The organism is Peribacillus sp. NPDC055009 (genome assembly GCF_053608705.1).
The window spans coordinates 5,128-62,798 of record NZ_JBSGVZ010000001.1; the positions used below are offsets into that span (position 1 = coordinate 5,128).

60 protein-coding genes, 1 pseudogene and 2 riboswitches (1 of these 63 running past the window's edge) are annotated in these 57,671 nt (G+C 38.7%); of the genes and pseudogenes, 47 read left to right on the forward strand and 14 right to left on the reverse strand.

From position 1 onward, the window contains the following. The 13 genes from ACWF5P_RS00020 to ACWF5P_RS00080 all read left to right on the forward strand — a co-directional run. On the forward strand, window positions 1–1,043 hold a 1,043-nt coding region (locus ACWF5P_RS00020; RefSeq protein WP_452444406.1), incomplete at its 5' end, for an Ig-like domain-containing protein. Between the two features lie 188 nt (window positions 1,044–1,231). Further along, window positions 1,232–1,759 carry a hypothetical protein gene (locus ACWF5P_RS00025; RefSeq protein WP_434167827.1) on the forward strand — a complete coding sequence of 176 codons (528 nt, stop codon included), beginning with the start codon at window positions 1,232–1,234 and terminating at the stop codon, window positions 1,757–1,759. A 607-nt stretch (window positions 1,760–2,366) separates the two neighbouring features. Further along, window positions 2,367–3,722 carry a nucleotide sugar dehydrogenase gene (locus ACWF5P_RS00030; protein ID WP_434167826.1) on the forward strand — a complete coding sequence of 452 codons (1,356 nt, stop codon included), beginning with the start codon at window positions 2,367–2,369 and terminating at the stop codon, window positions 3,720–3,722. 58 nt (window positions 3,723–3,780) lie between these two features. After that, complete coding sequence (locus ACWF5P_RS00035; protein ID WP_101223351.1) at window positions 3,781–4,473, forward strand: YveK family protein; 693 nt, start codon at window positions 3,781–3,783, stop codon at window positions 4,471–4,473. Window positions 4,474–4,508: 35 nt separating this feature from the next. Continuing rightward, window positions 4,509–5,207, forward strand: coding sequence for a polysaccharide biosynthesis tyrosine autokinase (locus ACWF5P_RS00040; RefSeq protein WP_434167825.1), 699 nt, complete (start codon window positions 4,509–4,511; stop codon window positions 5,205–5,207). A gap of 61 nt (window positions 5,208–5,268) precedes the next feature. Beyond that, window positions 5,269–6,000 carry a CpsB/CapC family capsule biosynthesis tyrosine phosphatase gene (locus tag ACWF5P_RS00045; protein WP_434167824.1) on the forward strand — a complete coding sequence of 244 codons (732 nt, stop codon included), beginning with the start codon at window positions 5,269–5,271 and terminating at the stop codon, window positions 5,998–6,000. Window positions 6,001–6,026: 26 nt separating this feature from the next. Further along, a complete protein-coding gene (locus ACWF5P_RS00050) occupies window positions 6,027–7,838 on the forward strand; it encodes an SDR family NAD(P)-dependent oxidoreductase (RefSeq protein ID WP_434167823.1) in 1,812 nt (603 codons plus the stop codon). 248 nt (window positions 7,839–8,086) lie between these two features. Beyond that, on the forward strand, window positions 8,087–8,671 hold the full coding sequence (locus ACWF5P_RS00055; protein WP_311735970.1) for a sugar transferase: 585 nt from the start codon (window positions 8,087–8,089) through the stop codon (window positions 8,669–8,671). 96 nt (window positions 8,672–8,767) lie between these two features. Then, window positions 8,768–9,388, forward strand: coding sequence for a NeuD/PglB/VioB family sugar acetyltransferase (locus ACWF5P_RS00060; RefSeq protein ID WP_434167822.1), 621 nt, complete (start codon window positions 8,768–8,770; stop codon window positions 9,386–9,388). Between the two features lie 17 nt (window positions 9,389–9,405). Beyond that, a complete protein-coding gene (locus ACWF5P_RS00065) occupies window positions 9,406–10,566 on the forward strand; it encodes an aminotransferase class I/II-fold pyridoxal phosphate-dependent enzyme (protein ID WP_434167821.1) in 1,161 nt (386 codons plus the stop codon). A 113-nt stretch (window positions 10,567–10,679) separates the two neighbouring features. Beyond that, window positions 10,680–10,853, forward strand: coding sequence for a hypothetical protein (locus tag ACWF5P_RS00070; protein ID WP_157831043.1), 174 nt, complete (start codon window positions 10,680–10,682; stop codon window positions 10,851–10,853). 84 nt (window positions 10,854–10,937) lie between these two features. Then, complete coding sequence (locus ACWF5P_RS00075) at window positions 10,938–11,138, forward strand: hypothetical protein (RefSeq protein ID WP_101223345.1); 201 nt, start codon at window positions 10,938–10,940, stop codon at window positions 11,136–11,138. A 750-nt stretch (window positions 11,139–11,888) separates the two neighbouring features. Beyond that, window positions 11,889–13,385 carry a BglG family transcription antiterminator gene (locus ACWF5P_RS00080; RefSeq protein WP_101223344.1) on the forward strand — a complete coding sequence of 499 codons (1,497 nt, stop codon included), beginning with the start codon at window positions 11,889–11,891 and terminating at the stop codon, window positions 13,383–13,385. 355 nt (window positions 13,386–13,740) lie between these two features. Here the strand turns inward: ACWF5P_RS00080 and ACWF5P_RS00085 are convergent, their stop codons facing one another. The 5 genes from ACWF5P_RS00085 to galU all read right to left on the reverse strand — a co-directional run bounded on the left by ACWF5P_RS00085 (window position 13,741) and on the right by galU (window position 21,009). Next, entirely contained in the window at window positions 13,741–14,925 is a 1,185-nt protein-coding gene (locus ACWF5P_RS00085) for a CynX/NimT family MFS transporter (protein WP_230178228.1), read from the reverse strand. Window positions 14,926–14,981: 56 nt separating this feature from the next. Beyond that, entirely contained in the window at window positions 14,982–15,659 is a 678-nt protein-coding gene (locus tag ACWF5P_RS00090; protein WP_434167820.1) for a GntR family transcriptional regulator, read from the reverse strand. Between the two features lie 447 nt (window positions 15,660–16,106). Then, window positions 16,107–17,438 carry an amino acid permease gene (locus ACWF5P_RS00095; protein WP_101223522.1) on the reverse strand — a complete coding sequence of 444 codons (1,332 nt, stop codon included), beginning with the start codon at window positions 17,436–17,438 and terminating at the stop codon, window positions 16,107–16,109. 755 nt (window positions 17,439–18,193) lie between these two features. Beyond that, the gene (locus ACWF5P_RS00100) at window positions 18,194–19,588 is read right to left on the reverse strand and encodes a cytochrome P450 (RefSeq protein WP_434167819.1); all 1,395 of its coding nucleotides are present in this window, start codon (window positions 19,586–19,588) and stop codon (window positions 18,194–18,196) included. 560 nt (window positions 19,589–20,148) lie between these two features. Beyond that, window positions 20,149–21,009: a UTP--glucose-1-phosphate uridylyltransferase GalU gene (galU, locus tag ACWF5P_RS00105; RefSeq protein WP_101223339.1), complete on the reverse strand. Its 861-nt coding sequence runs from the start codon at window positions 21,007–21,009 to the stop codon at window positions 20,149–20,151. A gap of 168 nt (window positions 21,010–21,177) precedes the next feature. Between galU and ACWF5P_RS00110 the strand changes: the two genes are divergently transcribed. The 6 genes from ACWF5P_RS00110 to ACWF5P_RS00135 all read left to right on the forward strand — a co-directional run bounded on the left by ACWF5P_RS00110 (window position 21,178) and on the right by ACWF5P_RS00135 (window position 28,678). Then, entirely contained in the window at window positions 21,178–22,851 is a 1,674-nt protein-coding gene (locus tag ACWF5P_RS00110) for a DUF6044 family protein (protein WP_434167818.1), read from the forward strand. Between the two features lie 15 nt (window positions 22,852–22,866). Further along, a complete protein-coding gene (locus ACWF5P_RS00115) occupies window positions 22,867–23,889 on the forward strand; it encodes a glycosyltransferase (RefSeq protein WP_434167817.1) in 1,023 nt (340 codons plus the stop codon). Next, entirely contained in the window at window positions 23,849–24,304 is a 456-nt protein-coding gene (locus tag ACWF5P_RS00120; RefSeq protein WP_402939775.1) for a GtrA family protein, read from the forward strand. Before ACWF5P_RS00115 ends, ACWF5P_RS00120 begins: the two co-directional genes overlap by 41 nt. 346 nt (window positions 24,305–24,650) lie before the next feature. Next, a riboswitch (cyclic di-AMP (ydaO/yuaA leader) is annotated at window positions 24,651–24,797 on the forward strand. 138 nt (window positions 24,798–24,935) lie between these two features. After that, complete coding sequence (locus ACWF5P_RS00125; protein WP_350302948.1) at window positions 24,936–26,762, forward strand: APC family permease; 1,827 nt, start codon at window positions 24,936–24,938, stop codon at window positions 26,760–26,762. 260 nt (window positions 26,763–27,022) lie between these two features. Continuing rightward, the gene (locus ACWF5P_RS00130; RefSeq protein WP_101223334.1) at window positions 27,023–27,877 is read left to right on the forward strand and encodes a RhaT/GlcU family sugar-proton symporter; all 855 of its coding nucleotides are present in this window, start codon (window positions 27,023–27,025) and stop codon (window positions 27,875–27,877) included. A gap of 15 nt (window positions 27,878–27,892) precedes the next feature. Continuing rightward, a complete protein-coding gene (locus ACWF5P_RS00135) occupies window positions 27,893–28,678 on the forward strand; it encodes an SDR family oxidoreductase (protein ID WP_101223333.1) in 786 nt (261 codons plus the stop codon). Window positions 28,679–28,744: 66 nt separating this feature from the next. Here ACWF5P_RS00135 and ACWF5P_RS00140 read toward each other — a convergent pair whose 3' ends face one another. Beyond that, entirely contained in the window at window positions 28,745–29,290 is a 546-nt protein-coding gene (locus tag ACWF5P_RS00140) for an NADPH-dependent FMN reductase (RefSeq protein WP_101223332.1), read from the reverse strand. A 422-nt stretch (window positions 29,291–29,712) separates the two neighbouring features. On the opposite strand from ACWF5P_RS00140, the gene ACWF5P_RS00145 reads away from it, so the two are divergent. From ACWF5P_RS00145 to ACWF5P_RS00175, 7 genes are all read left to right on the forward strand, one after another. Beyond that, window positions 29,713–30,180 (forward strand): GNAT family N-acetyltransferase, encoded by a 468-nt coding sequence (locus tag ACWF5P_RS00145; protein WP_434167815.1) that lies wholly within the window; start codon window positions 29,713–29,715, stop codon window positions 30,178–30,180. 139 nt (window positions 30,181–30,319) lie between these two features. After that, a riboswitch (SAM riboswitch) is annotated at window positions 30,320–30,431 on the forward strand. Between the two features lie 256 nt (window positions 30,432–30,687). After that, the gene (locus ACWF5P_RS00150; protein ID WP_434167814.1) at window positions 30,688–31,710 is read left to right on the forward strand and encodes an ATP-binding cassette domain-containing protein; all 1,023 of its coding nucleotides are present in this window, start codon (window positions 30,688–30,690) and stop codon (window positions 31,708–31,710) included. 13 nt (window positions 31,711–31,723) lie between these two features. After that, window positions 31,724–32,374, forward strand: a complete 651-nt coding sequence (locus ACWF5P_RS00155) for a methionine ABC transporter permease (RefSeq protein ID WP_053537357.1) — start codon at window positions 31,724–31,726, stop codon at window positions 32,372–32,374. A gap of 21 nt (window positions 32,375–32,395) precedes the next feature. Continuing rightward, window positions 32,396–33,268, forward strand: coding sequence for a MetQ/NlpA family ABC transporter substrate-binding protein (locus ACWF5P_RS00160; protein ID WP_101223329.1), 873 nt, complete (start codon window positions 32,396–32,398; stop codon window positions 33,266–33,268). Window positions 33,269–33,355: 87 nt separating this feature from the next. Beyond that, window positions 33,356–34,558: an amidohydrolase gene (locus ACWF5P_RS00165; RefSeq protein ID WP_434167813.1), complete on the forward strand. Its 1,203-nt coding sequence runs from the start codon at window positions 33,356–33,358 to the stop codon at window positions 34,556–34,558. A 193-nt stretch (window positions 34,559–34,751) separates the two neighbouring features. Continuing rightward, on the forward strand, window positions 34,752–34,958 hold the full coding sequence (locus ACWF5P_RS00170) for a Fur-regulated basic protein FbpA (RefSeq protein WP_434167812.1): 207 nt from the start codon (window positions 34,752–34,754) through the stop codon (window positions 34,956–34,958). A 25-nt stretch (window positions 34,959–34,983) separates the two neighbouring features. Next, complete coding sequence (locus ACWF5P_RS00175; RefSeq protein ID WP_101223327.1) at window positions 34,984–35,178, forward strand: Fur-regulated basic protein FbpA; 195 nt, start codon at window positions 34,984–34,986, stop codon at window positions 35,176–35,178. 15 nt (window positions 35,179–35,193) lie between these two features. Here the strand turns inward: ACWF5P_RS00175 and ACWF5P_RS00180 are convergent, their stop codons facing one another. Both ACWF5P_RS00180 and ACWF5P_RS00185 read right to left on the reverse strand, forming a co-directional pair. Continuing rightward, window positions 35,194–35,787 carry a dienelactone hydrolase family protein gene (locus ACWF5P_RS00180; protein ID WP_434167811.1) on the reverse strand — a complete coding sequence of 198 codons (594 nt, stop codon included), beginning with the start codon at window positions 35,785–35,787 and terminating at the stop codon, window positions 35,194–35,196. Between the two features lie 131 nt (window positions 35,788–35,918). After that, window positions 35,919–36,314, reverse strand: coding sequence for an SRPBCC domain-containing protein (locus ACWF5P_RS00185; protein WP_434167810.1), 396 nt, complete (start codon window positions 36,312–36,314; stop codon window positions 35,919–35,921). A 183-nt stretch (window positions 36,315–36,497) separates the two neighbouring features. Here ACWF5P_RS00185 and ACWF5P_RS00190 point away from each other — a divergent pair, with 183 nt between their 5' ends. The 3 genes from ACWF5P_RS00190 to ACWF5P_RS00200 all read left to right on the forward strand — a co-directional run bounded on the left by ACWF5P_RS00190 (window position 36,498) and on the right by ACWF5P_RS00200 (window position 38,072). Continuing rightward, window positions 36,498–37,112 carry an undecaprenyl-diphosphatase gene (locus ACWF5P_RS00190; RefSeq protein ID WP_434167809.1) on the forward strand — a complete coding sequence of 205 codons (615 nt, stop codon included), beginning with the start codon at window positions 36,498–36,500 and terminating at the stop codon, window positions 37,110–37,112. Window positions 37,113–37,224: 112 nt separating this feature from the next. Further along, complete coding sequence (gene fabZ / locus ACWF5P_RS00195; protein WP_063575217.1) at window positions 37,225–37,650, forward strand: 3-hydroxyacyl-ACP dehydratase FabZ; 426 nt, start codon at window positions 37,225–37,227, stop codon at window positions 37,648–37,650. Beyond that, window positions 37,650–38,072, forward strand: a complete 423-nt coding sequence (locus tag ACWF5P_RS00200; RefSeq protein WP_452444407.1) for an NUDIX hydrolase — start codon at window positions 37,650–37,652, stop codon at window positions 38,070–38,072. The genes fabZ and ACWF5P_RS00200 overlap by 1 nt, the downstream gene beginning before the upstream one ends. 61 nt (window positions 38,073–38,133) lie before the next feature. Here ACWF5P_RS00200 and ACWF5P_RS00205 read toward each other — a convergent pair whose 3' ends face one another. Continuing rightward, window positions 38,134–38,715, reverse strand: a complete 582-nt coding sequence (locus ACWF5P_RS00205; RefSeq protein ID WP_452444408.1) for an LOG family protein — start codon at window positions 38,713–38,715, stop codon at window positions 38,134–38,136. Window positions 38,716–38,924: 209 nt separating this feature from the next. Between ACWF5P_RS00205 and ACWF5P_RS00210 the strand changes: the two genes are divergently transcribed. Beyond that, the gene (locus ACWF5P_RS00210) at window positions 38,925–39,374 is read left to right on the forward strand and encodes an NUDIX hydrolase (RefSeq protein WP_101223321.1); all 450 of its coding nucleotides are present in this window, start codon (window positions 38,925–38,927) and stop codon (window positions 39,372–39,374) included. Window positions 39,375–39,431: 57 nt separating this feature from the next. On the opposite strand, the gene ACWF5P_RS00215 is transcribed toward ACWF5P_RS00210, so the two are convergent. After that, window positions 39,432–40,835 (reverse strand): NCS1 family transporter, encoded by a 1,404-nt coding sequence (locus ACWF5P_RS00215; RefSeq protein ID WP_101223320.1) that lies wholly within the window; start codon window positions 40,833–40,835, stop codon window positions 39,432–39,434. Between the two features lie 391 nt (window positions 40,836–41,226). Between ACWF5P_RS00215 and ACWF5P_RS00220 the strand changes: the two genes are divergently transcribed. The 3 genes from ACWF5P_RS00220 to ACWF5P_RS00230 all read left to right on the forward strand — a co-directional run bounded on the left by ACWF5P_RS00220 (window position 41,227) and on the right by ACWF5P_RS00230 (window position 42,873). Continuing rightward, the gene (locus ACWF5P_RS00220) at window positions 41,227–41,724 is read left to right on the forward strand and encodes a hypothetical protein (protein WP_434167806.1); all 498 of its coding nucleotides are present in this window, start codon (window positions 41,227–41,229) and stop codon (window positions 41,722–41,724) included. Between the two features lie 171 nt (window positions 41,725–41,895). Further along, entirely contained in the window at window positions 41,896–42,126 is a 231-nt protein-coding gene (locus ACWF5P_RS00225) for a DUF3953 domain-containing protein (protein ID WP_101223318.1), read from the forward strand. 60 nt (window positions 42,127–42,186) lie between these two features. Next, window positions 42,187–42,873 carry an MBL fold metallo-hydrolase gene (locus tag ACWF5P_RS00230; RefSeq protein WP_434167805.1) on the forward strand — a complete coding sequence of 229 codons (687 nt, stop codon included), beginning with the start codon at window positions 42,187–42,189 and terminating at the stop codon, window positions 42,871–42,873. Window positions 42,874–43,189: 316 nt separating this feature from the next. Here ACWF5P_RS00230 and ACWF5P_RS00235 read toward each other — a convergent pair whose 3' ends face one another. After that, complete coding sequence (locus ACWF5P_RS00235; RefSeq protein ID WP_260358597.1) at window positions 43,190–43,660, reverse strand: hypothetical protein; 471 nt, start codon at window positions 43,658–43,660, stop codon at window positions 43,190–43,192. 341 nt (window positions 43,661–44,001) lie between these two features. Between ACWF5P_RS00235 and ACWF5P_RS00240 the strand changes: the two are divergent. After that, window positions 44,002–44,109, forward strand: a pseudogene (locus tag ACWF5P_RS00240) (YjcZ family sporulation protein); the annotation flags it as partial. 100 nt (window positions 44,110–44,209) lie between these two features. On the opposite strand, the gene ACWF5P_RS00245 reads toward ACWF5P_RS00240, so the two are convergent. Beyond that, complete coding sequence (locus tag ACWF5P_RS00245) at window positions 44,210–45,598, reverse strand: aminotransferase-like domain-containing protein (protein WP_402939730.1); 1,389 nt, start codon at window positions 45,596–45,598, stop codon at window positions 44,210–44,212. 184 nt (window positions 45,599–45,782) lie between these two features. Between ACWF5P_RS00245 and azlC the strand changes: the two genes are divergently transcribed. The 5 genes from azlC to ACWF5P_RS00270 all read left to right on the forward strand — a co-directional run bounded on the left by azlC (window position 45,783) and on the right by ACWF5P_RS00270 (window position 49,291). After that, window positions 45,783–46,538 (forward strand): azaleucine resistance protein AzlC, encoded by a 756-nt coding sequence (gene azlC / locus ACWF5P_RS00250; RefSeq protein WP_230178092.1) that lies wholly within the window; start codon window positions 45,783–45,785, stop codon window positions 46,536–46,538. Continuing rightward, window positions 46,535–46,867, forward strand: a complete 333-nt coding sequence (locus ACWF5P_RS00255; protein WP_434167804.1) for a branched-chain amino acid transporter permease — start codon at window positions 46,535–46,537, stop codon at window positions 46,865–46,867. The genes azlC and ACWF5P_RS00255 overlap by 4 nt, the downstream gene beginning before the upstream one ends. Window positions 46,868–46,937: 70 nt before the next feature. After that, entirely contained in the window at window positions 46,938–47,399 is a 462-nt protein-coding gene (locus ACWF5P_RS00260) for a hotdog fold thioesterase (RefSeq protein WP_434167803.1), read from the forward strand. Window positions 47,400–47,834: 435 nt separating this feature from the next. Continuing rightward, the gene (locus ACWF5P_RS00265; RefSeq protein WP_434167802.1) at window positions 47,835–48,536 is read left to right on the forward strand and encodes a cytochrome P460 family protein; all 702 of its coding nucleotides are present in this window, start codon (window positions 47,835–47,837) and stop codon (window positions 48,534–48,536) included. A 59-nt stretch (window positions 48,537–48,595) separates the two neighbouring features. Beyond that, window positions 48,596–49,291 carry a DUF4405 domain-containing protein gene (locus ACWF5P_RS00270; protein WP_434167801.1) on the forward strand — a complete coding sequence of 232 codons (696 nt, stop codon included), beginning with the start codon at window positions 48,596–48,598 and terminating at the stop codon, window positions 49,289–49,291. Between the two features lie 24 nt (window positions 49,292–49,315). Here ACWF5P_RS00270 and ACWF5P_RS00275 read toward each other — a convergent pair whose 3' ends face one another. Continuing rightward, complete coding sequence (locus tag ACWF5P_RS00275) at window positions 49,316–50,218, reverse strand: AraC family transcriptional regulator (RefSeq protein WP_260358591.1); 903 nt, start codon at window positions 50,216–50,218, stop codon at window positions 49,316–49,318. A gap of 313 nt (window positions 50,219–50,531) precedes the next feature. Between ACWF5P_RS00275 and ACWF5P_RS00280 the strand changes: the two genes are divergently transcribed. From ACWF5P_RS00280 to ACWF5P_RS00305, 6 genes are all read left to right on the forward strand, one after another. Next, a complete protein-coding gene (locus ACWF5P_RS00280; protein WP_452444409.1) occupies window positions 50,532–51,515 on the forward strand; it encodes an aldo/keto reductase in 984 nt (327 codons plus the stop codon). Between the two features lie 23 nt (window positions 51,516–51,538). After that, window positions 51,539–52,390, forward strand: coding sequence for an aldo/keto reductase (locus ACWF5P_RS00285; RefSeq protein ID WP_434167799.1), 852 nt, complete (start codon window positions 51,539–51,541; stop codon window positions 52,388–52,390). A gap of 188 nt (window positions 52,391–52,578) precedes the next feature. Beyond that, a complete protein-coding gene (locus ACWF5P_RS00290; protein WP_434167798.1) occupies window positions 52,579–52,962 on the forward strand; it encodes a hypothetical protein in 384 nt (127 codons plus the stop codon). 347 nt (window positions 52,963–53,309) lie between these two features. Continuing rightward, the gene (locus tag ACWF5P_RS00295) at window positions 53,310–53,717 is read left to right on the forward strand and encodes a YbaN family protein (RefSeq protein ID WP_260358589.1); all 408 of its coding nucleotides are present in this window, start codon (window positions 53,310–53,312) and stop codon (window positions 53,715–53,717) included. Between the two features lie 278 nt (window positions 53,718–53,995). After that, window positions 53,996–54,703, forward strand: coding sequence for a DNA alkylation repair protein (locus ACWF5P_RS00300; RefSeq protein WP_101223306.1), 708 nt, complete (start codon window positions 53,996–53,998; stop codon window positions 54,701–54,703). A 106-nt stretch (window positions 54,704–54,809) separates the two neighbouring features. Further along, window positions 54,810–55,634 carry a methyltransferase domain-containing protein gene (locus tag ACWF5P_RS00305; protein ID WP_434167797.1) on the forward strand — a complete coding sequence of 275 codons (825 nt, stop codon included), beginning with the start codon at window positions 54,810–54,812 and terminating at the stop codon, window positions 55,632–55,634. Window positions 55,635–55,913: 279 nt separating this feature from the next. Here the strand turns inward: ACWF5P_RS00305 and ACWF5P_RS00310 are convergent, their stop codons facing one another. Then, complete coding sequence (locus ACWF5P_RS00310; protein WP_137020796.1) at window positions 55,914–56,129, reverse strand: hypothetical protein; 216 nt, start codon at window positions 56,127–56,129, stop codon at window positions 55,914–55,916. A gap of 372 nt (window positions 56,130–56,501) precedes the next feature. On the opposite strand from ACWF5P_RS00310, the gene ACWF5P_RS00315 reads away from it, so the two are divergent. Further along, on the forward strand, window positions 56,502–56,945 hold the full coding sequence (locus ACWF5P_RS00315) for a MarR family transcriptional regulator (RefSeq protein ID WP_434167796.1): 444 nt from the start codon (window positions 56,502–56,504) through the stop codon (window positions 56,943–56,945). Between the two features lies 1 nt (window position 56,946). Beyond that, a protein-coding gene (locus ACWF5P_RS00320; RefSeq protein WP_452444410.1) for a threonine aldolase family protein crosses the window boundary here: on the forward strand, window positions 56,947–57,671 show its 5' portion. Its footprint extends 352 nt past the window's final position; the window shows 725 of its 1,077 coding nt (coding positions 1–725); its start codon is at window positions 56,947–56,949; its stop codon lies off the right edge, out of view.

Here is a 57,671-nt window from a genome sequence, read left to right on the forward strand (position 1 = left end):
TATTGAACAAAAAAGAACAAGCAGAAAAAGATCTAACCGATGCGAAGAACAAAGTGGAAGATCTGTTCACGGACGATAAGTTCGATACATTGGAAGGAACTACGGATCAAGGGGCGATTGACGAAGCCCAAAAAGCGGTCAATAAACTTCCTGAAGGTGCAGAAAAAGACCGTCTTCAAGACTTATTGAACAAAGCGCAAGATTTATTGGATAAAGATATAACGGCTCCAGATGCACCGAAATTGAATGAAGTTACAACAAACAGTAAAGAGGTAACAGGAAGCGGTGAACCTGAAGCAAATGTGACCGTCACCATTAATTCCAAGAAATATACCGGAGTTGTAGGTCCAGAAGGGAAATTCAAGGTTGCGATTCCAAATCAACCAGTCCATACGGTTATTACTGTTACCCTTACCGACGCGGTTGGGAATGTCAGCGAGAGTTCATCTGTTAGGGTAGTACAGTTTATGCCAAGTGAACCTGTAAAGATCAATCCTGTGTACCCAATTGCAGAGGTTATAACTGGAACTGCTCCTGAAGGGGCAACTATCGTTCGCTTATTGGTAAATGGCGAAGCACTGCGTACGGCACCTGTCAATGAAGATGGAACATTCAGTATATACAGTAAGTATGTAGGAGTAGATGAGAATGGAAATAATAAAACCCTACAAGTAGGCGATATCGTAACGGTTGACTACGGTGTTCGGACTCCATCGAACCTACAGGCTCATACTACGGTAATCAAGGAAGCGGAGAAACTGCAGGTGAATCCTGTAGCTCCTAATGCCGATTATGTTACGGGCAAGGCATCGGAGGGAACTAAGAGTCTCCGTTTGCTAGTGAATGGAATAGCGCAGAGAACAGTGTCCCTAACTCAGACTGGGGCAGGATTCATTAATCCAGATGGAAGTTACCAAATTTACAGCCGGTTTATTGTGGATGAAAATGGGGTTACTCGAAGATTGCAAGCAGGAGATGTCATTGAAGTTGACAATGGACCTCTAGTAGTTGGGGGAGAAATAGCAAAAACAGCAGTGAAATAATCAATTCGATAATGATGTAAGAAGGCCTCTCCTATTGGAAGTGGTCCTTCTTACATGTTTGAAAACGCTTCTTAAAGTGTTTGAGTATTTTTTCGTCACAAGGAAAGAAGTCCAATTTTTAAATGAGAAAAAGGTACTGAAGAATCTCTCTATAAGAAGGATTTATATTTTTAAAAAGGAGTGGAATCATGATATTGAAGAGACGGTTCAGAAGTATTGGAATCTGTATATTTACATTAAGTATATTTTTGACAGGCTGCATGTCAGGAGAAAAGGAAGTCCAGAAAGAAATGCAAAAGCAAACGAATACTTCTACTAAGGACGAAACGGATAAAAAAGAAACAGGGCTAGAGAAGACCGTATCTGGCGTAAGTATTGGGATTGAAGAAGCATTGCAGCTCGAGCATCCAGATCAAAAAGGGAAAAAAGTTTTACAGTTACAGCTGAAGGCAACTAATAAAACGGCAGAAGAAAAATTTGTAGACGTTTTTGAAATGTCGGTATGGAATCAAGAGGATAAAAAACTACGTATCTATCCAGGAGATAATCTTGGCACGAAACTGGCTCCTGGAAAAAGTGTAAAAGGTAATGGGTACTATGTGATTGAAGGAAAGGGACCTTACAAGGTGCAGTATGAAAATACTGAAACGAAAGATAAGCAGGAATGGACTATTAACAAAGTGAAGGACATGACAGAGGACGAATCTGAAAAGTAGTATGTAATTTACATTTTGACTGAACATTGGAGTTCCCCCGATGAATGGCCCCCCTGGTTAAAGGTCATTCAATCGGGGGATTTGTATTTCCTGAACGATAAGAAGAATGGAGTATGGATAGAAAAAGACTATGTTCGTTTTTATCAGCTGATTGCTTGAGGGACGTCCATTATAAATGTGAAATGCGTGGGATTAAGTTCAGAATCAAAAATTAATTATGATTATAGGTGTTTTGGCTAAAAAACAGATTTAGTTTTACCCTAACCATGCACTTGTACCTCACGTCAAAAAAACAGGTGATTCTGGTTAAATAGGGTAGATGAATCAAAAACAGAACGCTTCATTCGAAATCTGGAACCAGCAACAAAAATAATTATGATAATTTATTAATGCTGACGATAAAAATTAACGGGAAACTTACAAGGCGACTTTTCAAGGCGGAACTCTAGGTATGTATTTCAATCATAAAAAATGATATATCTGGTCAACTTTGCTGATTAAGAAAGATAGCGTTAGGAATTTGCTGGTTTTTTGTAGTGAATTTTCATTGTGGCCTAATAATTTAAATGTCCGTTATGTTCTGATAAGGAAATGGAGGAGTTGAATCATGATAACAGCGACAACGCAAGAAAGGCAACAACAAAAAAATACTGCCCAATACTCGCACAAATCTGCTCTGCAAAGAGAATTAAAGAACAAGACCGCTAAAGTCGGAGTGATTGGATTGGGTTATGTTGGTCTCCCAACTGCTTGCCATTATGCATCTAAAGGTTATACGGTGACAGGATTCGATGTCTCTGAGACAAAAGTGGAAAGTTTAAATAGCGGAATCAACTATATCAATGATGAAGATAATGACGGGCTTAGAGATTTGATAAACCAAAAGCGGTTTACAGCGACGACGGATATGAAGCAGCTAGGAGACATGAATGTCCTTTTGATTTGTGTCCCGACCCCAGTTAATAAGTTGAAGGAACCTGATATCTCGTATGTGAGGGATGTAGGGAACATTGTCGCTGAACATGCGAATGAAGGTACAATGGTTATTTTGGAAAGTACAACATACCCAGGAACGACAGAAGAGTATATCTGTACACCATTGACAGATAGGGGATATGTGATAGGTGAGAACCTTTTTGTAGCTTATTCCCCGGAAAGAATAGATCCAGGAAATAAAAGTTTTAATTTAAGCAACACGCCAAAAGTTATTGGGGGGATGACGGAAACCTGTACAGACCTAGCGTGCAAGTTCATCGGTTCGACAGCTCATCGTGTTAAGGGGGTTCGTGTTGCAGAATTAAGCAAAATCTTTGAGAACACTTTTCGATGGATTAACATGGCTTTGGTCAATGAAATGACGGTACTATGCAATGAGTTGGAAATTGATATATGGGAAACGATCAATGCGGCTTCTTCAAAACCATACGGGTTCATGAAATTCACCCCAGGCATTGGTGTCGGGGGACATTGCATTCCGGTAGATCCATACTACTTGCTCTATAAGGCAAAAGAACATGGTCATCGGACAAAAATGATTGAAATGGCAGGGGATATCAATGACGGAATGGTTCACTATTCATATAACCGCATACTTGAATTGCTTGCAGCCAATGACAAGCTCATGAAACACTCACATATTGTGGTTTTAGGTGCAACTTACAAAAGTGATATTGGTGATTTAAGGGAAAGCCCGGTCGTCCGCTTACTTGAACGATTACAAAACAAGGTCCAGAATCTAACCGTAATCGAACCCTATGCAAAAGAAATCCGAATCAATGAACAGGTTCTACAGGTGGAAAAATACGATGCTGCCATTCTTCAAAAAGCCGATTTAGTTGTCATCGGAACACCACACAATTGTTTTGACTGGAAAAGTGTCCATGATCATGCTTCATTAATATTCGATTCCAAAAATGTGATGGAGGAAAATGGATTGCTTTCTGATAAGGTCATAAAATTATAGGCCGAGAACAAAAAAAGTGACAAACGAAAAGGTTTAAAGATGGATTGGAGTTGATTGAATGGCGGAGACACTCAATATAAAAGATCTTTTTCAAATGGTGAAAAAACGCATCGTGCTCATTATTATCATCACAACCTTATTAACGGCAATGACGGGGATCGTTAGCTTTTTCATTCTTTCACCTGTTTACCAAGCTTCTACACAAATCTTAGTCAATCAATCTAAAGAAAAGTCAGAACTTTACAATGTAGGTGAGATTCAAACCAATATTCAATTGATTGAAACGTACAGCGAAATCATAAAAAGTCCGATGATGTTAGAAAAAGTCAAAGAACGACTGAATCTTGATATATCAAATACAGCATTATCGGAACAAATCAAAATTGTAAGTAATGGGAATTCACAAATTTTCACCATTAAAGTTGAGGGTGCTGATCCTAAAATTACCGTTAGTGTCGCCAGTGCAATTACGGACATATTCCAAGATGAAATAAAAACGCTTATGAATGTGGACAATGTCAATGTCTTATCCAAAGCAACTATAGGAGATAATTCCTCACCTATAAAACCGAACCCGATCATGAATACGATCGTTGCATGTTTTGCAGGGTTAATCATAAGTTTATTTCTTACATTAATGATCGAATTTTTCGACAAAACAATCAAAGTTGAGTCTGATATTGAAGAACATTTAAAGATTCCGATGCTAGGCATCGTGAATTTAATGGAAAATAAAAAAAAACGGAAATGATAAATCTGTAATTACAACCTCAAGAGGTGAAAAGCTTGACACGCAATATACGGCATAAAAAGACGGAGATTAAAAAAAGAAGCAGTATTTCCATGTTGAAATCGAAGTCACCTGTTGTGGAGCAATATAGGACAATTCGAACGAACCTTCAATTTTCCGCTGTGGAAAAAGACATAAAGACGATGATTTTCACCTCTGCAAATGCAGGTGAAGGAAAATCGACGACTTCAATCAATGTCGCAGCAGTTTTTGCACAGCAAGGGAAACGCGTTCTCATCATAGATGCAGATTTGAGAAAGCCTAGTGTTCATACTAACTTTAATATGGAGAACTACTTGGGGTTAACGAATATCATATCAAAGCAAAATAAATTACTCGATGCTGTACAACCTTCCTTTTACCCTAATTTAGATGTGCTGACAAGTGGGCCAATCCCCCCAAACCCATCGGAGTTGCTTGGGTCTAACGGAATGGTGACAGTGTTGGATGAAGCAAAGCTAAATTATGATTTAGTAATTCTGGACACACCGCCTGTTAATGCAGTCACAGATGCTCAAGTATTAGCGAGTATGACAGACGGCGTGGTTTTGGTGGTGAGCAGCGGAAGCACTGAAATACAGCAAGCACAAAAAGCGAAGGAATTACTTGAGAATGCAAATGCAAAGCTTTTGGGTGCAATCCTAAATAAGAAAAAACAAAAATATCCTGACGAATACTACTACTATGGTAAATAAAATAAGTAGTTTGGAAGTTGTATAAGTTTAGCATTCGTGGTTAGGAAAAAGAGGGATAACGATGATTGATATTCATAGTCATATTTTACCGAAGATGGATGATGGTGCTGGAGATATCCATGAAAGTATAGAAATGGCGAGAAAAGCTGTAGAGCAAGGAATTTCCAACATCATAGCAACCCCTCATTATAATAAGGGGATATATGAAAATGATAAGGAAATAGTCGTGAATGAAACAGCAAAATTAAACCAAGTGCTAGATGACCTGGATATCCCGCTAAAAGTATGGCCTGGGCAGGAAATAAGGATATCCGATGAACTTTCGGATGATTATGACAATAATGAAATCATGGGCTTGAATGGTTCGCAGTACATCCTTCTCGAACTGCCTTCAAACCATGTGCCAGTGTATACGGAACGATTAATTTATGATCTGCAAATGAAAAGGATGACACCGATCATTGCTCATCCAGAGCGGAATTTGGAAATAATAAAAAATCCGCAACTTCTAAAAGAACTGATTTGGAAGGGTGCTTATTCACAAATAACTGCAGGGAGCATCACGGGCAAATTCGGCTGGAGAACAAAAAGGTTTTCCAAATATTTAGTTCAATCAGGTCTTACTCATTTTATTGCATCAGATGCTCATAATGTTGGAAACAGAGGTTTTCAACTCAGGGAAGCACATAAGTTGATTGAGAAGAATTTCGGTCAAGAAATAGTCGATGCCTTTAATGAAAATGCCGAGAATGTTTTGTACGGGATGAAAGTTAAAGAACTCTTGTTTGACTAAAAATATTAATATGGGGAGAAGTAGATTTGACATATTATAACCGGCTTTTCACATTAGTCTTACTGGACGCTGTGATTGTTGTGACGGCTGTATTTTTAAGTTATTGGTTATTACATCCGTATAATGAAATATCGGCATTTATAATGAAAACTACGCTTATTTTGCTTATGTGTCATTATTTCTTCACTGCTTATTTAAAACTCTATAAAAAGGCTTGGGAATACGCCAGTATCAAGGAAATGTTCAATATATTCAAAGTAACGGCCTTTTCTATTACGATTACTGCCGCCTTTCAGCTATACTTTACCCATTTTCTATATATTAGAGAGCTTTTCATTACTTGTATTCTATATATTGCCATGATTGGGTGCTCACGTTTGGCATGGAGGATCTATTTTGAACGATACATTAAGCAATCACCCAATAAAAAAAGAACGTTGATCGTTGGAGCGGGGTCTGCAGGGACGATGATAACGAGTCGGTTGTTAAAATCCAGCAATATAGACTTAGTCCCGGTTGCATTCGTTGATGATGATAAAGCGAAGCTTAGTTTAGAAATCTTCAATATACCAGTTGTAGCAGCAACAAAAGATATTTCTCAAGTGGTTGAACAATACAAGATCGAACATATCGTGATTGCGATTCCTTCTTTGAAAAGAGAAGAAATAAATTCCATCTTTTCGGAATGCACCAAAACTTACAAAAAGACTCAAATTGTCCCTAGCCTGGAAGCGATTGTTCAAGGCAAGGTTCCAATTAATCAATTGCAGGATATCCAGATGGAAGACTTATTGGGTCGCTTACCCGTTCAACTTGATGATAAAGGGATTTTAGAAAAGATTGTTGATAGCACTATTTTAGTAACTGGTGCCGGCGGTTCAATTGGATCGGAAATCTGTCGTCAGATCTTGAAGTATAATCCAGCTAAAATTGTATTGCTCGGGCATGGTGAAAACAGCATTTATGCGATCGAGTTGGAATTGCGAGAGGCTTATGCAGATACAATTGAGATCGTGACCGAAATTGCAGACATTCAGGACCGCCGGAGGATGTTTCAGGTAATCGACCATCATCGGCCTAATATCGTCTACCATGCAGCCGCCCATAAACATGTACCGCTTATGGAGTCCAACCCTAAAGAAGCGGTGAAAAATAACATGATAGGCACGATGAATGTTGCCGAGGCATCAGAGGCTGGAATGGTTAATATTTTTGTCATGGTTTCGTCAGATAAAGCCGTAAATCCGACAAGTATAATGGGTGCCTCTAAATGTTTGGCCGAGATGATGATCTGGTATAAGAGTTTGTCTAGTCATACTAAATTTGTAACGGTCCGATTTGGAAATGTCCTTGGCAGCAATGGCAGCGTCATCCCACTCTTTAAAAAACAAATAAAAAAGGGGGGACCTTTGACAGTCACTCATCCGGATATGATTCGCTATTTCATGACAATTCCGGAAGCTTCAAGATTAGTCATTCAGGCAGGGGTCCTGGCCAAAGGAGGAGAGGTATTCGTACTTGATATGGGCGAACCGGTCAAAATTGTCGATTTCGCTAAAAAGCTTATCCAACTGTCAGGTTACAGCGTTGAAGAAATTGGAATAACTTATACTGGAATCCGGCCAGGTGAAAAATTATACGAAGAATTGCTTGGGGAAGACGAAGTTTACTTGAATCAGATTTACCCGCAAATCCATATTGGAAAACCAAGAGAAGTAAATTGGAAAGCGATAAAAGAGATTATTACAACATATGAAGACATGAGCGAAGAAACGTTAAAAGATAGAATGCTGAATTTGGCGAATTACAGGAAGAATAACAAAATTCCCATACCGTGATAATGCCTCAAATCCGGGTGATGTTAGCAATTAACAGAAAAAGTAAAGCAAGTGTCACAATTTTGATGATTTGCGTTTTTCAATGAAGGAAATTGGGCAATATATTCACCTTTTAAAAAATGTTAAAGAGAAGTAAGAATAATAGATGCTAAGAAATTTTCAATTAATCACTAGAATTCTGTATAGCTATCTGAAGAATACCTTCGTTTACTTGATAACGATACACAATGATAATTTGGGAGGAAAAAATGAAACGGGCCTTTGAATTTTTGATATCTTGTCTGGCGCTTATATCCTGTTCACTTCTTATGCTGTTTATCGTCATCCTAATCCGTTTAAAATTAGGTTCGCCTGTCATTTTTAAGCAGGAGCGGCCAGGATTTAATGGCAAACCATTTTATCTGTATAAGTTCAGAACGATGACAGATGAAAAAGATGAAAAAGGGGATTTGATTCCTGATGAGAAGAGATTAACTGATTTTGGGAAATTACTTAGAAAATTAAGTTTAGATGAATTACCTCAATTATTTAATGTCATGAAAGGCGATGTGAGTTTTGTAGGCCCACGGCCATTATTAATGGAATATCTCCCATTATATACTTCCGAACAAGCAAGGAGGCATGATGTCCGGCCTGGAATGACGGGGTGGGCCCAAGTGAATGGGCGAAATGCAATCTCGTGGGAGAAAAAGTTTGAGCTTGATGTCTGGTACGTTGAAAATCAATCTTTTTTACTGGATATGAAGATCTTATACCTTACCTTGATTAAGGTATGTAAACAAGAAGCCATTACCCAGGAAGGACATGTCACAACCCAAAAATTTGTTGGATAATGGGATGAATGATATTGATTTAAGGTTTACCCAAATTCAACTGTACCTCGAGGTAACAAGAAACCCCAAATTTGATGATGTGAGAAGTGATTTGAATTGAAGAAAATCGTAATAATCGGTGCGGGCGGGCACTCAAAAGTTGTTCAAGATATTGTTGAAGCAATGGGTGAATATCGTCTCATGGCTATTTTAGATGATCAATACGAAGTGCTGAAAAGAAAGGGAAATGTATATTTTGGCCCCATCTTAAGCTATAGAAGCTTATTTATTCATTTTGAATATAAGGTAATTATTGCGATAGGCAGGAACGATTTAAGATTAAAAATCGTAAACGAACTGAATTTAGATGTAATGGATTATGAGACAGTCATTCATCCAACTGCTATAGTGGGTAAAAATGTTTCGATAGGTAAAGGAACGGTCATTATGCCTAATGTCGTCTTGAACGCTGGCGCTAAAGTGGGGAATCACGTCATTGTTAATACGTCTTCAGTCATTGAGCATGATACCCATCTTGATGACTATATCCATATAGCACCAAGTGTTACCCTGACAGGAGCTGTCAAGGTAGGAACTGGTAGCTTGATAGGAGCTGGATCTACGGTCATACCAAGCATAACGATAGGGGAATGGTGTACGGTTGGTGCCGGGTCAACCGTTATTAAAGACATTTCTGATGCATCTACCGCTGTTGGGTCCCCAGCTAGGATAATATAATAAGGAGTGTGTGTGGGATGGAGAATAAAAGATTGTATCTTTCGCCTCCTCATATGAGTGGGAATGAACAAATGTACATTAGACAAGCGTTCGAGACAAATTGGATAGCGCCACTAGGACCGAACGTAAAAGCTTTGGAAGACGAATTTGCCAAATATGCGGGCACTAAGGGAGCGTTGGCAGTAAGTTCAGGAACTGCGGCCATTCATTTGGCATTGCAAGTATTGGGAGTCACCACTGGTGATACTGTATTCTGTTCTTCATTAACTTTTATAGCCAGTGCAAATCCTATCATCTATCAAGGTGCGAAGCCTGTTTTTATAGATTCTGAATCTGATACATGGAATATGTCACCTAAGGCATTGGAACTGGCTTTGGAATATGCGAGGAAAAATCGGAGAATTCCAAAAGCTGTAATTTTGGTCCACCTATTTGGACAAAGTGCAAAGGTAGATGAGATTAAGAGCATTTGCGGGAAATATAAGGTTGCTTTAATAGAGGATGCGGCCGAATCCCTTGGTGGATCTTACAAGGGGAAGCAAACAGGAGCGTTTGGTGATATAGGGATTTATTCGTTTAATGGAAATAAAATCATAACAACTTCTGGAGGGGGCATGCTGGTTTCAAATAACGAGGAATACTTACATAAGGCTCTCTTCCTATCTACACAAGCACGTGATGCAGTGCTTCATTATCAGCATAGCTCGATTGGATATAACTATCGTTTAAGCAATATTCTAGCTGGAATCGGCCGTGCCCAATTAGAAGTATTGGATGACCGTGTTAAAGTTCGGAGAGAAATTTTTGATCGTTATAAAAAAACTTTAGGGAACATACCTGGCATTACCTTCATGCCTGAATTAAAAGATACGATGGGGAATCGCTGGCTTACCGCATTAACAATAGACGACAAAATCAATGGAGTACGATCCAGTGACGTGATTAATGCGTTAGAAGCAGAAAATATTGAGTCCAGACCAGTATGGAAACCATTACATTTACAGCCTGTCTTTAAAAATGCAGCATTTTTTACAGAAAGCGGCGATAAAAGCATTTCAAGTATGTTATTTGAACAAGGTTTATGTTTGCCGTCCGGTTCGGGTATGACATTTGAAGAACAAGAGCGGGTCGTGGAAATTGTAAAGGAAGTACTTGAACCGTCCAAATTAGCCCAATGATTCTTTAGTCGTGTGATACGAGTTAATTCATTAAAGGAACTGTTGCATGCAGTCACATTTAGCAGATATACCAAAGCCCGTTTTCTTACAATGAAAAGGAGGCAAACCAAAATATGAGAATTACATTTAAACAGATTTATCAAGATATCGACAATTTAGTATGTTTATCCAATAACCGAAATGGTTTGAATTTCAGAGAGATTGAGCTTACAAGAAAAAGACTGGTTGAAAATATAAAAGCGATAGAACTGCATACCATCATTTTAAAAAAGAAAGATCCTGGATGAAAATCCCCATATCATCCTTACCTTTTAAAAATGATTTCATTTTTTGGGAGCCTTTTTAAATCCACATTAGAAATGAGGGTGCTTATGAAGATTGGTGATAAAGTTATTTATAAATCAAGGGAGTATAAAATTATTTACATCTATAGAAATGATTTAAAAGCCGAGCTTCTTTCCTTTGATGCTAAGCATGAGAAATTCGAATTAGCGCATATATCCCATTTGATAAAGACTAACCCGGCTTATGTAGAGAATCTACAAAAGGTGTCCCCTTATGAAAATTGTTGAGTAGCGGTTGTTGAATAGAATGCAGATGACACACCACCCTGGAGTTTGGTCAGTCTGTCGAGCAATTCAACACAGTCTTTTTCTTGACTTATCACATCAACATATAAAGATGATGTATCTTTAATATTCTATTGAACCTTGTTGGGGTAGGTATTAAACCTATGAACAATTTTTTCTTCCTCAATATGGATGCCTTCTATGAATTTAACTTTTCATTTTCATAAACCTCTTTACTGACTTTTTACATGAGAGCACTGCTTTTGAGGCGTTGCTCATTTAAATAGTAAGCACTGCATTCTTTTAAGGTGTATTCCCTTAAATCCTCAATAAAGAATGAGGTGTTTTTTTTTGTCCGGAACAAATGAATGCTGTAATGAAACCATTATTGCTTAACGATTGATAAAGCAAAAGAAATTGTTTCTAAAATGAAATGCTTCATTGTTAATTTGGGTTATATTACTAACTGCATTTACATTTTAAACCTTACAACTATACATAGCTTGTTGATAGTATTCGACTGGGCATGCTTGTTACATCAAAGATAAGTTTCAATTATTGATTTCCACATACCACTTATGAAACGACGCAGGAATAAAATTATGGTAAATTTGGGTAGTAAGTAGTGTATATTTTCTGTTATTTTTTAAAAAAAGAGTGAGGGAATTTTTAATATTAGGTATTAATACTCAACTTATATATTAATAGTTTTAGTAAGAAAAGATATGAAAATCAAAAGTTAAAGGTGATTGTATGAATCGATTTACTGACCGCTATTCAAAACTGCTGTATCATTTATTTTATGAGGATAACTGGTGTAGTTTAACAGAGCTATCAAAAAAAACAGGTTATTCGAAAAGCACATTATGGCGGGATATATTGCATATGAGTTCAAATCTTCCACCTGAATGGAAAATTGATAAGAATGAAGTGCAGGGCGTAAGGTTAATGAAACCTAAAAACGGCACCTTGGAAGAGCTTTGGTTTCATCTTAAAAGTGAAAACACCTATTTTCAAACCTTGGAATTAATTCTTTTTAACAATGGAGTAACGATAAAATATATTACTCAAAAAGTGCATATTAGTCGCTCCTCAGTGTACCGACAGTTAGAAAAAATAGAGGAAGTATTAAAAAATGCCGAAGTTCATTTATCAAATAGTCCGTTTAAAATTGTTGGGGATGAAATAAAGATTAGAAGATTCATCATGCAGTATGTAGAGTATATGTCCGGCAATTTAAATGATTTTATTACTTCCTTTAATCTTAAGGAGTTTCAAGACACTTTATTGGAGCTATTGAAGGAACATTCAACTTCTTTACACATGGGTGCCATACAAAGACTAGCGATAATCCTTCATATCTCCAACATTCGAATAACCCATAATTGTTTTGTGACATTCCCAAAAGTGGTTATAGATGAAAATGAAACATCCACAGCATTCGAAATATCAAAGAAACTATTTAAATTCATGGTGAAATGTCCAAATAGGGAGAAACAGATTTCTGAAATTTTATTTTTTTCTTTATATTTTATGAGCGAAGAAATGTCTTTAAATCGTACCCAAGAACTTCGGTACATTCGTTCCAAATTTAATTCGGATAGCGGTAAGCCTTTAGGTCAATTTTTAAGTAATCTATCAAAGAAAATTGGGCTGGATGTTTCTCAGGATGATATTTTCATGTACGAATTTGCGCAAACTCTTCGTGGGATATCGTTTGACTTACAGTTAAAAACGGATACGAGAATAAATAATATTTTGCAATTCGTTCCTTATTTTGAGAATAATGAGTTATTTGTGATCATTGAAGAAATAGCACAATACATATCGGATGAATTTGCTATTTCTTTTGAAAATATAGAAGTATTAGAGATATTCATGTTGGTCCAAGCTTCAATTTTAAGAAAACAAAACCAAATGGTTATAGAGACTGCATTAATTTGCCGATCATATGTAGAGAAAGATTATATTCGTGAGGTATTGAAACATCATTTCGGAAACAAGCTAAATATTTATGTTATGGATTTTTCCGATATAGACTCACTTTTCAGAAAAAATGGGTTTGATATCTTAATAACCACAGATTTAGGGCAGTTAATTAATATTGAACACATTCCTGTATATAAAGTTTCTTCATTTCCAACTCCCTCTGAATTAAAAGAAATTAAGATGTTTACTCGAAAGAATTTCATTGATCGGTATGGTTTAAATCCTAATATTTTATATCCATTTGAAGAAGACATTGATTGAGATCAGTCTTAAGGCATTTATTCACTTGTACTTTACCCCACTGATAACGAACAGTACTATGCAGCAAATAATTTTACCTCGTCTAAGCCTAGGTCATTTCTTTTTTCTCCAAAAGGAGAAGGTGGAATTTACTTATCTGACAGAGTTTAAGGTTGATAATTTACTAAAGGTAAGGGATCCACGAAATTACCGAAGCGAGAACGCCATACATTCCTTCTCAATTTATACCACAGACCATTCTCTTTAATCGAAACTAAAATCACGAAATAGGGACCTGTCTTACTGCTATCAGTGGCTGGTATGTAAATGGCCCCGGTACAACCGGGGCCATGGCCGTTTAAAACCTTTACTGGCTTTATTGAGTAGTTACATATTCATTATTTCCTGCACGCATTCCAACAATGAAAATAAGTGCCGATATTGCGGCCAACATCAATAAGGGAACTGTCCAGCTGTGTGTAATGTCATGAAGCAAGCCGAATAATACTGGTCCAATGGCAGCTAAGAGGTACCCGAATGATTGAGCCATTCCTGATAATTCCGTCGCCTCATGGGTGCTTTGTGTTCGAAGACTAAAGAACATCATCGATAAACTGAATATGGTTCCAACTCCAATCCCGATCAATATCATGCATACTGGTATGAAGAGAGTGCTTCCGTATAATATGCCGAATATCCCTGCAATAAGGAAGACGACAGGCGGGATCACTAACAGACGCTGACTTTGTAAGCGTCCAGCTAAAATTGGCACAAGGAATGTTATTGGAATGACTGCAAGCTGCATGATGGAAAGCATCCAGCCAGCTTCATCGGCGTTCAGGCCTTTTTGCTCCAGGATTTCCGGCATCCAGGTAATTACTGTATAGAAAATAAACGATTGCAAACCCATGAAGAATGTAATCTGCCAGGCTAAACCAGAACGCCATAAGTTAATCTTTTTATCCTTTTGTTCCGTTTGTACATCCTTACCTGAGTTGAATGGCCGTCTTATTTGCGGCATCCATAAAAAAACTGTAATAAGTGATAAAATTCCCCAACATCCAAGGGCACCAGCCCATCCCAACCCCGATGAAGAAGCAAGGGGAATGCTGATCCCGGAACCTATTGCGCCACATAAATTCATGGAAACAGCATAGGTTCCTGTCATCAAACCGATGTTCCTGGCAAAGTTATGTTTAATTAGACTTGGTAACAATACATTGCCTATTGCAATGGCTAAACCGATTAAAATGGTCCCTATGAACAATGTCGGCACTCCGCCAACTGAGCGTATAACAATTCCGATTGTTAGTAATATCAAGGAAAGGAAAAGCGTAAGCTCCATTCCAAAACGCCGTGCTATCCTAGGTGCAAACGGTGATAATAAAGCAAAGGAAAGCAAAGGCAATGTCGTTAATGAACCTGATAATGTATTGGATATCCCCAAGTTATCTCGGATCGAAGTGACAAGGGGGCCAACCGAAGTTAAGGGAGCCCTCAGATTTGCCCCCAGAAGAATGATTCCGATGATGAGTAGTCCAACTCTGGGTTTAATATCCATTTTAGTTTGTTCTAGTTGATTTGCCGCTTGATGAATGCCCATAATCTCCTCCTTACTTACTCTATAGATTTTTTGAATTGTGCAATGTATTCATTCACTGTTTCGATTGCCCGGTTCACATCTTGTTCGATGATGGCATCTACAAGTTTGCAATGAATGTTCAAATGAAAGTTCACATCAGAACTCATCTCCACTATCTGATGGATGGATTCATGCAGGGAGTGTTCCATATGTTCGTACAAATCAATCAATAAATCATTATGTGATGAAACCATAATCGATTTATGCAACTGTATATCGGCTTCTTCGTAAGCCTTGATATCCCTTGCTTCGGCAGCTTTACTGCATGCTGATATATGAAACCGCAATTGTTCTATATCTTCTTGATTACGTCTTAATGCCGCTAACTGAGCTCCCTCTCTTTCAAGGGCATGACGGACCTCTAACGTTTCTAATAAACTTGACTGCTGGATCCTTCTTTCAAATGCTGCCCCCAAGGCACTTGATGACCTTACGAATGTCCCCTTTCCTTGTTTCGTTACTAATAGCCCTGCATAAACAAGTGATCGTACAGCTTCCCTTAATGTATTTCTGCTTACATCGAACTGTTGGATCAAGTCCATTTCAGGGGGAATTTGATTTCCAATTTTCCATTCACCTGATTCGATTAACGATTCGATTTGGGAAACCACTTGCTCTACAAGTGATAAGCGATTTGTTTTAGATATAGACAAGATACACACCTCTAATTTGTAGGATGATTGGGTCATTGGCTATTTTAACATATGTATGTTGAAAATGGAGCAAACGAGTATTTTAAATCCAAATTTGTTTCCTTTTATTCTTCAGAAAAAAATTTCAGAAATCCGCTCCCTTTCAGCCGACTGCTTGCCATGCCTCATCAAAGCAAGCATCTAGCGGGGTCTCGACTAGCCAGTTAATCAAAATTCTTCAATCCAAGTGGGTTTCATCCAAAACTCGTAACCCAGGTTTGTTTAAAATCATTGTGAGGGGTGAGACCATTTCAATTGATGGAACCGCCAGTTGCTCCATAGTTTTAAAAAAACATTCCAATCGACGTTCAAATTGTACTAGCACTAAAAAGACTAAAGGCAAACTCGACTTTCTTCGAGTTTGCCTTCAGTCTGAAATCCCCATTAAAGTCAGGGAGGATAATATTTCTATTTTTTTTGTTTGACAATAAAGGAAAGAAGGATAAATATCACTAACGTGACAAGACATACTGTGGTCCCAATGATGTTTTGCTTATTAAAGATAAATGCCAAAAAGATAATGCTTAATGCCGTGATGGCTAATATAGTTGTGTATGGGTACCATTTTACCCGGAAACCTGGTTTGCCAATGTATTGCTTACGCAGCTTCAATTGCGCTGAACAAATACTGATCCATAATAATAAAACTGTGAATCCAGGAATGGCCATAAGGTAGCTTAAAATCAGGTCGGGGTACAAATAGGATAAAAACACACCAGCCAATATGCATAATGTAGTTAAAAATATACCATTAAGCGGGATACCCTTTTTTGTTGTTTTTAAAAATGCCTTAGGCGCTTCCCCATTATGGGAAAGAGTGAACAGTGTCCTTGAAGTAGCGTATATACCTGAATTTGCAGCTGATAAGACAGCGGTTAAAAGAACGAAATTCATGATATCGGCGGCTCCGGGAAGACCCGATAAGCTGAAAACCTGAACGAAAGGACTTACCTCAGTGCTTACTTGGTTCCAAGGTATTACCCCGCAAATAATAAATATCGGCAAGACATAGAAAAGAATCACCCGCCATACTGTTCCTTTAATGATTTTTGGTATGACTCGCTGACTATCTTTTGTTTCCGTAACGGCTACACCAATTAATTCTGCGCCACCATATGAAAACATTACCACTAAAAGTGCACTTAACATTCCGTCAATTCCTTTTGGGAAAAAACCACCATGTTCCGTGTAATTAGAAAATGAAGCAGTACTAGGAAAAAGTCCTAGCATGATCAAAGCTCCTAAAATAATAAAGGCAATCAAGGTTATTATTTTAATTCCTGCGAACCAAAATTCGAGTTCTCCATAGTATTTTACTTGAAACAAATTAATTCCTATAATTACTGAAGCGCAAAGTATACTTAACAGCCATAATGGTACTGTGGGAAACCAATATTGTAGAAAGCTTCCGGCTGCGACTATCTCTACAATGATCACGATAATCCAGTTAAACCAATAGAGCCATCCGACTATGAAGGATAGTTGAAACCCAAAAGCTTTATTAATGAGATGCTGTACGTTCAAATTAGGAAAAGCGGTTGCCATCTCTCCTAATGCGGCCATTACAATAAATAACAATAGCCCCCCTATTAAATAGGCTATTACAACACTTGGACCTGCCATATTTAATGTATCGGAACTCCCCTTAAAAATCCCTGTTCCTATCATTCCGGCTAGAGCAATGAACTGGACATGCCTCGGCAATAGGCCCTTTTTTAAATCTTGATGAGTCTTCTCCATTTTATTCATGCCTTTCCTTTTAATAAAATAGTCTATAAGTAAAACTAGGAAGTTCTTCTTTTATTGAACGCTTTCACGTACTAAAGTACTATATCAATATATCATGAATCGGAAAAATGTCAATTTAGGCAGGTGAACTGGAATAGATTCCTAATCAGCAAAACAGGAATAGTTTTTATTATCTAAAAGTATTTGGATTTTATGAAATAAATCAAAGGAAAAATTAACAAATCGGCGTAAGGCACTATATTGAAATAAATACATATTGTAAAGAGAGAAAAATAATTCTGTTTAATCGCAGTATTTCTGACATTTTGTTGGTAGTGAATAAGATGATGTAATCAGTTCAAGTCCTTCCATAAATATGTCAGGTTGTGATGGCGGTTTTGGATTTGGGGTTATGGAACATACTGCTGAATAACAAAAAACCGACCATTCAAGGTCGGTTTTTCTTTTAATATAAGGTACGAAGCGGGAGAAGCTAACGAGACTATCCGTTTTCATTTAAAAAGGGGAGAAGGGGCGGCTGTAGGTGTTCGGTTTCTTGTATCGGGTCAATTTCGCTTAGAAATTCCAAATAACCGGAATATACCTGCGAGGCCATCCCTAAATAGTGCAATTCAGTGTGGATGATTCCCTTCCGTGGTGAATGGAGCATATACATTTTTTCATCCCTCCTTTCCAAAAGAATAGGCAAGCCTGTTATAGGCGGTAATCGAACCAATGAAATGTTATGTTTATATGAGATTTTCACTTTAAAAATTGGATGCGCCAGGTTCGAAGGCTTCTGAATCTCTTTCTTCTATCACCATGCGCAGTCCACTCTTAGGTCTGAGTGTAAGGGATGGAAGGGGGGTTACTTCATGATGATCATGTGCAAGCTTTATCCTATACCGCTTTGCAATGCAGGCCAGGACAAACACCGCTTCCATCATCGCAAAATGATTGCCGATACAAACCCGCGGCCCTCCGCCAAACGGAAAGTAAGCGAACGCAGGCAGGCTTTTCATGAAGTTATTTTCAAATCTTTCAGGAATAAATGATTCCGGTTGATCAAAATACTCTGGATCATGCTGCATCACATAAGAACTTATTAGAATCATATCGCCTTTTTTAAAGCGATATCCTCCTATTATGACATCCTCCGTCACATCACGGGATAGGATATACAGTGGCGGGTACAGGCGAAGTGTTTCATGAATGATATTTTGAGTGTATGGTAATTTCATGAAGTCTTCAGGCTTGGGTGTCCGGTGACCGATTATGCTATTCACTTCACTGAAAAGCTTGGCTTGAATTTCTGGATGCTTCGAAATTGCGTACAGTGCCCAGGAAAGAGCATTTGCTGTCGTTTCATGACCGGCAAGGAAAATAGTCATCAATTCATCACGGACCTGATGGCTTGTCATACCCAATCCGTCGTCGGCATCACGTGCGTCCATCAGGATCCCAAGCATGTCTTCATGTTTTACTGTGTCGTTCTTCCGTTTTTCAATAATGCCGTAAATCACTTTATCAAGTCTTTGTATCGCCTTTTTATATTCACGGTTGATTTTGGTAGGTACCCATAATGGCATACGGAAAATCTTTCTCATCCTTTTGACTGTAATTCTCAAAGCGGTTTCCAGCGGTTTTCCAACAATTTCATACCCATCCTTGAATTCCATGCTGAACATCGTCTTGCTGATTATCCCGAGAGTGATGTCCATCATATCCTTCGTTATGATCCGTTCTTCATCATGTTGCCAAGTTGATATATAATCCATTGTGGTATCAATCATATCCTTGGCGTATTGGCTAATATGATTCTTTTTGAAAGAGGGTTGGATAAGCCTTCTCTGTCGCATATGAAAGTCTTTTTCGCTTGTAAGCAGACCTTCACCGATAAGCGGTTTTAAAACATTGAAGTCCTTGGATTTGATGAAGGATTTTTGTTTTGTTACGAGTATTTGTTTTATTAAATCAGGATTTAAAACGTGATAAACATTTTGGAATGGGCCCAAACGGAATTTAGCGACTTCTCCATATTCCTTGGCCAATCGGGTCAGAAAACCAATGGGATCTGCTTGAAACTCCTTTGTATGTCCGGAAATCACCCTTCCTTTTGGAACCTTTGGAGAAGTGCGGAAGACATCATCAGCGTGGCTCAATGTGGTTTTTCCCCTTTCTTTAAAATAATTACATGTAATCATTCTATGAGGATCAGTTAAATTGGTTTGGACAAGTCTTTAAAGAAAGGGCGGATAATTCTATGGAAGTAATAAGGTTATATAAGAAGCCATAAAAAAACTCTGGCTGAATAGAGCCAGAGTTTTTCATGGAAGCTTTAGATTTGATGATGTGGGATTTACCTTCTTTCTTCATCGTCCCTATGTTGTAAGCAATCATTTTTTTCTTTAATGGGCCCGCCAAATTCTGCATTGATTTCCTTTACCACTTGATCTAAGAATTCATCTGATATTATTGGATTATTAGTTTTTTTATGCATGTACAATCCTTTCTGGATATCGTTGTTTGGATAAATAATGAAGTATACGTTATCAACATAACCTCACTTTTAATAAATTATTCTTTCTTTGTCCAACATTTTCACTTGCATTTACATTTCACGGAAGCATTTATAAAAGACTGTTATATCTAGTTTAGTGATGATGGTATGTGGAAATAGCCCAATCACCTCTAGGTAATTGGGCGTGGGTTATATACTTGATTAAGGGAACAGCTGCCTTAAATATGTTATTAGCTGATCACGAAGTTCAGGTCGTTTCATTGCGAAATCTATTGAAGCCTGAAGGAAGCCGAATTTATCGCCGACGTCATATCGATTTCCTTCGATGATATACGAATATAATGGTTCCTTTTCTAACAAAAGGTCTAAAGCTTCGGTAAGCTGGATCTCCCCCTTCCGGTCGGGCTGTACGGTTTCAAGGATTTCAAAAATCTCAGGTGATAAAATATATCGGCCAATAATCGCCTGTGTTGATGGTGCATCTTCCACTTTTGGCTTTTCCACTAAGTTTCTTACCAGAAATAAATCCTCATATCGTTCTTGGAAATTTACGATCCCATACTTGGAGACATCGGCAGGTGACACTTCCTTACATCCGATAATGCTCGCTTGAACCTTGTTATACCGTTCCATCAACTGCTTCAAAGCTGGAACCTGGCTATCCACGATATCATCCCCTAACAGGACGGCAAAAGGTTCGTTTCCGATAAAAGTTTTGGCACATAATACTGCATGCCCAAGACCTAAAGGTTCCTTTTGTCTTACATAGTGGATATCCACCATGTTGGAAATGTTCTCCACGATCTTAAGCAGCTCATTTTGACCTTTCATTTGCAGAAGCATTTCCAGTTCAATGGATTTATCGAAATGATCTTCAATGGCACGTTTGTTTTTACCCGTAACGATGATAATATCTGTAATCCCTGATTGAACCGCTTCCTCGATAATATATTGAATGGTCGGCTTATCGACAATCGGCAGCATTTCCTTTGGTTGAGCTTTCGTAGCAGGTAAAAATCGTGTTCCTAAACCGGCTGCTGGAATCACCGCTTTCTTTATCATAGCCCAGCCCCTTTTTAAGGTTCTTTTATATGCTTTTAGTTCTACCCTTCATTTTATGTAGCCATTGGTTGACCTATATCAAAATAGGTTAAAATAAATTCCTGAAAAAGAATAGATTTACCTTTGAAGCAAATATTATGGATATATGAATTTGGTCAAGAGGTGTAAATGTTGCCAATTGAAAAACAAGAGAGAACACAAATCCTTTTTGCCTTACTCGTCATTGTTTTATATCTTTCTCCTTTATTCATCCTTGGAGAAAATGCGCATATTCGCGTACATGATAATTTGGACTCCAACATTGCCTGGTATAAAGTCCTTTCAGAAAGCGGTGAGTTATTCGGTGCGATAGACGCCAAAATTCCCCAGATCATGAATGGTCTGCCCCGAAATGCCTTTGGCAGTGAGTTCAGTATTATCGTGTGGCTTTACGCACTTTTTCCGACAATGGTTGCATATGCAATAAGCCAGGCATTAACAAGATTTATTGCATTCTTTGGTATGTATATCTTATTAAAGAAACATTTGGTTACAGGGAGCCAATCAGGTTGGATCAGGGTTGGAACATCCTTGGCCTTTGCCCTTACCCCATTTTGGCCGTCGGGAATGCTCAGTACACTTGGGATGCCGCTTGCACTTTGGGCTTTTTTGAATATTCGCAGCAAGGATCATTCGTGGAAGAATTATTTGGTCCTTACACTTTTGCCGCTTTATTCAAGCATCGTGCTTGGTTTTTTCTTTTTCCTTGTTGCAATGGGCTTTCTTTGGTTAACGGATGTGATCAGGAGAAAAGGGTGGAATATAACGTTTCTTCTTTCGATCGTGTATATGACCTTCATTTTTGGTTTGGTGGAGTATCGTTTGGTGTCTTCATTCATTTTTGATTCGGAGCCAAATAGCAGAGATGAATATTTTCACGCAAGGCTGCCGCTTGATTGGGTCATCAAGCTCACTTTCAAAAATTTCGTTCTTGGACACACGCATGTCATGACTGTACATGCGCTTATCATCCTGCCGATTACAGTCTTTGCCCTTTATATCATTCTGACCAAAAAACTGTGGCGACAGGAAAAGGTATATGTATTTTTATTCGGCTTGAACTTTATACTCTCAGCATGGTACGCATTCTGGTTTTATAAAGGCTGGGTTCCTTTGACGGAAAGGTTTCACACCCTGGATACCTTTAATTTTGCCAGATTTCACTTTTTAAGGCCGATGGTGATTTATTTGGGCTTTGCCCTCGCGATAAAAATCATTTGGGAACACAGCGATTATGCTAAGAAAACCCTTTCCATTTTCATCGCCGTCCAAATTATGATCTTAATGGGCTTCAATGAAGAAATCACTTACAATAAAAAACCATCTTTTAAAGAGTTCTATTCAGAAAGCCTTTTCCAGGAAATAAAAGATCATATCGACCTTCCACAGGAAGAGTATCGTGTTGCTAGCATTGGGCTGCATCCTGCAATCGCACAATTTAATGGATTTTACACGCTCGATAGCTATAACAATTTCTATCCGCTTTCTTACAAACATCAATTTCGTCAAATAATTGAAAACGAATTGGCTAAGAATAAAAACATCAGAATCTACTTTGATGAATGGGGAGGACGTTGTTACCTATTTACCGATGAGCTTGGGAAGCATTATATGTTCAAGAAAGGCTCGAAGAAAGAGCTGGAAAATTTGGATCTTAATATGGATGCCTTTAAAGGATTAGGTGGCAAATATATATTTTCTGCCATCCCAATCAACAACGCGAAGGAGAACGGATTGGTGCTAGATAGGGTTTTCACAAAGAAAGGCAGCAAATGGAAAATTCATTTATACAGAGTCATGTGAAAAGGGGGGAATAGAATGAATTCACCGATAGTAACGATTGTTGTACCTTGTTATAACGAAGAAAGCGTTTTGCAGGATACCATTTCCCAGCTTTGTGGATTGATGAGGGGATTAGTCGAAGAAAACGTTGTTTCTGGTCAAAGTAAAGTCCTGCTGGTTGATGATGGAAGCAAAGATCAAACTTGGAAAATCATTTATAAGGAAACGATCAATAATGAATTGGTTCGCGGGCTAAAGCTTTCCCGGAATGCAGGACATCAAAATGCACTCCTGGCAGGATTGTTTACAGCCAAGGAAGCCTCGGATTGTGTGATTTCCATTGATGCAGATTTACAGGATGATATTCAAGTCATCCCTGAATTCATTCGGAAATTCAAGGAAGGATGTGAAATCGTATATGGTGTCCGCCAGAAAAGGGACCTTGATTCATTTTTTAAACGGACATCTGCAACTGGTTTTTATAAATTGATGAACAAGATGGGGGTTAACCTTGTCTATAATCATGCCGATTTCAGGCTGATGAGCAGAAGGGCGATCGCGGAGTTGGAACGATTTGATGAAACGAATCTCTTTTTAAGGGGGATTGTCCCGCTCATTGGGTTTAAGACGGACTCTGTTTATTATGACCGAAAAGAAAGATTGGCTGGGGAAACGAAATATCCATTTAAGAAGATGGTTGCTTTTGCGCTTGATGGCATTACTTCCTTTTCAGTTACACCGATCCGGCTTGTATTATGGCTAGGATGTCTTTCCTTTTTCATTAGCTTACTCTTTGGGTCTTACTTTTTATGGTTAAAGTTTTATGGTCAGACCGAAACTGGTTGGACCTCATTAATCACCTCCATATGGTTGATCGGCGGACTGCAGTTGATTGCTGTCGGCTTGATTGGGGAATATATCGGAAAAATCTATAATGAATCCAAACGCCGGCCTAAATATATTGTTGATCTTGATTTATTTAATCCGCTCGATTTAAAAAAACGGGAGCAACTAGACAATGAACGGAACAGTATTGAGAAACTATCTAAAACACACTAACTCCTTTATCCGCTTTTTATTGGTTGGAATAGTCAATACAGCGGTTGGACTTTCCATCATGCTTTTTCTTATGAATGTTCTTGAATTATCATACTGGGTCTCCACCTTTTTCGGCAATGGAACGGGAGCTGTAACGAGTTTTCTTTTGAACAGGACTTTTACCTTTAAAAGTGATATAGAATGGCGGCGAGGAGTTGCCCGTTTCTTATGCGTCATCCTGATTTGTTATTCCGCCGCTTATTCTATAGGCCAAGCCATTGCGGAATCACTGGAAGGATCCGTCCATTTATCCATACAACAAAATTTGGCTGTTCTCATAGGAACAATCTTTTATACCGTGCTTAACTATATTGGCCAGAAATACTTTGTCTTTAAAAAAAGCAATTTGAGACCAATTCAAGAAGGAAGGAACTAATTAGGTGAATCAGTGGAATAGTGCCCCTATTGGACGGGAATAAAAGCGGAATTTGATATTTAATGCAAGTTTACCCTTTTAATGACGATCCGAGCTGGGGCAGATCTGGTTAATTCATCGCATTCTTCATGAAGGTGATTTTTTTCCTTTTCGGACCACCTTATGTTCATTGGCCCCTGGATTTTGACCTTTACTTACCTCCTTTCCTACCTTCGAATCATGTCATTGCATGACTTATGTTATATAAGCCAAGAACAAAACCTCACTTACAAAGAATTATTTATTTTTGAGCAAAATTTTCATTTACATTTCCATTTCACGGGAGTATGATAATCAACAGTTTCATATTTCTAAATCGCTTAAACCTTATGGTGCGGGGGACCCGTTATTGGGATTGTTTACAATCCAAGGGGTGAATCCTTTTTAAAAAGGTAGGGCTACTCTTAGGTCCGAATCCGACAGCTAACCTCGTAAGCGTTATATGAGAAGGAAGGTGGAGCTTGTTAGACAAAAAAATTGATGTCTACAGGTCTATTTAGCTATGACTTGTAGGCATTTTTGTGTTTCGTCTAGTTTTTTGCTACAGCTGGGTAACATAAACTTATAAATTAACTATGGTGGTGAAATCTTGATGTTATCTTCTATAAAGAGGTTCTTGATTGGGAGACCTTTAAAGTCAAATGCACTTGGTGAACAAAAGCTTAACAAAACAAAGGCTTTGGCGATATTATCTTCTGATGCTTTGTCTTCGGTTGCATATGGACCGGAGCAAATATTAATCGTCCTGATCACGGTCGGTGCTGCAGCATTTTGGTATTCCATCCCAATCGCGATCGGAGTATTGATCCTGTTAACTGCTTTGATTTTGTCCTACAGACAAATCATTTTCGCTTATCCGCATGGCGGGGGGGCATATGTAGTTTCAAAAAACAATTTAGGTGTCAATCCAGGGTTGATAGCCGGAGGATCCTTGTTGGTCGATTATATATTAACTGTAGCTGTAAGTGTTTCTGCAGGTACGGATGCAATCACGTCCGCTTTTCCCGGCCTGCATTCATATAATGTGGTCATAGCCATCATTTTTGTGATACTACTTACAATCCTGAACCTTCGGGGGGTTACGGAGTCGGCCTCTGTTTTGGCCTATCCGGTTTACCTATTCGTTTTAGCATTGTTCATCTTGATTGGTGTTGGAATTTACAAGATTTTGACGGGAGGAGTTTCACCGGAATTGCACGCATCAATCGGGACTCCGGTAGCGGGTATCAGTTTATTCATACTGCTAAGAGCATTTGCATCAGGAAGCTCCGCATTGACAGGAGTCGAAGCGATTTCCAATGCAATCCCGAACTTTAAAGATCCAGCCCCGAATAATGCTGCGAAAACTTTAATAGCGATGGGTTCCTTGCTAGCTGTATTATTTTCGGGAATCGTATTCTTAGCCTATTATTTAAGCATTGTTCCGAGCGCAGAGGTAACGGTCGTCTCCCAGATTGCTGAAGAGATCTTTGGACGGAATTTCATGTATTTCTTCATTCAAGGTACGACTGCCTTGATCTTGATACTTGCGGCCAATACTGGCTATTCGGCTTTCCCTCTGCTTGCGGTAAATCTGGCGAAGGATAAATTCATACCAAGGGCGTTTACGATTAGAGGGGACCGATTAGGGTATTCCAATGGAATCATCATACTGGGACTTGCATCCATCATCTTGATAGTCGCATTTGAAGGACATACAGAAAATCTCATTCCGCTTTATGCGGTAGGGGTATTCATTCCATTTACGTTGTCCCAGACTGGCATGATTGTTAAATGGGTTCGCGAAAAGCCAAAAGGCTGGATGATGAAATTAACCATTAATTCAATTGGTGCCATAATTAGCTTTATCGTCACGATGATATTCTTTTTAACCAAATTTACTCAGGTTTGGCCTGTGTTGATTTTTTTACCTATCATCATTTTAATTTTTCATCGAATTAAAAAGCATTATGAAGCAGTTGGTGACCAACTAAGGATTACAACATGCGAGCCGATCTTACCAATTGAAGGGAATATCATTATCGTACCTGTGGCAGGTATAACTCATGTGGTTGAGAACTCTTTAAATTATGCAAAATCTCTATCTGCTCATCAGGTCATTGCCGTTTATGTCGCTTTTGAAAGAGAAGACGAAAAGAAATTCGAAGAAAAGTGGGAAAAATGGCAGCCAGATGTCAGACTCGTTACACTGAATTCTTATTATAGAAGTATCATTCAGCCACTAACTAAATTTGTGGACACAGTTGAACATAAGGCTAGTGAATCCAATTATAAAGTAACGGTGATCATCCCCCAATTCATTCCGAAGAAGGGCTGGCACAATATACTTCATAACCAATCAAGTTTACTGATCCGCGCCTACTTACTTTATAAAAGGAATGTGGTTGTTACGACTGTGCCATATCATTTGAAGAAATAAGTTCCATATCTATAACTGGAAGCAAACCTGCATAAGGTTTGCTTTTTTTATAATCTTATAAAAAAAGACAGCAGTACAGCTGTCTTTTCTCCAACTAAACGCTCCCGATTTATTAGCATCGGAAGCTTTCTTTGTGTTGAACACTATTTTTGCAAAAACACTTCATAAAATTACCAAGGGTCAATTCAAATAAAGCGAACATATTAAAAAGAAGACAAAATGAAATTTATTAGCTTTGAACTTACATATGGGGGTTGAATATGGATATATTATTAGCTCTCTTGCCGGCACTATTCTGGGGAAGCATCGTTTTATTTAATGTGAAACTCGGGGGTGGGCCATATAGTCAAACATTGGGTACAACCATTGGCGCATTGATTTTTTCAATAGGTGTTTATATTTTTGCCGATATTAAGTTGTCATTTCTCGTGTTTGGAGTCGGGGTTGTCTCTGGATTGTTTTGGGCCGTTGGACAAGCTAATCAGCTTAAGAGCATTGATTTAATGGGAGTATCCAAAACAATGCCGATATCTACTGGAATGCAGCTCATTTCAACGACTTTATTCGGGGTCATTGTTTTTAACGAATGGTCTACAATGAAAGCAATCATTTTAGGCGTCTTGGCATTAGTCTTCATTATTATAGGAATTGTCTTGACCTCCTTGGAGGATAAAGAATCAAAAGAGGGCAAATCGGGAAACTTGAAGAAAGGAATTGTTATTCTCCTCATCTCGACATTCGGTTATTTGGTTTATGTGGTCGTGGCCCGTCTTTTCGATGTTGATGGATGGTCAGCATTGTTCCCTCAAGCGATAGGGATGGTAATAGGCGGTCTGTTATTGACTTTTAAACATAAACCGTTTAATAAATATACGATTCGCAATATCATTCCGGGATTGATATGGGCTGCAGGGAATATGTTTTTATTCATATCCCAGCCCCGTGTGGGAGTGGCCACTAGTTTTTCCCTTTCGCAAATGGGCATTGTCATCTCAACTCTCGGCGGGATCATCATTTTACGTGAAAAGAAAACGAAACGCCAACTAATTGGAATCATAATCGGAATTATCTTGATCATCATTGCTGGGATTATGCTCGGGATGGCAAAAAGTTAATTGGAGGGTGATTAAATGTATACAGATTTAGAAGGTAAGGTCGTTGTTATAACCGGTTCATCCACTGGTTTAGGGAAAGCGATGGCCATTCGCTTTGCCAAGGAAAAGGCAAAGGTCGTGGTTAATTATCGCACTAAATCAGAGGAAGCGGATAGTGTAATGGAGGAAATCAAAACAAATGGCGGGGAAGCAATTGCAGTAAAAGGCGATGTCACCGTTGAAGAAGATGTGATTAATCTTGTTCAATCAGCGATAAAGAATTTCGGGAAACTCGATATATTCATCAATAATGCAGGAATTGAAAATCCGGTTCCGTCTCACGAGATGCCGTTAAGCGACTGGAATAGGGTAATCAATACCAACTTAACGGGAAATTTCTTGGGCTGTCGTGAAGCTATCAAGTATTTTGTCGAGAACGACATTAAAGGGAATGTTATAAACATGTCCAGTGTACATGAGATGATTCCCTGGCCTTTATTCGTTCATTATGCTGCAAGCAAGGGCGGGGTGAAGCTGCTTACGGAGACACTGGCACTTGAATATGCACCAAAGGGAATCCGTGTGAACAGCATTGGTCCTGGAGCCATCGCCACGCCAATTAATGCCGACAAGCTTGAAGATCCCGAAAAGAAAAAGGATCTTGAAAGCATGATTCCGATGGGGTATATCGGAAAGCCTGAAGAAATTGCTGCGGTTGCTGCATGGCTGGCATCTTCAGAGTCCAGTTATGTAACGGGCATCACTCTATTCGCTGACGGAGGAATGACGAAATACCCTGCATTCCAGGCGGGAAGAGGATGAATTTTGTTTAATGATGCAAAAAGACTCCCAGCAGGCTCAAACCGGCTGGGAGTCTTTTTTTAATCATTAACGAGTATGATGATTATACCAGCTAATGAAATTATCCACGACCGTATCGATAAACTGGACAGTCGACTCATGTGTAAGCCTGCCTTCGTTATCGATTTTGTCATGCACTGCACCAACATATACTTCATTCCCTGGAAGGAGTGGGGAGGCGATGCCTATTGCGAATAAGATTTCACGCAAATGCAATTGAGCTTTAACCGTTCCTAATTGCCCCATTGAAGCACCCATGATCCATGATGGTTTGCCGATTAAGACTTTATCGACACGTGATAACCAATCGATTGCATTGCCCAATACACCTGGAATCGTACCGTTGTATTCAGGAGTTACCCACAAAACTGCATCTGCTTCGGCCACTTTGCTTTTAAATTCTTTTACAACTGATGGAGGGTCATTTTCAATATCTTGATCATAAAAAGGTAAATCCCGAATGTTCAATATTTCGAGATCGAACCGATCTTGATATCTAGATTGAATATATTTGGCAAGCTTAAGGTTGTAAGACTCTTTACGGATACTTCCCACTATTGCAACAACTTTCATCTTCAATACCTCCAATGATTTTTATAATGGATAATCATGTAAATGTATTCCACTTACCTATTATAATTGGAATGTAAATGAAAGGGAAAAAGGATGCTTGGGAAAAAGTTGAGTTAGAGCTTAATAAACAAATTCCTCTCGAACATTCATTCACTTAGGGTTACCCTGCAAAGTTAGACTCGAAAATTAAATAGATTTGTTTGTGCCAATCCAATCCCCATTACTAGAACTCACCAAACAATATTGCATTTGTTTTTAATTTAATATTATGACCATTCCTATAGGGATTAAGGAAAAATCCTTTCAGAGAAAATGAAATAAGACGCTTGAAAAGTAAATAATGAAATATCATGAAGACCGTAAGTGAAATGTTTTTTTTTTGCTTGAAAACTATTTCACTAAAATGATAGGAGAGGATGAAGTTGATCTTTCGTACCATTGATACGGACAAAGATAAAGATATTATCGTTAAATTCAGGAAAGATTCCTTTGTTGTAAGTTTTGGATCTGAGGCAGGTTTTGGAGATGAAAATACATATCTGCAACGAATGGAAGAAAGGGTCCGCAAATTCCCGGGGGGACAGGTGATCATTGAAAAGGACCAAGTACCGATTGGGCAAATGGAACTTCGAATTCGGGAGTATGAAGGAACTGAGATCGGCTATGTAGATCTATTTTATCTTATTCCCGGATACCGCAGTAAAGGCCTTGGCAAGGAATTGGTTCGCTATGCAGAAAACTTTTTCGGGCGATTTAATGTATCCGAATATCATTTAAGGGTTTCTCCGGATAATCAAAGGGCGATTCGCTTATATAAGAATTCAGGCATGATGAAGATAAGGGAAGAAAATGAAATATACCCAGTATGGAGAATGGGCAAATCATTATAGAATATAAAATTTAACTATATTAATATAATTAAAAGGCGTCAATCACTATACTGTGAAAATATTTTAACCGATGAAAAATAGGGTTGACTTTAGAGAAATTAGAATATATAGTGAAGGACATAATTAAATATAACGTTAATTCTTATCAAGAGATGTGGAGGGACTTGGCCCTATGATACCTCGGCAGCGGGTTTTTACTTTTGTAAAAATACTGTGCTAATTCCAACGGACGAAAGTTTGAAAGATAAGAAGGAGCTTTTCTTAGATAATTAATTTAAGAGTTTACTCTTTTTTATGTCTAAAGAGGCCTCTTCTGTCTGATGACGGAAGAGGCCTCTTTTGTTTATTCAAAATGTATATGGTTATTAGGGAATTTGGTGCAATTACTCATGAGTTTCGCAGATTTACTCGTGAGTTTCGAATTTAACCCTATCATTATGAAGCGTTGCAAAGCTCTTCTCTCTGGATAATGAATTCGTACAAATAAACAACATGGGGGGAGATTGGATGATTGAGTTTCAAAATGTTAAAAAGGTATATCAAACAAAGAAACAGACTGTCGAGGCTTTGAAGGGCATTAATTTGACAGTGGAAAAGGGGGATATATTCGGTGTAGTCGGTTATAGCGGGGCCGGGAAGAGTACGTTGATCAGGTTGGTCAATTTGCTTGAACATCCTTCAGCTGGTTCGGTGATTGTTGGGGGCAAGGATTTAACCAAATTGAGCGCGAAGGAATTACGGGCAGAAAAGAAAAAAATCGGGATGATCTTTCAGCATTTCAATTTGCTAAACTCAAAGACCGTTTTTGATAATATCGCCATGCCGCTGATTTTATCGGGAACCCCTGGTAAAGAAATCAAAAAGCGGGTAGGCGAGCTGTTGGAGTTCGTTGGCTTATCGAGCAAAGCAAAGAGTTATCCGGAACAATTATCCGGCGGTCAAAAGCAGCGGATCGGCATTGCGAGAGCATTGGCTACCAATCCATCGATCTTATTGTGTGATGAAGCTACCTCGGCATTGGATCCGCAAACAACGAGTGCTGTTCTGCAGCTCTTAAAGAAAATCAATAAAGAATACAATATTACCATTCTGCTAATCACTCATGAGATGTCTGTCATTCGGGAAATTTGCAATAAGGTAGCGGTCATGGAGGGCGGATGCGTCGTTGAACAAGGTTCGGTTTTCGAAGTTTTTGCGAAGCCGCAAACGGATATTGCAAAAAACTTCGTGAGAACGGTCATACATGACGAAATTCCACAAAGTTTCCTAAAAAGCATAGGGTCCCATATCCCGATTATTTGGAAAATTAATTTTATTGGGACTACTTCGGGTACTCCTTTGCTTTCAACCATCTCGAAGAAATATGATGTTCATTTAAGTGTTTTATCAGCCAATATTTCTGAAATTCAGGAAACGCCTTTCGGGAATTTGATCATCGAAGTGACCGGGAATAAAAATGAGGTGGACAAGGCTTATCAGTATATTAAAGATGAGGGGATTCTCGTCCAGGAGGTGCAGATAAATGGGTAATACGCTTTGGGGAATGGAAATAACGGCAGATCAGCTGTCGACAGCTTTCGGTGACACACTTTATATGGTAGCCATCTCATTGGTATTTTCCGGATTGATTGGTCTTCCGCTTGGTATCCTGCTTGTCATTACAAGAAAGGGTCATATCCTGGAGAATAAATGGGTCTTTAATGTATTGAACCCGATCATCAATATATTGCGGTCGGTTCCTTTCATCATCTTGCTAGTAGCACTTATTCCGTTTACCAGAATGATTGTAGGCAGTGCGATCGGAACGAATGCGGCCATTGTTCCGCTAATCTTTTACGCGGCTCCTTATATCGCCCGGCTTGTGGAGAACTCCCTGTTGGAAGTGGACAAAGGGATCATCGAGGCAGCTCAGGCGATGGGGGCGACGACATGGCAAATCATTTATCGTTTTTTGATTCCTGAGGGACTTAGTTCGTTGATCCTTACATTTACAACAGCGACAATCGGGCTTGTTGGATCTACGGCCATGGCAGGTGCCGTCGGTGCAGGCGGGGTCGGAGATTTAGCTTTGGCTTACGGTTATCAAAGGTTTGATACGATGACGATGATCGTCACAGTGGCGGCGCTCGTGATCATCGTTCAATTACTGCAATCCACCGGGAATTTTGTTTCAAGAAAAATCAGAAGAAGATAAAAATAACAGGAGGTAGGAGAAATGAAGAAAATCTTATTAACGATCATAGTATTGGCATTGGCCATCTTGTCTGCAGCATGCGGGAAAGAAGAAGGTGCATCAGGCGGTTCGGATGATGTGAAAACAGTAAAAGTCGGTGTCAGCAGCGGGGATACAAGAACATGGGAATACATTGTCGACATAGCGAAAGAGGAAGGGCTTAATATTGAACTGGTCACTTTCAATGATTATATCCAACCGAACCTTGCTTTAAGTGAAGGTGAAATTGATGCCAATTCATTCCAAACGGTCGCATACTTCGATGAATTCGTTCAAGACCAAAATCTGAAATTAGAGGCCATCGGGTCGACTGTCATTGCTCCTATGGGCCTTTATTCGAAAAAACATAAAGATCTCAAGGATCTTCCGGATGGCGCTACGATTGCCGTTCCGAATGAAGCAACGAACTTTGGCCGTGCATTGCTTCTTCTTCAGGAAGCTGGATTGATTACATTGAAAGAGGAATTCAATGGATCGGGATCATTGGAAATCATTAAGGAAAATCCGAAAAACTTGAAAATCCAACCTGTTGCTGCCGGCAATACACCGCGTCTATTGGATGATGCCGATGCTTCAGCCATCAATAATAACTTTGCAGTCGAAGCAGGCCTTACTTTAAAAGATTCTTTATTCCATGAGAGTAAAACGGCGAAACCATATATTAATATCATTGCAGTTAAAAAGGGTAATGCCGATCGTCCTGAGCTGCAAAAATTAGTGGAGCTTTATCAATCGAAAAAAGTGGAAGCGTTCATTGAAAAAACGTTTAAAGGAAACACCATTCCTGCATATGTTTCTGTAGATGAATTAGTGAATTACCAGGATGCTTGGACAAAACCAGCTAATGAAAAATAATGATTCAGATTCAAAACGAGTGAAGGAATGCCGGATGGATTCAAGATGCCTATCCGGTTCCTTAAACCAAAAAGGGGAGATAAGAATATGGCGAGAGAATTAGTGCAGAAGCAGCATCAGCAGATCATTGAAGATCACATCGACTTTCATTCCAAATTATATATCGAAACGAGTCAAGCCATTCATGCTAAACCCGAAATTGGGAATCAAGAGTTTTTCGCTTCGGATACATTAACCGGAATACTTCGAAATGAAGGATTTGAAGTAACCCGCAATATTGCCGGGCATGAAACAGGGTTTATCGCCAAAAAAACCTCTTCAAAGAAAGGTCCCACAATTGCCTTTTTAGCCGAGTATGATGCATTGCCGGGTTTAGGCCATGCTTGCGGCCATAATATCATCGGCACAACGAGTGTTGCAGCAGGCATTTCCTTGGCTCAAGTGCTGGAGGAAACGGGCGGAGAGGTGATTGTTTTCGGAACACCGGCAGAAGAGGGCGGGCCGAATGGAAGCGCAAAAGGCAGCTTTGTGAAGCACGGTCTATTTGATGGGGTTGATGCGGCAATCCTTATCCATCCTGGTGGGCATACGCGTGTCACAAGTCCATTTCTGGCAGTCGACCCCCTAGATTTTCATTTTTACGGGAAGTCAGCACATGCAGCAGCTGCACCTGAAGAAGGCGTGAATGCACTTGACGCGGTGATTCAGCTGTTCAATGGCATTAATGCTTTGCGTCAACAGCTCCCGACCGAGGTCAAAATCCACGGAATCATCACCAATGGCGGGGAAGCTCCTAACATCATTCCCGAATATGCTTCAGCCAGATTTTACATTAGAGCAACAACATGGAAACTTTGCCAAGAAGTATCCAATAAAATACGTGCTGTTGCCGAAGGGGCAGCACTTGCCACAGGAAGTACGGTTAAAGTTGAACGTTTCCAAAATGAAGTACTCGATTTTGTCATTAATCCAGTTCTGGATGAACTGTTAAAAGAAGAACTGGCTCAATTAGGGGAAGCAGTGGGTCCTCGAAAAGAGAGTGGCTTTGGCTCGACGGATGCAGGTAATGTAAGCCATGTAGTGCCGACAGCACATCCATATATAAAAATTGGCCATGATGAGCTGATTGCCCATACGAATGAATTTCGCGACTGTGCCAAATCTCCTGCTGGAGACAAAGCCATCCTGACCGGAGCAAAAGCCCTTGCACTTACAGGGTATAAATTGATTTCGGATAAAGACCTGTTGGATAAAGTGAAAGCAGCATTTCATGAAGCGAAGCAAAAATAAATAAGATGCAGGAAAAAATTGTTGACTGCGGATCACAGAGTTAGTATTATAAAAACAATAATACCAAGTAATTTAATAGGGGTTATAGGTTAATTGACCGGAAAACCGGAGACTTTTCTTTCATGTAAAGAGGTGTCTTCGGTTTTTTTTTGTGAATGGGCAAGTCGGAAGATTATCAAAAGGAGGATTTAGCATGGGGATATTATTACGTAAAGCCATTGAGAAAAAAAGAAACTTCCTGATAAACAAGTTGATTAACAAGGGAATTTATAAAAAGAATGACATCCATCTATTTGAATTAACCTTAACCGATTTAGAGAATGAATATATTAAAATAAGCAAAATTGAAGAGAAGGAATCCGACGATTATTCCCCCTGTCTAAGGATACATTTCATATAATATCAGAATAAAAGGAGAGGGTGAAATGAGGAAGAGTGTGGAAGAAAGGCGGAAGGAATTAATCTTTAAACTTATGATCCATACTGTAAATAAGACTGTGGAACAGCTTATGAAGTTAACCTTAAAAGAATTGGAAACAGAATATAAAAAGGTTCAAAATGAATGTCATCCCCATAGTGATGCGGGTTCGATACAATGGATCAATACAAAACGGCATTAGGTTGAATGTGTAACCTCAATGTTGCATGAAAAATTTCATCATTTTGCTAACGGCAGCCTGGGCTGATTCTGCATGATATTTTGAATTGTAAGGATCACTGAATCCGTGTTTTCCGTTGAATTTATGAACCTCGACATTCGTTCTTTCTAAAACTGAAATTAACTCGTCCACATTAAATGATGGCTCTTCTAGTGGGAAAAATAGCAATGCAGGGCATTGTGGCGCCAATTCTGTATAATTCCTAATACGCGAACCGTAGTAACCAACTATTCCATCGACACACTCTTCCTCACTGCACAGCCAAGCTACAGTTGCCCCTGCACTGAATCCAAGAATAAAAATCTTTTGGTATTCATCTCTTATATCCGATAATATATCCTTTATCTCATATAAAGCACCCGTGAAGCCAACGTTCTCCATAAAATGTCGATAAGCAGCAGCCTCTTGGGAATAATCAAAAGGCGTCTCGCGGTCTAACAAATTCGGACAGATTACATCAAAGTCATTGTTTGATAATGACTCACAAATACCCTGCATATGTTGGTTCAGTCCATATATTTCGTGAATGACAATGATGACAGTATCGGACTTTTTCTGTATGTGCAGCATTTTTTACCTCCTGATGCGAATTTCTTCTATTATAAATACAGCCGTCTCCCTTCAGACGCTATATGCGAAGGGGGATAGCACCGTTTTTTAATAAACATGGAAATGAACTAGGTTCTCTTTCAAATGAATGATTAGGTATAGGGAAGTTCTTTTCCTTCTAAACATGCTTTTAAGTTAGCCAAACTAAGTTCATATCCGTTCATGTTAATGGATACTCTAGTGCCTTCGGATTCTGGGAATATTTCAAAAGTGAAAACGAGTTTATCCGAATCCGAAGAATAAGAAAACCTTTCGCAAGGGATTATCTCTTGGATTGTAAAGCTCATTGGGATGCTTTCATTCTCTTTAAGATTGTTATGTGCACTAGGCATTAATACGAAGATTGCCTTCTCTCCAACCTGGAGTTTAGGAATATTCCATTTTGAACCCGGGGCATACCATTTTGAAATGATTTCATCATTCGTGATCGCATTCCAAACCGTTTCTTGGTTTTCATGAATTAGAACAGAGTTCCTATCAGTATTCATTTGACTAACCTCCGTATTTTTCTTGGATTATATAGAAAGTTCAGGAAATATACAAGACCCCACCAAGCTTCTTTAACCGGGTGACAATATTGTAAGACGGCAGCTTAAACTGTTAGGAAGAACGATGGCGATATATTTCCTTTCTCTTTAATATGTAAGAAAAAGAGGAAGGTTGGGTATGAAATGGACTTTTTTGAGTTGAATACCAATGTATTCAGAATGATCAATGACTTAGGGAAACAGTACGATTATTTAAACCCTTCTGCCATTTTCATTGCCGAGTACATGGTATTTTTATTAGCTTTGGCAGTCATCGTAATATGGTTCACTCGAAATGAACAGAGTAGGATGATGGTTGTTTGTGGGATGATTACGTTTGTAATAGCTGAAGTGATGGGGAAAATAGCAGGGAGATTACATTATAATAATCAGCCATTTGCCGAATTGGCCAATGTTAATCAGTTAATTGAAAAAGCAGTGGATAATTCATTTCCAAGCGACCATACCATCTTGTTTTTCTCGTTTTGTGTATCTTTTTGGCTTTTCAAAAGAGGATGGTGGTTGTTATGGATCATGCTGGCTTTCCTTGTTGGCATTTCCCGTATTTGGGTAGGTGTCCACTTTCCGGCGGATGTGCTGGCAGGAGCAATACTGAGCACCATTTCAGGATTGGCGGTTTACCTTGTTGTTCCTAAAATAAGCGTGATTCATAAACTATTAGGGGGATATGAGAGGTATGAACAAATGGTTCTATCCCCGTTAACTAAATCGAAGGAAAAAAAGTCAAAGGATTTGTAAGTGAAAACAGGGTTGCTCAGGCAGCCTTTTTTTTATAATACAAAAATATCCATATGGTGATTCTGATGGTAAAATTAAGTGAAAGCAATCCATCGTAATGGGGGGATTAATATTGATCGATATCCAAGAAATCAAAGACATTATCAGGCATCGCTATCCATTTCTTTTAGTTGATAGAGTTTTGGAACTGGAAGAAGGAAAGAGGGCGGTGGCCATTAAAAACGTTACGGCAAATGAAGAGTTTTTTTCTGGTCACTTTCCCGATTACCCAGTGATGCCAGGTGTGTTGATCGTGGAGGCATTAGCACAGGTAAGTGCTGTTGTCATGCTTACAAAAGAAGAAAATAAAGGACGGATCGGGCTTTTGGCCGGGATCGATGGATGCCGTTTTAAAAGGCAAGTAAAACCAGGGGACCAATTACGTTTAGAAGTGGAGATTACTCGCTTGAAAGGTCCTATCGGTAAAGGAACAGGCAGGGCTACTGTCGAGGGGGAAACTGTATGCGAGACAGAGCTCATTTTTGCTTTTGGTGATTGATGGTGATAATGATAAAAAAAGCTTACGGGTATGTGACAAGAATCAATAATGGAGAAACACAGGTATTGGTTTTTCAACATCCCATTAAGGAAGCCGGTATACAGATACCCAAGGGAACGGTGAAGCCTAAAGAAGATGCTTACCAAGCAGTGATTAGGGAAATGAAAGAAGAAACAGGTCTGGAAAATTTTCATGTGGAGAAATTAATAACAGAAGATTTTTGGGAGAACGTCGATGGTGCCATACATAATAGATATTTTTATCAAATAAGTGTATCGAATGTTCCTGATGAATGGGACCATCAGCCGCCGGGTGGAGGAGATGAAGCGGGGCTGACATTTCATTTCTTCTGGATTTCATCCGAACATGAAGTGCAACTTATCAAAGGGCATGGAGATTATTTAAACCGGATATTTACTTAACCTGCAGTTTATCACAGCCGGCCAAGATCATTATTGATCTTGGTCAGCTGTTTTTTAATGATCAGGTTTGTTTTTCGGTAATGAAAGTTTTTACGGTTGGCGGTTCATATGTATTGAATTGATCAAGAAGTCCATTTGGTTCAACATCCACCAGCGCCATGGAACGGAACTTTTCATGCAGGAACTGTTCGTCGGCCATATGGTTGAATAAAGCGACCAAAGGATCATAATAGTGATTGATATTTAAGAGTCCGCAAGGTTTTTGATGAAGACCAAGCTGAGCCCAAGTGAAAATCTCAAAGAATTCTTCCAATGTTCCTGGCCCGCCTGGCAAGGCCATGAACCCATCTGCAAGCTCAGCCATTTTTGCTTTTCTTTCATGCATGGATTCCACGACGATCAGTTCGGTTAAATTCTTATGTGCTATTTCCTTTTTTTCTAGAAAATCTGGCATTACGCCAATTACATTTCCGCCTGCTTCCAAAACGGAATCTGCAACTGCACCCATGATCCCTACACTTGAGCCCCCATAGACAAGGGTAATCTTACGTTTTGCCAGTTCCGCACCCAGTTTTTTAGCCTCTTCTACATAGATAGCAGATGCACCTTTGCTCGATCCACAAAATACAGCTAGACTTTTCAAAATATCACATCTCCCATTTAGTAATCTTCCTTTCTTATCATACAAAATTCAAGGGGATTTGTTAAACTTGAATTATCTAACTCACGAGTAAAACAGTGAAACTCATGATTAAACAGCGCAAACTCACGTGTATATCGCTCAAACTCACGTGTATATGCTCAAACTCACATGTAAACAGCACGAACTAACGATAAAGGGGTTCTTAATAAATGTTTAAGTATACAGTCTGTTTTGTAAAGAAGAATAATGAACTTCTCATGCTTAACCGGGAGAAAGCTCCAATTATGGGTGTTTGGAACGGGGTGGGAGGCAAAATCGAGAAAGGTGAAACGCCTGATATAGGTGCACAGCGTGAGGTATTTGAGGAAACTGGGATAGAGGTGGAGCCTTTTTTTTCTAAAGGAACGGTAACCTGGGAGACTCCAGAAGGTGAAGTGGATGGAATATATGTATATTTGTATATGGCGGATGAGGATTTAATATATGAAACACCGAAAAAAACGCGGGAAGGCATTCTTGATTGGAAATCCATTGATTGGATACTTCATCCACTTAATCTCGGAATTGCTGAGATGGTCGCACAGTACTTGCCGGTATTAATGAAAAAAGAAGGAGACTATACATTCACTTACAAAAATGGTCAAATATATAATTCCTGAAATCAACATTACTTAAAAAGGGATACTGCCATTTTGAGCAGTATCCCCTTCAATAAGTTAAAACTCATTCTCGAATATCGTCCCCTTTTTGAATCTTGAATCCTTAAAGGCGAACTTCATCAGAATAATATAGGCGATGCCTGCCACAATAACGCCGATGATCCAGGCAAGCTCGACTTTTATAAAGGCAGCGCCGGCACCGATAAGCATGGCGAGCAGTGCGCATGGATTATACCCTGCAAATGGCCCGTCTTCTCTGTACAAATCGGCAACATTCATTTTTTGCTTTCTTAATATATAGTATTCGACTAATAAAATCGAAACGATTGGACCTAAAAAAGCGGAATAAATCAGAATGAATAAACCAAGGCCCTTTGCCGAAGAATCCTGTACAAGCACCCAAGGGAATGAGCAAAAGGCAAGAACTCCGGTTATGATAACGGCAACCTTATATTTCAACTTTGTAAGCAAAGTAATCACATATGTTGGTGGAATAATATTGGCAACCATATTTACCGCAATTGCACCTATAACGATAAATGCCGAAACGCCTACTGTGATATAAGGATTATCCACCACAATTGCAAACGCCTTAACTGGATTGGAAATGCCGGTAGCGGAAGCAAGCATTACACCGATTGTCAGTACGAAGCCGTATGCTAGTAAAATGGGCGAAAAATACAAAAATCCTCGTTTTGCATCACTGATGCCAGACTTAAGCTCTCTTGAATAGTCCCCTGCGCTTAAAAAGATAGCCGCATAGTTTCCTAAAAACATCATGATGAAAGCAAAGAACGGCAAGCCCCAAGAGCCTTCAGCGTGTACCCATTTTTCCGCGATGACCTCGCTATGTGATGTAAGAAGAATACCAAATACATAGACTAACGCCAGCATGATAACAATGGATGCAAGCATTTCCACCCATTTGATGGCATGGAAGCCATATAGCGAAAGCACAATTTGCACCAATTGAATCGCGACAAAGCAAATGACCGTATTATCAAAAGCACCACCCGTAATGATCTTTACGATTTCGTTTAAGGCAGTACCGCCGATCCAACTTTGAAAACCGTACCAGATTATGGCCGGAATACCACGCAAAAGTGATGATATGATGGAGCCTTTCATCCCGAAGGACATTCTGAGCTGAACAACATAGGGAATACCGGTCCTGTATCCAATCCTATCATTTAAAGCGAAAATCACGGAAATGATAGCGATGGCAATGGCAGCTGCGGTAAATGTCTGAAGAATATTCAACGTAGCGGTTCCCGCTACGACCAAGCTTGCCCCAAGTGTCATATTCCCTAAATTGACGCCGTCCCCAATCCACATGAACGTATAGGATATCGGGCCAACCGTCCTATCTTCTTTTGATCTCGGCTTCAGAGATTCATCCAAATCCGCAGCATGGTGGAACTCCGCCTCTTCTAAAGCATGGCTTTCTAGATATGTAGACAATTTACACTCAACTCCTATTCATAGTGTGTTATATGATATGACTATTGATGTGATGAAAACTAACATGAGAAAAGTATACAGGTTTCGTATTCAGGAATCATTAGAAGAAGTGTGAAATTTCAGATATTATTTTGTGCTTTTTAACTAAATGAAGATCAAATGAACTCTTGTCGTGCTGTATCGTGATTTGTTTGCAATCAGTAAGGTTGCTGCGGCAGCCCTTTTCGGGAAAAACGACGCAGCATAGGTAAGATTAAGCCTTGAAATTCATTGAATAGAAGTGATAAAATTGTTATATCAGTGTGTAGAGATATTGGTCTTTTTTATTGACCAAAAATATATGTCTCACGATACGTCTGCCATCTGAAATATTTTTAATGGGGATGATCATATGCACGATGAAACAAGATTACCGCGAAATGGAAAAGACTTTGTATTATTTTTAGCGATTATATCAATACTTTCAGTCAACATTATTGCACCACTTATTATGGGATTTAAATTTGGATTCAGTAAAGAAGTGTATTTTGAAACCTTACGAGTAATTCCATTTGTATGGATTTGTGTCATTTTATTAGTAACACTTGTTGTAAATCCTCTGGTTAATAAACTCGTACAAAAGTTTATTGAACCTACGGACGGTTTTAATGCAAGAGTGTTATTCACAATATTATTCAGCGTAACCATCTTGTCCATTTTACTGACGGTTATCGGATCTTGGATTGGCATGAGAGAAATTAGTATGGAGCCGATTCAGACGTTCTTTTATGAGTGGCCACGTAACTTTTTCATCGCATTTTGGGTTGAAGTACTGATCGCACAGCCGATAGCGAGGTTTGCAATGAAAAAATTACATGCAAGTCAGGCCCGTAAAGCAGTAAATGCGTAACATTCAAATAAATTAAAAGCCCATATAGCCGATTGGTTTTATTCAAAACCAGTCGGCTTTTTCGTGCAGAAAAGCGGGGTAATTAATGAAGAAATTTCCATTTTCCACACAATGAAAAGCTGTCAAATGATATGATTAAATAAAAAATTGTACTTAAGGGGAAATAATTTCTTGAAAATAGTTAAAATCATCTTAGCAATAATTGTAGTTGCTTTATATGCATATCAGCTAATTACTGGAAGTGTTGAGTTGATGCCATATTCTATGTTGTTTCTGGCGGTAATAATGTTAATTACAGGATTAGAGGAGCCTCAAAAAGATAGAAAAGGAGGATCTTTGAGGTACGTTGTTGTCTCATTATTTCTTTTTTTTGTATCCATGCTGGGTTTCTTAATGGACTAATTTGTGTTTTTGTTTAAAAACGAGAGCTACGATTACCTCTTTAGTAGGTGAGGAGGAAAAATGAAGATAATAGAACTGCCGATTGAATTTGAATTTAATGGACAAAAAAATCACATAAATCCTAGCTTGATTATTTTGAAGAACGAACTAACCTTGGTCGATGCAGGGTATCCAAATTTTTTACCTTTAATTGAAAATGAAATTATAAAAAATGGTTATGAAATGAAGAATTTAAAGAATATAATCATTACTCATTATGATATTGATCATATAGGCTCCTTATATGATTTCAAGGAAAAGTATCCTTTGATTAACATTATAGCAAGTGAAATTGAATCAAAATTTATTAGTGGTGAAATGAAGTCAGAGAGATTGGTTCAAGCCGAAAAAATGCTGGGAAATATGCCAAATCAAGAAATCGAATTCGGTAAATGGTTTATACAACAATTAAAGAATTTGAAGTATGTTTCAATTGATGAAAAGGTACATGATGGTGATTTGATTTTAGATAACGAATGCAGGGTAGTAGCAACACCAGGGCATACTTCAGGGCATATTTCATTATATTTTCCAAATTTAAAAAGTGTAATAACAGGTGACGCAGCTGTTAAAGAGAATCATGAATTGGTCATTGCTAATCCACACTTTTGTTTAAATGTCGAGGAAGCAGAACAGTCCTTAAGAAAGATTAAAGATCTAAGAGCTGTAAATTACTATTGTTATCATGGTGGGACATTCACTTTATAATTGGGTTTTGCTTAAGATTGGGGCTGTCTTTAGGCAGCCTTTTCTTATGAGCTAAAGGGGCAGGATAGTTAAGGGCTAGAAATGAAACCCCCATCTAAACCAGGAAGGGGGTATATGTGTTTGAGGTTTTAAAATTAAATAACTTATTGTAATCTTGACATTTCTTTATTGCGGGCGGTGACAGCTTCGCTGGTACTACCCATTTATACAGAAAAAACCGAACTTTTTACAGTTCGGTCAAGCAAAGGTGGGGGAATATATCCTTTGGAATCTATATTGTTTGCTAGTTTGAAGATTTTTGTAGAATCATAATATATTAATAATTCTGCTGTTCACTTCCAACAGGAAATGAAACCCCCATAGTTCGTAAAGCTTCTTTTGCTTGATTTAAATAGGATTCTGCTTGTTCTTGCCATTTGATAATCACTTTAATAAAGGCTATATATTCAGGTCTTGCATTTTCCTCCATTACTTTTAATCCTTCATGTACTTTTTTATCTTGGGTTTCAGCGTTTATTATACAAGCTGTCATTGTTTCTACAATGGTTTGCTGTTGCTCGCCATTTTTTAGTCTTTGGGCTGACCCCACTGCGGTTACACGGTGATATGAAGCAGGGATTAGATGGTTATGCATCTCGCGACTTCCTTTTAAATCTTTGGTTTCGGGTATATGGAAAAGCTCACTGCTCATGGCACATACCATTTCTTCAGCATATAAACTTTGATGTAACATATATAAAATAGGTTCCCAGTTGTTTACTCGATAATAATAATCATTCGGATACAAAAAAACATCTCCTCTTTCAGTACATTTTATCGTTATAATTTAGGATCGAAATTAATGAAATTGTGTTTTCCATCATATGTTTATTAATGTTGTCCAGTTCAAATAATATTGCAAAGGTTAAACATGGATACCTTATTCCTAAATGACAACTTAATATGTACCTTTACCGCCTCTAGTCAAGATGTCCCAGTAACTCAGTAGATTATTTATGAGAAAATACATATAAATCCAACATTTTATCCTCTGAACAGAGATGGAGACTATTGGTGTCATCTTCCTGATTAGAGCATAAGATGATATTACCCATTTATTCCTCCTTAAAAAAAAGGAGATGTTTCTATATGTCAGGTTGTGAACATGATTTTGACCGCGGTTTTGGATTTGGTGGAGGTTTCGCCTTTATAGTCGTTTTGTTTATACTCTTAATCATTGTTGGGTGTAGTTGTTTTTAAGGCGGGAAAGGGCGGCTTCTGCTAAAAAAGTATAAAAAAGCCTGACCGTATTTGGTCAGGCTTTTTATATTTAATCTAAGTATCATCAATTTTTGAATCAGCCTAGATACTGCTTTAATATTTCTAATCCGATTTTTAACTCATCGAATGAGTTTGTGGAAGAAAGTGCAATACGCAAATACATATCAGGGGTGGTCTGCCCGCTTTGAAAACGATTGGAATGAAATACCCGAATACCGCGCCTTTTCAAATCCGTTTCCAGCTGTAACGCATCGTTATGTCCTTTAATTGGAAGCCAACGATAAAGACTGAGAGGATGTCCAACATCCATTCTTAAAGGAAAATATTCCGAATAAATATCATTTGCAGTTTGTGCAAGCTGTTTCTTTTGAGAAACAATTTCATGAGCCTTTCCTGATAGGATTAACTCTGTGATAACCTCTGCATCAAAAGAAGAGGTCTTTACATTAATGTTGAAAATCGCTTGGGCAATTTTCTCGCGAAAGGCCTCCCCATAAACCATATAGGCAACTCTTAATCCAGAACATATTGACTTAGAGGTGCCGCAAATATAAACGCTCTGTTCCGGAAGCAAATGGAACATCGGCTGCCGGTAGTCGGAGATAATGCCTGCAGTCAGAAATGCATGAATATCATCCTCAATCAAAATTAAACGATGCTTACGGATGATCGCAGCTAATTCCTGCTTTCGAAAATCTGACATCATGACTGTAGTTGGATTGTTGCAAGAGGGCATCAGGAAAATGCCGTCAATATTTGTTTGAGAACACTGCTTTTCAAGTTCATCTGGCAGCATTCCATAATGGTCTCCGGGAATGGGCACTAACTTAATATGAAACATCTTTGCCAGCTCGATAAAGTTTGAATATGTGTATAAGTCGGTTGCAATTCTATTACCAGGCTCAAACAAAGCTGCCAAGGCTATGGCCAATGCATTTTGGGCACCGGAAACGATTGCAATATGCTCTTGATCCGCGTGAATGCCGAAAGATTCCATCCAGTTTAGAGCTGCTGTTTTTTGATGTGGAATACCAGTCGGGTCGTTGTAATTCAGCAGATGCTCCAAATAACTTTTGTTCACAGTTTTTTGTAAAGTTTCTGAAACAATATCATTGGTTTGCTCAAAAGATGCCACAAAACCAAGATCAATGCTGTTTGCCGCTTTATCTGCGGAAATGGTTATGGAACGAGTGGCATTAGGAGCCACAAAGGTTCCGCTTCCCGTAACAGCATATATCAATCCCTTTACTTCACATATTTTGTAGGAACGGGTAATCGTGGTGAAGTTTAAGTCTAGAAAATCCGCCAATTCTCGTTGCGGGGGCAACTTGGTTCCAGGTGCTATAAAACCATTTGTTATATCTTGTTCAAGTAATGAAGCAAGAGATTTATAAAAAGGACGCTTTAATGCTTTCTTATCAGGTTTCCAAGACATTGGATAATTGTCAAATGAATTTACGGGCATAGTTCACCTCTACTATCATATTCCATACAATCATAACATTTTTTGTATGGAACTCTAATGGATTTGAGCTGGCTTTAAACGAATATAAGGTGATAAGCCTATCAGTCCGCCCGTTTTATGAAATGTGCGAATTTTATTTTAATTGTAATCCATACAATTAACTTGTTTTTTGTACGGATTGTGTATGTTAAGTTTAAATAAATTTAGTCATCAGGATGTGAATTATATGAAAAAAAGAACTCAAATGCTAACTGCATTTCGTGCGGCTTTTCCGTACACAGTACCCATTTTGGCAGGATTTTTATTTTTAGGCATCGCTTATGGAATCTTTATGAATTCATTAGGGTTCAGTGCGATTTACCCGATATTGATGAGTCTAACGATATTTGCAGGATCGATGGAGTTTATTGCAGCCAATTTATTGCTTGTCGCGTTCAATCCGATTAACGCCCTTTTTCTAACATTAATGGTGAATGCACGGCATTTGTTTTATGGCATATCAATGCTGGATAAGTATAGGGGGACTGGTAAGAAAAAGCTGTATCTGATTTTTGGGCTTTGCGATGAGTCTTTTTCCATCAATTGTACCGTTGATGTTCCGAAGAATGTAGACAAGGGCTGGTTTATGTTTTTCGTGACAATGCTCAATCATTGCTATTGGGTGATAGGATCAACGATTGGCGGTATTTTTGGCTCTTTTGTCAAGTTCAACACAGAAGGACTCGATTTTGTTATGACGGCTCTCTTTGTAGTGATTTTCATTGAACAATGGATGAAAGAGAAAAAACATCATAGTGCTCTCGCTGGGCTTGGGCTGTCAGCTGTCTGCCTTATTATTTTTGGCGGAAGCAATTTCATCATCCCTGCCATGTTTGCCATTTTGGGGGTACTCACCTTACTTAGAAAGCCGTTAGAGAAAGTTGAGGTGAGAACCATATGACAATGACTTTAACGCAGCAAATCATTACAATTGCGATGGTTGTTTTAGGCACAATGCTTACAAGATTTCTTCCGTTCATCGTTTTCCCATCAGGTAAGCCCACACCGAAGTATGTACAGTATCTCGGTAAAATGCTGCCATCCGCGGTAATTGGGCTTTTGGTCATTTATTGTTTAAAGGACGTGAGCTTACAATCCGGAAGTCATGGCATCCCTGAATTCATTGGGGTGGCTGTAGTTGCCCTGCTTCACCTTTGGAAGAAAATGATGCTCCTCTCCATAGCGGGGGGAACGATTGTCTACATGATGCTGCTTCAATTGGTTTTTTAAATTGATAATAATCAGCACCTCCAATTCACGTCACAATTACTGATATCAATGGTATTGGAAGGGGCAGGTAATGGTGAAGAAGCAAATTGATGAATATCAAATTTATGAAAAACACTATGAACAAATTCATGAGCAAGTGAAAAACGATCCGTATGCTCAGTCGTTAGGCATTCAGTTGAAAAAATTCGAGGCTGGTTTTGCAGAAGCAACATTAGAAGTGCAAAGCACTATGGTAAATGCATATGGAACTGTTCACGGGGCAGTTATTTATGCTGTAGCAGATCATGCTTTTTCCGCAGCCTGTAATGCCTATGGAAAAACATCATTAGGACTTTCGACAACCATCCAGTTTATTGAATCAGCTAAACCCGGAGACAAGATAGTAGCCCGTGCAACTGAAGTCAAAAGAAACTATCGGACAGGATTTTATCGAATAGACGTCTTGCATGAGCAAAACCTGATCGCGACCATGGAGGCAGTGTCATACCGTAAGGACCATTATTTTATTGAACTTGATGATGAACAAGATTAATCAGTTTAATAGTTTACGAGCAGAGCTGTCTTTAAGACAGCTTTTTTCTTATGGCAATATAGGGCAGGATTTTAATCCATATCTCCGTAAACTCAACTTTAAATGAATACCTCTTAGTAAAATACAAATGTTGATAACCTCTTGTTCCCTCATTTTGGTTATTTAAAGGAAATATTAATCAATCCGCTTTCCAGCACTGATATAAAGTCGATTCCGATTTAGATAGAAACGTAAGAGGATTAGGCATTGATTTAAGAGAAATAGGACAGCGGCCGCTTTTTAATCTGTAGGATAATGAGGATACCTCTACATTAATACACTACTCTTTTATAGTGTTTATGTGCTAATGCCTCAAATTACAAATTCACTGTATATATGGGAACGATTGCTAGTTTTGTATAGTGATAATTTGGAAATAAACTTGGAGGAAAACAGATGAAAAAACTAATATTTATGTCCCTGGCTTTGGTCATGTCCAACACTCTTTCTGCATGTAACAGCAATAATGACAGTAATGGGATTTCCCAACAGGAACAACAATCAGAATCCAATCGTGAATTGGTTGAATTCCCTGAGAACTACGATAAAGGTGTAAACTATACCACTGTCAATCGTGGAAATGTCAGGGAGGAACTATACACGAGCAGGGAAGCGATCGAAGCGGTGCAGAACGGTCAGTCAATCCCTGACGGCACAATAATCACACTCGAAATCTATCGGGATGAAGATCTTGATGAAATCTTCGTAATGGAAAAGCGTGCTGGCTGGGCTGATGGGAATCCAGCTGAGATGCGTAATGGAGATTGGCTATACCAGGAATTCAATGGAGACAAGTCGGTGGATTACAAGGAAGAAATCGGCAGATGCTTTACTTGTCATGCGAACCAGGAACGGGATGACTTCGTGAACACGATGGATGAAATGAAAAGTTTTGACCTTGGAGAGTTTACAGGATCAAAGGATGGCAATACGGGATCCCAAATCGCAGGTATCCCCACCGAACACTGGGAGGTGAAAGCGGCAGATGATCTGGAGGGCTCTCAGGATATATTGCATGAAAGCAGATTAATGGAGGAAGAAAAATCCGGAATTATCCAGAAGGTTCTTTTGATGGTTCATTATAATAAAGAGACATAGGGAGTTAGCTTACGGAAAACCGACCTAGGGATAAATAAAATTAGAAAGAGGAGAACTTCTTGAATCGAAATATGTTAATCAGGCTGGTCATTGACCTTTCTATGACAGTTCTGATGTTAGTTGCAATGGCTTACCAGATTACAGGAAATGCAATGCATGAACTGGCAGGAGTATTATTGTGTTTATTGTTTATTACCCACAATATTTTAAATCGACGATGGTATAAGACGATCTTTAAGGGAAAACACAATGTACGACGTATTCTGAGTATAGCGGTCAATCTGCTTTTTCTTGTATCCATGGCTGCAGTGATGATAAGTTCTGTGCCCATATCTCGTGACATAATACCTTTTATTCCGATTAACAATGACACGGTTCCATTGCAGATACATGTTATGACTTCATATTGGGGATTTATCTTCATGGCTGTGCATATAGGAATGTCCTGGGCAACCATTATCAATTCAGTTCGAAAGATGACGGGCATTACTGGCACCAGCCGTATCCGCACCATAGCATTTCGTGTCATAGCGGTGTTGATTGTTGTTTACGGGGTTCAGGCTTCTTTCGAGAGGGAGATGATTTACAAATTAACCATATATAATCCGTTTGGTTGGAAATTTAATGATTCCTCCATGGGGTTTTTACTAGATCATCTAGCTATCATGGGAATATATATCAGTGGGACTCATTATGTTCTGAAATTTGTTCAGAAGCAGGATAAAACAAATTTCCAGAATAAAAAAGTGCATTAATCCATAATAGATTAATGCACTTTTTTATTCATATGTTGCCTTCAGGCGGTTAATATCTTCTTTTGGGGGTAAACCAAACAAGCGGGAATATTCACGGCTGAATTGGGATGGGCTCTCGTAGCCTACGCGGAATGCTGCTTCAGTGGCATCTGTTGACTCGGATAATAATAGGCGCCGGGCTTCCTGTAGCCTCAGTTGTTTTTGGAACTGAATGGGACTCATTGCTGTTACCTCTTTAAAGTGCCTATGAAGCGATGAAACGCTCATATTTGCAATTTCCGCAAGGTCTTCAATCCGAAAAGACTGGTCATAATTATTCATTATATGGTCGACAACGTCGCCGATTTGATAGGTGGAACTTCCTTCTATCGCAATTTGGCCAAGAGTAACTCCATGCTGCCCTTGTAAAACCCTATAGATGATTTCCTTCGTGATAAGAGGTGCGAGTACCGGTATATCATTAGGATTGTCCAGCAAACGAGCTAATCTGGTTACCGCGTCCAACAGAGATATCTCTATTTGGCATACATACATGCCTCTTTTAGCATGTTCTTTCTGGTTAACAGCAAGTTGAGAATCCTGTAATACCTCTAAGATCTGGCTTGGTGTAAATTCGAGTTTGAGTGCCAAATATGGATTTTCGGAAGAGGCTTCTGTGACTATTCCGGTAATTGGCAAGTTAACAGAGGCAATAAGGTAATCGGCTGGACCGTATACATAGCGATCCTGTGCAAGCAGTACCTCCTTCATTCCTTGAACGATTATACATAAGGAAGGCTTGGAAACTCCGTAATTCGGACCGGTAACTGTAGAGAATCGAGAGTAAAATAAAGAAGGAATAGCAGTCGGATGAGACCCGTCCTCGCCTGTGTGACTCTCAATGAGTTGGGTGAGCTCTGCCCGCTGTTTATAGATTTGTTCAGACATAAAGACCTCCTTGATTCCTTATTCTTTCTAGTTCCATTCTAATACATATCGCTCTGGAATTTAAGTGATGTGAGAGGATTAGGCAATGATTTGGCAGGAATGGTATAAGGGTTTCTTATTTATATATTGCATAATAAGGGAGTAATTGAATGTGTTGAAACGCACCATGGCTAACTCTTATCATTTTTTAGTTCGAACATCTCAATTATACAATCAGATTTTCTTACTGCCGCCAATGTGCTTAACACCACATCGGTTGCGGATAAAATATAACAGCAAAGTGACAATCAAAAAAGAGGAGGGAATATAAGTTATGCAAAAACGCAGATTAGGAAAAAGTGACTTAGAAGTTTCTTCTATCGGACTTGGATGCATGGGCATGAGCCATGGTTACGGTCCTGCTTCGGACAAGAAGTTGATGATTTCGCTGATTCATGAGGCAATTGACCGAGGTGTTACTTTTTTCGATACTGCCGAAGTATATGGTCCATTTGTAAATGAGGAGTTGTTAGGAGAAGCGCTTGCTCCTTTCAAGGGAAAAGCGGTTATTGCGACTAAATTTGGTATCCAAATGGTAAATGGCAAGCAGGTGCTTGACAGTAAGCCGGAGCGTATTAGGCAATCAATCGAAGACTCGCTTAAACGGCTTAAGGTTGGCACCATTGATCTGTACTATCAGCATCGGGTGGACCCAAGTGTTCCAATTGAGGAGGTTGCCGGAGTAATACAAGACCTGATCAAGGAAGGCAAGATTAAGCATTGGGGACTTTCTGAAGCAGGGGTGGAAACGATTCGTCGTGCACACTCGGTTTATCCACTCACTGCCATTCAAAGTGAATACTCAATGATGTGGAGAAGTCCTGAAGAAGAACTGCTGCCTGCCCTTGAAGAGCTTGGAATTGGATTTGTTCCTTTCAGTCCGTTGGGTAAGGGATTCCTTACTGGGAAAATTAATAAGGACGCAACGTTCGGCAGTTCCGATTTCCGCAGTATTGTTCCTCGCTTCAAACCTGAGAATATCGAAGCAAATCAGGTATTGGTCGAACTGATAAAGAAGATTGCTGCAGGAAAAGATGCAACGCCTGCTCAAATCGCTCTATCATGGGTACTTGCTCAGAAGCAATGGATTGTTCCGATTCCCGGTACACGGAAATTGGAGCGCCTCGAAGAAAATCTTGGTGCAGCAGATATTGAACTGACCCATGAGGAATTAAATGATTTGAACAATGCGCTCTCGAAAATCGAGATTTCAGGAGATCGCTATCCGGCAGAATACGCAAATAGAGTAGGTAAATAACAGATAAAACAGGAGGATTTCATATGCAAAAAGTAATCTTGAACAATGGTGTTGAAATGCCGATACTAGGTTTTGGGGTTTTTCAAATTCAAGATGAAAATGAATGTGAACAAAGCGTTTATGACGCTATTATGGCAGGCTATCGTCTTATCGATACCGCTGCCTCTTATCTAAATGAAGAAGCAGTAGGCAGAGCAATCAAGCGGAGTGGTGTGCCACGTGAGGAATTGTTTATTACTACAAAACTCTGGGTTCAGGATGCTGGTTATGAGAGCACAAAGAATGCATTCACAAAATCGCTGAAAAGACTGCAATTGGATTATTTGGATTTGTATCTGATCCATCAGCCATTTGGGGACGTATTTGGTTCTTGGCGTGCAATGGAGGAATTGAACCGTGAGGGAAAAATTAGGGCAATTGGGGTTAGTAACTTTCAGATGGACCGTCTAGTGGATTTGATTATCCACAATGAAGTAATTCCTGCAGTAAACCAGGTTGAAACTCATGTTTTTAACCAACAAATAGAAAGTGCGAAACTTATGAAAGAGAACAATGTTCAGATAGAGTCGTGGGGTCCATTTGCTGAAGGAAAAAATGATATGTTCCAGAACGAAATATTAGTGTCCATTGCCGAAAAGTATAATAAATCTGTGGCACAGGTGATTTTACGATGGTTGACACAAAGAGGAGTCGTTGCGATTCCAAAGTCTGTTCGTAAGGAAAGAATCATCGAAAACTTCAAAATCTTTGACTTCGAATTGGACCAAGAAGATATGGAGAAGATTGCTGCGTTAGATACGAAAGAGAGCTTGTTCTTTTCTCATAGTGATCCTGAAATTGTGAAATGGATCAGTACCCGTAAACTTGATATTTAACGCTCTCTTCCAAAATGAAGCGAAGAAATAGTCGATTTCCTTTTAGGAATTTCGGCATTTCTTCGTTATAAACATTTGATAGGGATTTTAAAAAGCGGAAAAGGATTTATGCACAAAAAGGATTACTGATGAAGTTTACCAAAGAAATGAGTAATTATTGTTGATCTATCGGGTGCGTTATCTGAAGGTTGGAGCTGTCTTTAAGACAGCTTTTTCTAATTGAGGTAAAGGGGCAGGGAAATCCGGTAACTTTATTTGGAAACTATGTTAAGATTGGGGTATTGATTTTTGAAAGGCGTTGGAATATGAGTCAAGACAATCCAAAAACAAAGATATATCTTTGGCTATCTGTTACGCTTTTACTCTGTGGAATTGTTTCTTGGATTCCTTATTTGGTCTTTAAAATTGAAGTATCTTACGGGATGCTAACATTTGTTCTTAACCCAATTGGAGTAATATTAGGTTCATTTTCAAACAATAGATTAATAGCCTTTAGCAATTTATTTATGGTCTTTAGTTTTATTCCTGTTATGATATTTGTATATCTAACAAAAGGGTACATTCCTATGTGATTGGCAGGGGATTTTTTGACACTCCATCAAACGTTATATAGAAGTAATAGATGCAAGAGCAGTAAATCAGATCTGTCATCTATATAGGTTTAGTTATGTGAAAATGATACTCCATCTAAAAAATAATAAAGAAAAAGTTATTGTATTGCAGTTCGATAGAATTATGGTAAAAAATAGGATGATAATTGTTCAACTAACAGGTGCTTCACTTCACTAAGAAAGGTTGCTGCGGCATCCTGTTTCATATGAAACTAACGGGGTCAGGTTAGTTCAAGAAGGTAAAGGGAAGATACTAATCAATTAGACTTCCTCTTTATGTAATAACGGAATAGAATATAAATAAAAAGGTGATTACAATTAAAAAAGTAAAAAGTATCCTATTTTTTCTTCTTGGATCCATATCTCTTTTGATTGGTATTGCAGGGACTGTGTTACCAGTTCTGCCGGGCGGTCCATTTTACTTATTTGCTGCTTTTTGCTTTGCTAAAAGTTCCAAGTCGATTGAAAACTGGTTCAAGAGCACCTCATTATATGAAAAATACGTTGAAGCATTCCTGCAAAAAAAAGGTATGACTCGAAGAGAGAAAATCAGAATCAATATAATTGCCGATTTCTTCATCGTAATTTCTGTATTTTATGTGGACATCCTATTAGTGAAAATCTTATTGGTCGTGCTAGCCCTCTACAAACATTATTATTTCATTAAAAAAATTAAGACAATTGACCGAAAAAGTACGGAAAAAAAAGCTTTTTGAGCCTTAATTAACGGAGTTGCATCGGCAGCTCTTTTTTTATGGAGCTAAAGGGGCAGTATAGCTAAATAAAAACAAAGGGGAAATCCCCTGATCCCAAGCAAATCTAACAGAAGGCATTGTTTCTTGCCATAAGTTAACAAAGTGCCAACATGCATTCCTGCGTAACACTCATGTGCTTAGACGGTGCTGACAAATGGCAGTCTGTTATAGGATAATGGTGATATATATTGATGGGCAAAATATTAGGGAAAACTCCATAATGAAGGAAGTGCTAAACGATGAATTTAGAAATGGTCATGCAGGAGCTTGAAGCCCTTGGCAAGGAACGAACTAAAAAAATGTACATATCCAATGGTGCGCATGAGCCGCTTTTTGGCGTGGCTACAGGCGCCATGAAACCAATTGTAAGGAAAATAAAAATAAATCAGCGTTTAGCTGAAGAGCTTTATTCGACAGGTAACTATGATGCAATGTACTTTGCAGGCATAATTGCAGACCCAAAAGCCATGACTGAGTCTGATTATGATCGCTGGATGGATGCTGCGTATTTTTATATGCTGTCCGATTATGTAGTGGCTGTAACTTTATCAGAGTCAGATATTGCACAAGAAGTTTCCGATAAATGGATTGCAAGCGGTGAAGAGCTGAGAATGTCAGCGGGCTGGAGTTGCTATTGTTGGCTTTTAGGAAATCGAAAAGATGTTGAATTTTCAGAAAGAAAAATTTCCGATATGCTTGACCTTGTGAAAAGTACGATTCACAATTCGCCAGAACGAACGAAATCCGCTATGAATAATTTTCTATACACCGTGGGGATTTCATATTTGCCACTCCATGAAAAGGCAGTCGAGACCGCAAAGGCAATAGGAATTGTAGAAGTCAAACGGGACAAGAAAAAAAGCAGTTTTCTAAATGCTTACGAAAGTATTCAAAAGGAAGTCGGTAAAGGAAAGCTTGGTTTTAAGCGCAAGCATGTAAGATGTTAAAATTGGTTTTGCAAAATTGAAGTGTAATTTCAATAAAGGAGGTTGCTTAGGCAGACTTTTTCTTTGTTGATGAACCAATACACAATAAATGTGGGGTGAATTATACTTGAAGTCATTTCAACTGAACGAAAAAACAAGATCTTTTTTATCGGAATATCAATTATTTGAAGATGATTTGATACAACAAGTTCAGTTGCAGCACCGTTTGGAATTAGTATCGGCATTTGGGATTCAAAAAGGAATGCGTGTATTAGAAATAGGTTGTGGTCAAGGGGATACAACCGTTGCTATAGCAGACGCAGTAGGGGAAAGCGGATCTGTTGTCGCAATAGATATTGCTAGTCCCGATTACGGAGCACCGTTAACATTAGGTCAAGCAGCAGAACGTATTAAGGAATCTTCATTAGGAGAGCGTATTGACTTCCATTTTGAAATGGATTTTAATTTTTTTGAATCACCTATACCATTTGATGTGGCGGTATTATCCCATTGTTCATGGTATTTCAAGCAACCCGAAGATTTATTGAAATACTTTAAAAAAATTCGTAAATTGGCAGAACTTATATGTTTTGCAGAATGGGACCTCGATTTTACCTGCATTTCTCAACGTCCCCATTTTTGTGCAGTTTCCATTTTGGCATTGTACTCAAACTTCGTAAAGAATGAAGGAAATATCCAAAACTTGTTTCATAAAACTCAAATTCACCAGCTACTCCAGCAGGCAAATTTTGAAGTGATAAAACAACTTACCGTAGATGCAACATTTTTACAAGACGGTCAATGGGAAAAAAGTTATGCAAATAGTATCCGTGCAGAATTTATTAAAGTTCCTTACATGATGCAAACGTTGATAACTGGTTATTATGAACTGATGAACAATTCGAATGAAAAGGAGAATTCATTAAATGGTTTCATTGTTTGTGCAAAGTAATGGGTTCCTCATTTGCGACCGTCACAGCTCATTAAAGCTATAGTACCTTTTAGTTGAATTAATCAAATTTGATGTTTTTTCTCCTTAAGCAAAAAAGAAAACAATTCGGCAGCTCTGGATTTTGACCTCATTTGTTAAAGTACCAAAAAGCATATCTTCAAATAATCAAACTGAATACTGAATCACAAGAAAATCCATTTTGATCATCTTTCTCAAAATGGATTTTTTTATTTACGCTCGTTAAAGAGGACATTTAGATTTATTTCAAAGCTACAGCAGTTAAAACATTTCATTAACTTCCCATGATTCGACTATTTGATGCGCCAACCTTGGATCATATCCTTTACCCATCAGATAGGCAATAGCTGCAATTTCCATCATTGCATGAGGGACAGATGTTTTTTGAGCTTCGTTTAAACCATACTGTACCCAAGGGCCGACCTGTGACAATGTCTCTTGTTTAAGTTGGTGTGGGTTAGTGTAAGGAGGATACACAATATTACATCCTTTCAAAAATATAGTTAAATATCACAATTCTATTTTATGCACCTTAACTCATCCCGTGTTCGATAATCTCTAATTTTATAGATAAAAGTTATGGGTCAAAGGATGTCCTTCTTCAACAATGGAGGGTGGGGAGTTTAAGTTGGAAATTGCACAAGTGTTTCTAATTAAAGTATTGTAACTTCCTCGAGAAGAAACAATCAGCCTAAAGAATATAAACTAAATCAGGAAAAGTGAATTTTTTGAAATTGGTTAAACTAGGGGTATCTATTAATCCTTCAAAGATTTATAAAAAATGTTGACAAAGTCCACTAATCACAATAAAGTATTAGTGGATAAAGTCCACTAAAAAGGAAGTCTAAAATGAATATAAATAAAAATACCATTGCAGATATTCGTCAATTCAATAGATTTTATACGAATCTACTTGGTGTGTTGGATAAGCATATTTTGGATACCGGATATTCTTTTACTGAGGCACGGGTAATTTTAGAAATCGGTTTGATGGAGCAGTGTATAGCGAACAATTTAGTTGATAAACTGGAAATTGATCGCAGCTATATGAGCAGAATAATTAATAAGTTAAGCAAAGATGGACTGGTTATGAAGGAAAACTCGGCCTTGGACAACAGAACTAGTCTAATTCGGTTGACTCCTAAAGGGTTGACTCTTTTTGACCAGCTTAATGAAAGATCTGATGAACAATTAGTGAGGTTATTCCAAGGATTATCAGAAAACGAAATAAAAGAAATCCACGCTTCTATGATGTTCATTCAGAAGAAATTGGATAGTTTGGGGAGATTATAGGATGATACGTTTTGAAAATGATTATACAGAAGGTGCTCATAAGCGAATTCTGAAACGGTTAATAGAAACCAATGAAGAACAAACACCCGGATATGGAGTGGATGAACACTGTGAAAAAGCGAGAGCCTACATTCGAAAAGAGTGTGATGCTGCAAATGCAGATATACACTTTTTAGTAGGAGGAACACAAACGAATACAACTATTATCGCTTCAATTTTGCGGCCGCATCAAGGTGCCGTTTCTGCAATTACCGGTCATATCGCGGTACATGAAACAGGGGCGATTGAAGCCACTGGTCATAAAGTGCTTACTTTGCCGAGTGATGATGGAAAAATTCAAGCTGGACAGGTGAAAGAATTATATGATGCTCACTGGAATGATGTTACTCATGAGCATATGGTACAGCCAGGCTTGGTTTACATTTCTAACCCTACAGAAAATGGAACGACTTATAGTAAAGCCGAATTGGAAGCATTGAGTGAAGTTTGCCGGGAATGTGGTTTGCCATTGGTATTGGATGGAGCTAGATTAGGGTATGGCTTGGCTTCGAAAGACAGCGATTTAACCTTGGCGGATGTTGCCAGGCTATGTGATGTGTTCTATATAGGGGGAACGAAAGTTGGTGCAATGTTTGGTGAAGCGGCAGTCATCATGAATGATGCCCTGAAAAAGGATTTCCGCTATTTCATCAAGCAAAAGGGAGGGATGCTGGCTAAAGGGAGACT

Bases quoted from the DNA above. Each gene is read 5' to 3' on its own strand.
- ACWF5P_RS00025 (WP_434167827.1), top strand. From the start codon at position 1,232: ATGATATTGAAGAGACGGTTCAGAAGTATTGGAATCTGTATATTTACA.
- ACWF5P_RS00030 (WP_434167826.1), top strand. From the start codon at position 2,367: ATGATAACAGCGACAACGCAAGAAAGGCAACAACAAAAAAATACTGCC.
- ACWF5P_RS00035 (WP_101223351.1), top strand. From the start codon at position 3,781: ATGGCGGAGACACTCAATATAAAAGATCTTTTTCAAATGGTGAAAAAA.
- ACWF5P_RS00045 (WP_434167824.1), top strand. From the start codon at position 5,269: ATGATTGATATTCATAGTCATATTTTACCGAAGATGGATGATGGTGCT.
- ACWF5P_RS00055 (WP_311735970.1), top strand. From the start codon at position 8,087: ATGAAACGGGCCTTTGAATTTTTGATATCTTGTCTGGCGCTTATATCC.
- ACWF5P_RS00065 (WP_434167821.1), top strand. From the start codon at position 9,406: ATGGAGAATAAAAGATTGTATCTTTCGCCTCCTCATATGAGTGGGAAT.
- ACWF5P_RS00070 (WP_157831043.1), top strand. From the start codon at position 10,680: ATGAGAATTACATTTAAACAGATTTATCAAGATATCGACAATTTAGTA.
- ACWF5P_RS00075 (WP_101223345.1), top strand. From the start codon at position 10,938: ATGAAGATTGGTGATAAAGTTATTTATAAATCAAGGGAGTATAAAATT.
- ACWF5P_RS00080 (WP_101223344.1), top strand. From the start codon at position 11,889: ATGAATCGATTTACTGACCGCTATTCAAAACTGCTGTATCATTTATTT.
- ACWF5P_RS00085 (WP_230178228.1), bottom strand. From the start codon at position 14,925: ATGGATATTAAACCCAGAGTTGGACTACTCATCATCGGAATCATTCTT.
- ACWF5P_RS00095 (WP_101223522.1), bottom strand. From the start codon at position 17,438: ATGGAGAAGACTCATCAAGATTTAAAAAAGGGCCTATTGCCGAGGCAT.
- galU (WP_101223339.1), bottom strand. From the start codon at position 21,009: ATGATAAAGAAAGCGGTGATTCCAGCAGCCGGTTTAGGAACACGATTT.
- ACWF5P_RS00110 (WP_434167818.1), top strand. From the start codon at position 21,178: ATGTTGCCAATTGAAAAACAAGAGAGAACACAAATCCTTTTTGCCTTA.
- ACWF5P_RS00115 (WP_434167817.1), top strand. From the start codon at position 22,867: ATGAATTCACCGATAGTAACGATTGTTGTACCTTGTTATAACGAAGAA.
- ACWF5P_RS00120 (WP_402939775.1), top strand. From the start codon at position 23,849: ATGAACGGAACAGTATTGAGAAACTATCTAAAACACACTAACTCCTTT.
- ACWF5P_RS00125 (WP_350302948.1), top strand. From the start codon at position 24,936: ATGTTATCTTCTATAAAGAGGTTCTTGATTGGGAGACCTTTAAAGTCA.
- ACWF5P_RS00130 (WP_101223334.1), top strand. From the start codon at position 27,023: ATGGATATATTATTAGCTCTCTTGCCGGCACTATTCTGGGGAAGCATC.
- ACWF5P_RS00135 (WP_101223333.1), top strand. From the start codon at position 27,893: ATGTATACAGATTTAGAAGGTAAGGTCGTTGTTATAACCGGTTCATCC.
- ACWF5P_RS00140 (WP_101223332.1), bottom strand. From the start codon at position 29,290: ATGAAAGTTGTTGCAATAGTGGGAAGTATCCGTAAAGAGTCTTACAAC.
- ACWF5P_RS00150 (WP_434167814.1), top strand. From the start codon at position 30,688: ATGATTGAGTTTCAAAATGTTAAAAAGGTATATCAAACAAAGAAACAG.
- ACWF5P_RS00155 (WP_053537357.1), top strand. From the start codon at position 31,724: ATGGAAATAACGGCAGATCAGCTGTCGACAGCTTTCGGTGACACACTT.
- ACWF5P_RS00160 (WP_101223329.1), top strand. From the start codon at position 32,396: ATGAAGAAAATCTTATTAACGATCATAGTATTGGCATTGGCCATCTTG.
- ACWF5P_RS00165 (WP_434167813.1), top strand. From the start codon at position 33,356: ATGGCGAGAGAATTAGTGCAGAAGCAGCATCAGCAGATCATTGAAGAT.
- ACWF5P_RS00170 (WP_434167812.1), top strand. From the start codon at position 34,752: ATGGGGATATTATTACGTAAAGCCATTGAGAAAAAAAGAAACTTCCTG.
- ACWF5P_RS00175 (WP_101223327.1), top strand. From the start codon at position 34,984: ATGAGGAAGAGTGTGGAAGAAAGGCGGAAGGAATTAATCTTTAAACTT.
- ACWF5P_RS00180 (WP_434167811.1), bottom strand. From the start codon at position 35,787: ATGCTGCACATACAGAAAAAGTCCGATACTGTCATCATTGTCATTCAC.
- ACWF5P_RS00185 (WP_434167810.1), bottom strand. From the start codon at position 36,314: ATGAATACTGATAGGAACTCTGTTCTAATTCATGAAAACCAAGAAACG.
- ACWF5P_RS00190 (WP_434167809.1), top strand. From the start codon at position 36,498: ATGGACTTTTTTGAGTTGAATACCAATGTATTCAGAATGATCAATGAC.
- ACWF5P_RS00200 (WP_452444407.1), top strand. From the start codon at position 37,650: ATGGTGATAATGATAAAAAAAGCTTACGGGTATGTGACAAGAATCAAT.
- ACWF5P_RS00210 (WP_101223321.1), top strand. From the start codon at position 38,925: ATGTTTAAGTATACAGTCTGTTTTGTAAAGAAGAATAATGAACTTCTC.
- ACWF5P_RS00220 (WP_434167806.1), top strand. From the start codon at position 41,227: ATGCACGATGAAACAAGATTACCGCGAAATGGAAAAGACTTTGTATTA.
- ACWF5P_RS00230 (WP_434167805.1), top strand. From the start codon at position 42,187: ATGAAGATAATAGAACTGCCGATTGAATTTGAATTTAATGGACAAAAA.
- ACWF5P_RS00245 (WP_402939730.1), bottom strand. From the start codon at position 45,598: ATGCCCGTAAATTCATTTGACAATTATCCAATGTCTTGGAAACCTGAT.
- azlC (WP_230178092.1), top strand. From the start codon at position 45,783: ATGTTAAGTTTAAATAAATTTAGTCATCAGGATGTGAATTATATGAAA.
- ACWF5P_RS00255 (WP_434167804.1), top strand. From the start codon at position 46,535: ATGACAATGACTTTAACGCAGCAAATCATTACAATTGCGATGGTTGTT.
- ACWF5P_RS00260 (WP_434167803.1), top strand. From the start codon at position 46,938: ATGGTGAAGAAGCAAATTGATGAATATCAAATTTATGAAAAACACTAT.
- ACWF5P_RS00265 (WP_434167802.1), top strand. From the start codon at position 47,835: ATGAAAAAACTAATATTTATGTCCCTGGCTTTGGTCATGTCCAACACT.
- ACWF5P_RS00275 (WP_260358591.1), bottom strand. From the start codon at position 50,218: ATGTCTGAACAAATCTATAAACAGCGGGCAGAGCTCACCCAACTCATT.
- ACWF5P_RS00280 (WP_452444409.1), top strand. From the start codon at position 50,532: ATGCAAAAACGCAGATTAGGAAAAAGTGACTTAGAAGTTTCTTCTATC.
- ACWF5P_RS00285 (WP_434167799.1), top strand. From the start codon at position 51,539: ATGCAAAAAGTAATCTTGAACAATGGTGTTGAAATGCCGATACTAGGT.
- ACWF5P_RS00300 (WP_101223306.1), top strand. From the start codon at position 53,996: ATGAATTTAGAAATGGTCATGCAGGAGCTTGAAGCCCTTGGCAAGGAA.
- ACWF5P_RS00315 (WP_434167796.1), top strand. From the start codon at position 56,502: ATGAATATAAATAAAAATACCATTGCAGATATTCGTCAATTCAATAGA.